50 protein-coding genes, 1 pseudogene, 1 riboswitch and 2 other annotated features are annotated in these 57,671 nt (G+C 25.9%); of the genes and pseudogenes, 40 read left to right on the top strand and 11 right to left on the bottom strand.

All coding sequences use genetic code 11. The annotated features are described in order from the left end of the window. The first annotated feature begins 158 nt into the window (after nucleotides 1-158). Nucleotides 159-2,030, top strand: coding sequence for a molecular chaperone HtpG (gene htpG, locus ACYUE0_RS10960; RefSeq protein ID WP_460270554.1), 1,872 nt, complete (start codon nucleotides 159-161; stop codon nucleotides 2,028-2,030). 64 nt (nucleotides 2,031-2,094) lie between these two features. Here htpG and ACYUE0_RS10955 read toward each other — a convergent pair whose 3' ends face one another. Then, complete coding sequence (locus tag ACYUE0_RS10955; RefSeq protein ID WP_460270553.1) at nucleotides 2,095-2,796, bottom strand: hypothetical protein; 702 nt, start codon at nucleotides 2,794-2,796, stop codon at nucleotides 2,095-2,097. Between the two features lie 185 nt (nucleotides 2,797-2,981). Beyond that, nucleotides 2,982-3,065: riboswitch (cyclic di-GMP riboswitch) on the top strand. 24 nt (nucleotides 3,066-3,089) lie between these two features. On the opposite strand from ACYUE0_RS10955, the gene ACYUE0_RS10950 reads away from it, so the two are divergent. Continuing rightward, nucleotides 3,090-3,566 carry a carbohydrate-binding protein gene (locus ACYUE0_RS10950; protein WP_061994391.1) on the top strand — a complete coding sequence of 159 codons (477 nt, stop codon included), beginning with the start codon at nucleotides 3,090-3,092 and terminating at the stop codon, nucleotides 3,564-3,566. 80 nt (nucleotides 3,567-3,646) lie between these two features. Here ACYUE0_RS10950 and ACYUE0_RS10945 read toward each other — a convergent pair whose 3' ends face one another. After that, nucleotides 3,647-4,717: a hypothetical protein gene (locus ACYUE0_RS10945; protein ID WP_460270551.1), complete on the bottom strand. Its 1,071-nt coding sequence runs from the start codon at nucleotides 4,715-4,717 to the stop codon at nucleotides 3,647-3,649. 200 nt (nucleotides 4,718-4,917) lie between these two features. Here ACYUE0_RS10945 and ACYUE0_RS10940 point away from each other — a divergent pair, with 200 nt between their 5' ends. The 17 genes from ACYUE0_RS10940 to ACYUE0_RS10860 all read left to right on the top strand — a co-directional run bounded on the left by ACYUE0_RS10940 (nucleotide 4,918) and on the right by ACYUE0_RS10860 (nucleotide 23,873). Next, entirely contained in the window at nucleotides 4,918-5,748 is an 831-nt protein-coding gene (locus ACYUE0_RS10940) for a class I SAM-dependent methyltransferase (RefSeq protein WP_061994393.1), read from the top strand. Nucleotides 5,749-5,809: 61 nt separating this feature from the next. Beyond that, nucleotides 5,810-6,037 (top strand) — a binding site (T-box leader). A 185-nt stretch (nucleotides 6,038-6,222) separates the two neighbouring features. After that, nucleotides 6,223-7,512 carry an aspartate--tRNA(Asn) ligase gene (gene aspS, locus ACYUE0_RS10935; RefSeq protein WP_460270550.1) on the top strand — a complete coding sequence of 430 codons (1,290 nt, stop codon included), beginning with the start codon at nucleotides 6,223-6,225 and terminating at the stop codon, nucleotides 7,510-7,512. Nucleotides 7,513-7,781: 269 nt separating this feature from the next. Next, nucleotides 7,782-8,285, top strand: a complete 504-nt coding sequence (locus ACYUE0_RS10930) for a GNAT family N-acetyltransferase (RefSeq protein ID WP_460270549.1) — start codon at nucleotides 7,782-7,784, stop codon at nucleotides 8,283-8,285. A 126-nt stretch (nucleotides 8,286-8,411) separates the two neighbouring features. After that, the gene (locus tag ACYUE0_RS10925; protein ID WP_061994396.1) at nucleotides 8,412-9,224 is read left to right on the top strand and encodes a GNAT family N-acetyltransferase; all 813 of its coding nucleotides are present in this window, start codon (nucleotides 8,412-8,414) and stop codon (nucleotides 9,222-9,224) included. Between the two features lie 22 nt (nucleotides 9,225-9,246). Next, the gene (locus tag ACYUE0_RS10920) at nucleotides 9,247-9,774 is read left to right on the top strand and encodes a GNAT family N-acetyltransferase (protein WP_061994397.1); all 528 of its coding nucleotides are present in this window, start codon (nucleotides 9,247-9,249) and stop codon (nucleotides 9,772-9,774) included. Nucleotides 9,775-10,066: 292 nt separating this feature from the next. Then, entirely contained in the window at nucleotides 10,067-10,342 is a 276-nt protein-coding gene (locus ACYUE0_RS10915) for a hypothetical protein (protein WP_199870802.1), read from the top strand. A 133-nt stretch (nucleotides 10,343-10,475) separates the two neighbouring features. Beyond that, a complete protein-coding gene (locus tag ACYUE0_RS10910; protein WP_460270548.1) occupies nucleotides 10,476-11,471 on the top strand; it encodes a S66 family peptidase in 996 nt (331 codons plus the stop codon). Nucleotides 11,472-11,542: 71 nt separating this feature from the next. After that, nucleotides 11,543-12,094, top strand: a complete 552-nt coding sequence (locus ACYUE0_RS10905) for a GNAT family N-acetyltransferase (protein WP_460270547.1) — start codon at nucleotides 11,543-11,545, stop codon at nucleotides 12,092-12,094. A gap of 479 nt (nucleotides 12,095-12,573) precedes the next feature. Beyond that, nucleotides 12,574-14,292, top strand: a complete 1,719-nt coding sequence (locus tag ACYUE0_RS10900) for a HAMP domain-containing methyl-accepting chemotaxis protein (RefSeq protein ID WP_460270546.1) — start codon at nucleotides 12,574-12,576, stop codon at nucleotides 14,290-14,292. A 336-nt stretch (nucleotides 14,293-14,628) separates the two neighbouring features. Then, complete coding sequence (locus ACYUE0_RS10895; protein WP_460270545.1) at nucleotides 14,629-16,347, top strand: methyl-accepting chemotaxis protein; 1,719 nt, start codon at nucleotides 14,629-14,631, stop codon at nucleotides 16,345-16,347. 253 nt (nucleotides 16,348-16,600) lie between these two features. Next, nucleotides 16,601-17,083, top strand: a complete 483-nt coding sequence (locus ACYUE0_RS10890; RefSeq protein ID WP_460270543.1) for an NUDIX hydrolase — start codon at nucleotides 16,601-16,603, stop codon at nucleotides 17,081-17,083. Between the two features lie 458 nt (nucleotides 17,084-17,541). Next, nucleotides 17,542-18,618 (top strand): ribosome small subunit-dependent GTPase A, encoded by a 1,077-nt coding sequence (gene rsgA / locus ACYUE0_RS10885; RefSeq protein WP_460270541.1) that lies wholly within the window; start codon nucleotides 17,542-17,544, stop codon nucleotides 18,616-18,618. Nucleotides 18,619-18,785: 167 nt separating this feature from the next. Then, nucleotides 18,786-19,109: a MazG-like family protein gene (locus tag ACYUE0_RS10880; protein WP_216451014.1), complete on the top strand. Its 324-nt coding sequence runs from the start codon at nucleotides 18,786-18,788 to the stop codon at nucleotides 19,107-19,109. Nucleotides 19,110-19,631: 522 nt separating this feature from the next. Then, the gene (locus ACYUE0_RS10875; protein ID WP_460270539.1) at nucleotides 19,632-21,095 is read left to right on the top strand and encodes an FAD-dependent oxidoreductase; all 1,464 of its coding nucleotides are present in this window, start codon (nucleotides 19,632-19,634) and stop codon (nucleotides 21,093-21,095) included. Further along, nucleotides 21,095-22,333, top strand: a complete 1,239-nt coding sequence (locus ACYUE0_RS10870; protein ID WP_460270537.1) for an NAD(P)/FAD-dependent oxidoreductase — start codon at nucleotides 21,095-21,097, stop codon at nucleotides 22,331-22,333. Before ACYUE0_RS10875 ends, ACYUE0_RS10870 begins: the two co-directional genes overlap by 1 nt. Continuing rightward, nucleotides 22,333-22,695, top strand: coding sequence for a DUF1667 domain-containing protein (locus tag ACYUE0_RS10865; RefSeq protein WP_460270535.1), 363 nt, complete (start codon nucleotides 22,333-22,335; stop codon nucleotides 22,693-22,695). Before ACYUE0_RS10870 ends, ACYUE0_RS10865 begins: the two co-directional genes overlap by 1 nt. A gap of 239 nt (nucleotides 22,696-22,934) precedes the next feature. After that, nucleotides 22,935-23,873 carry an AEC family transporter gene (locus ACYUE0_RS10860; RefSeq protein WP_061996984.1) on the top strand — a complete coding sequence of 313 codons (939 nt, stop codon included), beginning with the start codon at nucleotides 22,935-22,937 and terminating at the stop codon, nucleotides 23,871-23,873. A gap of 260 nt (nucleotides 23,874-24,133) precedes the next feature. Here the strand turns inward: ACYUE0_RS10860 and ACYUE0_RS10855 are convergent, their stop codons facing one another. After that, nucleotides 24,134-24,874: a FadR/GntR family transcriptional regulator gene (locus tag ACYUE0_RS10855; protein ID WP_061996523.1), complete on the bottom strand. Its 741-nt coding sequence runs from the start codon at nucleotides 24,872-24,874 to the stop codon at nucleotides 24,134-24,136. 285 nt (nucleotides 24,875-25,159) lie between these two features. Here ACYUE0_RS10855 and ACYUE0_RS10850 point away from each other — a divergent pair, with 285 nt between their 5' ends. The 3 genes and pseudogenes from ACYUE0_RS10850 (at nucleotide 25,160) to ACYUE0_RS10840 (ending at nucleotide 26,571) form a co-directional block, all read left to right on the top strand. Continuing rightward, complete coding sequence (locus tag ACYUE0_RS10850) at nucleotides 25,160-25,342, top strand: (2Fe-2S)-binding protein (RefSeq protein WP_061996522.1); 183 nt, start codon at nucleotides 25,160-25,162, stop codon at nucleotides 25,340-25,342. Nucleotides 25,343-25,569: 227 nt separating this feature from the next. Then, nucleotides 25,570-25,938 (top strand): annotated as a pseudogene (locus ACYUE0_RS10845) (glycine radical domain-containing protein); the annotation flags it as partial. Between the two features lie 204 nt (nucleotides 25,939-26,142). Then, entirely contained in the window at nucleotides 26,143-26,571 is a 429-nt protein-coding gene (locus tag ACYUE0_RS10840) for a hypothetical protein (RefSeq protein ID WP_460270533.1), read from the top strand. 41 nt (nucleotides 26,572-26,612) lie between these two features. Here the strand turns inward: ACYUE0_RS10840 and ACYUE0_RS10835 are convergent, their stop codons facing one another. The 4 genes from ACYUE0_RS10835 to cls all read right to left on the bottom strand — a co-directional run bounded on the left by ACYUE0_RS10835 (nucleotide 26,613) and on the right by cls (nucleotide 31,462). Further along, a complete protein-coding gene (locus ACYUE0_RS10835; RefSeq protein WP_460270532.1) occupies nucleotides 26,613-27,797 on the bottom strand; it encodes an ABC transporter permease in 1,185 nt (394 codons plus the stop codon). 2 nt (nucleotides 27,798-27,799) lie between these two features. Beyond that, the gene (locus ACYUE0_RS10830; RefSeq protein ID WP_460270531.1) at nucleotides 27,800-28,480 is read right to left on the bottom strand and encodes an ABC transporter ATP-binding protein; all 681 of its coding nucleotides are present in this window, start codon (nucleotides 28,478-28,480) and stop codon (nucleotides 27,800-27,802) included. Then, a complete protein-coding gene (locus tag ACYUE0_RS10825) occupies nucleotides 28,473-29,540 on the bottom strand; it encodes an efflux RND transporter periplasmic adaptor subunit (protein WP_242865305.1) in 1,068 nt (355 codons plus the stop codon). Before ACYUE0_RS10825 ends, ACYUE0_RS10830 begins: the two co-directional genes overlap by 8 nt. Nucleotides 29,541-30,031: 491 nt before the next feature. Then, nucleotides 30,032-31,462 carry a cardiolipin synthase gene (cls, locus tag ACYUE0_RS10820; RefSeq protein ID WP_199870795.1) on the bottom strand — a complete coding sequence of 477 codons (1,431 nt, stop codon included), beginning with the start codon at nucleotides 31,460-31,462 and terminating at the stop codon, nucleotides 30,032-30,034. Between the two features lie 95 nt (nucleotides 31,463-31,557). Here cls and ACYUE0_RS10815 point away from each other — a divergent pair, with 95 nt between their 5' ends. From ACYUE0_RS10815 to ACYUE0_RS10795, 5 genes are all read left to right on the top strand, one after another. Beyond that, entirely contained in the window at nucleotides 31,558-32,160 is a 603-nt protein-coding gene (locus ACYUE0_RS10815; RefSeq protein ID WP_061996517.1) for a hypothetical protein, read from the top strand. A 210-nt stretch (nucleotides 32,161-32,370) separates the two neighbouring features. After that, nucleotides 32,371-33,813 carry an MDR family MFS transporter gene (locus ACYUE0_RS10810; protein WP_010299202.1) on the top strand — a complete coding sequence of 481 codons (1,443 nt, stop codon included), beginning with the start codon at nucleotides 32,371-32,373 and terminating at the stop codon, nucleotides 33,811-33,813. 384 nt (nucleotides 33,814-34,197) lie between these two features. Further along, nucleotides 34,198-34,521 carry a hypothetical protein gene (locus ACYUE0_RS10805; RefSeq protein WP_061996516.1) on the top strand — a complete coding sequence of 108 codons (324 nt, stop codon included), beginning with the start codon at nucleotides 34,198-34,200 and terminating at the stop codon, nucleotides 34,519-34,521. Between the two features lie 569 nt (nucleotides 34,522-35,090). After that, the gene (locus ACYUE0_RS10800) at nucleotides 35,091-36,308 is read left to right on the top strand and encodes a Tm-1-like ATP-binding domain-containing protein (RefSeq protein ID WP_199870793.1); all 1,218 of its coding nucleotides are present in this window, start codon (nucleotides 35,091-35,093) and stop codon (nucleotides 36,306-36,308) included. A 12-nt stretch (nucleotides 36,309-36,320) separates the two neighbouring features. After that, entirely contained in the window at nucleotides 36,321-37,148 is an 828-nt protein-coding gene (locus ACYUE0_RS10795) for a phosphoenolpyruvate hydrolase family protein (protein WP_199870792.1), read from the top strand. A gap of 108 nt (nucleotides 37,149-37,256) precedes the next feature. Here the strand turns inward: ACYUE0_RS10795 and ACYUE0_RS10790 are convergent, their stop codons facing one another. Further along, on the bottom strand, nucleotides 37,257-38,939 hold the full coding sequence (locus ACYUE0_RS10790) for a glutamine--tRNA ligase/YqeY domain fusion protein (RefSeq protein WP_199870791.1): 1,683 nt from the start codon (nucleotides 38,937-38,939) through the stop codon (nucleotides 37,257-37,259). Nucleotides 38,940-39,165: 226 nt separating this feature from the next. After that, nucleotides 39,166-39,424: a binding site (T-box leader), on the bottom strand. Between the two features lie 263 nt (nucleotides 39,425-39,687). Here ACYUE0_RS10790 and ACYUE0_RS10785 point away from each other — a divergent pair. Together ACYUE0_RS10785 and ACYUE0_RS10780 are read left to right on the top strand one after the other, a co-directional pair. Next, complete coding sequence (locus ACYUE0_RS10785) at nucleotides 39,688-40,485, top strand: DUF368 domain-containing protein (RefSeq protein ID WP_460270529.1); 798 nt, start codon at nucleotides 39,688-39,690, stop codon at nucleotides 40,483-40,485. A 258-nt stretch (nucleotides 40,486-40,743) separates the two neighbouring features. Further along, nucleotides 40,744-40,893: a hypothetical protein gene (locus ACYUE0_RS10780; RefSeq protein WP_164474747.1), complete on the top strand. Its 150-nt coding sequence runs from the start codon at nucleotides 40,744-40,746 to the stop codon at nucleotides 40,891-40,893. 59 nt (nucleotides 40,894-40,952) lie between these two features. Here ACYUE0_RS10780 and ACYUE0_RS10775 read toward each other — a convergent pair whose 3' ends face one another. Next, on the bottom strand, nucleotides 40,953-41,582 hold the full coding sequence (locus ACYUE0_RS10775) for a PilZ domain-containing protein (RefSeq protein ID WP_460270527.1): 630 nt from the start codon (nucleotides 41,580-41,582) through the stop codon (nucleotides 40,953-40,955). A 322-nt stretch (nucleotides 41,583-41,904) separates the two neighbouring features. Here ACYUE0_RS10775 and ACYUE0_RS10770 point away from each other — a divergent pair, with 322 nt between their 5' ends. Next, nucleotides 41,905-42,996: a glycerol dehydrogenase gene (locus tag ACYUE0_RS10770; protein ID WP_460270526.1), complete on the top strand. Its 1,092-nt coding sequence runs from the start codon at nucleotides 41,905-41,907 to the stop codon at nucleotides 42,994-42,996. A gap of 123 nt (nucleotides 42,997-43,119) precedes the next feature. On the opposite strand, the gene ACYUE0_RS10765 is transcribed toward ACYUE0_RS10770, so the two are convergent. Continuing rightward, on the bottom strand, nucleotides 43,120-45,540 hold the full coding sequence (locus tag ACYUE0_RS10765; protein WP_460270525.1) for an ABC transporter substrate-binding protein: 2,421 nt from the start codon (nucleotides 45,538-45,540) through the stop codon (nucleotides 43,120-43,122). 308 nt (nucleotides 45,541-45,848) lie between these two features. On the opposite strand from ACYUE0_RS10765, the gene ACYUE0_RS10760 reads away from it, so the two are divergent. Further along, nucleotides 45,849-46,421 carry a GDSL-type esterase/lipase family protein gene (locus ACYUE0_RS10760; protein ID WP_460270524.1) on the top strand — a complete coding sequence of 191 codons (573 nt, stop codon included), beginning with the start codon at nucleotides 45,849-45,851 and terminating at the stop codon, nucleotides 46,419-46,421. Nucleotides 46,422-46,536: 115 nt separating this feature from the next. Here the strand turns inward: ACYUE0_RS10760 and ACYUE0_RS10755 are convergent, their stop codons facing one another. Beyond that, nucleotides 46,537-48,555, bottom strand: a complete 2,019-nt coding sequence (locus ACYUE0_RS10755; protein WP_460270523.1) for a methyl-accepting chemotaxis protein — start codon at nucleotides 48,553-48,555, stop codon at nucleotides 46,537-46,539. Nucleotides 48,556-49,162: 607 nt separating this feature from the next. Between ACYUE0_RS10755 and ACYUE0_RS10750 the strand changes: the two genes are divergently transcribed. The 9 genes from ACYUE0_RS10750 to ACYUE0_RS10710 all read left to right on the top strand — a co-directional run bounded on the left by ACYUE0_RS10750 (nucleotide 49,163) and on the right by ACYUE0_RS10710 (nucleotide 57,464). Next, entirely contained in the window at nucleotides 49,163-49,891 is a 729-nt protein-coding gene (locus ACYUE0_RS10750; RefSeq protein ID WP_460270522.1) for an HAD-IB family hydrolase, read from the top strand. A 38-nt stretch (nucleotides 49,892-49,929) separates the two neighbouring features. Next, on the top strand, nucleotides 49,930-50,460 hold the full coding sequence (locus ACYUE0_RS10745) for an MORN repeat-containing protein (RefSeq protein ID WP_460270521.1): 531 nt from the start codon (nucleotides 49,930-49,932) through the stop codon (nucleotides 50,458-50,460). A 175-nt stretch (nucleotides 50,461-50,635) separates the two neighbouring features. Beyond that, complete coding sequence (locus ACYUE0_RS10740; protein ID WP_460270519.1) at nucleotides 50,636-51,001, top strand: C-GCAxxG-C-C family (seleno)protein; 366 nt, start codon at nucleotides 50,636-50,638, stop codon at nucleotides 50,999-51,001. Between the two features lie 165 nt (nucleotides 51,002-51,166). Then, entirely contained in the window at nucleotides 51,167-52,630 is a 1,464-nt protein-coding gene (locus tag ACYUE0_RS10735; protein ID WP_460270518.1) for an ABC transporter permease, read from the top strand. 27 nt (nucleotides 52,631-52,657) lie between these two features. After that, nucleotides 52,658-53,320 carry an ABC transporter ATP-binding protein gene (locus tag ACYUE0_RS10730; protein ID WP_460270517.1) on the top strand — a complete coding sequence of 221 codons (663 nt, stop codon included), beginning with the start codon at nucleotides 52,658-52,660 and terminating at the stop codon, nucleotides 53,318-53,320. 1 nt (nucleotide 53,321) lies between these two features. Continuing rightward, nucleotides 53,322-54,092 (top strand): C39 family peptidase, encoded by a 771-nt coding sequence (locus ACYUE0_RS10725; RefSeq protein WP_460270515.1) that lies wholly within the window; start codon nucleotides 53,322-53,324, stop codon nucleotides 54,090-54,092. Between the two features lie 122 nt (nucleotides 54,093-54,214). Further along, nucleotides 54,215-54,877, top strand: coding sequence for a response regulator transcription factor (locus ACYUE0_RS10720; protein WP_460270514.1), 663 nt, complete (start codon nucleotides 54,215-54,217; stop codon nucleotides 54,875-54,877). Continuing rightward, nucleotides 54,861-56,342 (top strand): sensor histidine kinase, encoded by a 1,482-nt coding sequence (locus ACYUE0_RS10715; RefSeq protein WP_460270512.1) that lies wholly within the window; start codon nucleotides 54,861-54,863, stop codon nucleotides 56,340-56,342. The genes ACYUE0_RS10720 and ACYUE0_RS10715 overlap by 17 nt, the downstream gene beginning before the upstream one ends. A gap of 174 nt (nucleotides 56,343-56,516) precedes the next feature. Next, nucleotides 56,517-57,464, top strand: coding sequence for a GTP-binding protein (locus ACYUE0_RS10710; protein ID WP_460270511.1), 948 nt, complete (start codon nucleotides 56,517-56,519; stop codon nucleotides 57,462-57,464). Nucleotides 57,465-57,671: the final 207 nt, after the last annotated feature.

Raw genomic sequence — 57,671 nt, 5'->3', positions numbered from 1 at the left:
TAAAAAAATAATACAAGGTAGGTTCTATAAATATATATTATAGAACCTATTTTAAATTTAGAAGTTTGAAAAATATAATAAAATGTTAGCACTCACTATTGATAAGTGCTAACAAAAGTGGTATATTAAAAATTAAGTAATGAAAGGAGATGTTTATTTTGGAAACAAAACAATTTAAGGCAGAGTCTAAAAGACTTTTAGATATTATGATAAATTCAATTTATACTCATAGAGAAATTTTTTTAAGAGAATTAATTTCTAATTCAAGTGATGCTATTGATAAAATTTATTATAAGGCATTAACTGATGATTCATTAACTTTTGAGAAAGATAATTATTATATAAATATAATTCCTGTTAAAGAAAGTAGAACTTTAAAAATCTGTGATACTGGTATAGGTATGACAAAAGATGAATTAGAAAATAACTTAGGTGTTATAGCTAAAAGTGGTTCATTACAATTTAAAAAAGAAAATGAAGTTGAAGATGGCCATGATATAATAGGTCAATTTGGAGTTGGATTTTATTCAGCATTCTTAGTTGCAAAGGAAGTTACCGTTATAAGTAAAGCATTTGGAAGTGATAAAGCTTATAAATGGCAGTCTAAAGGGGCTGACGGTTATATAATTGAGCCTTGCGAAAAAGATTCAATTGGTACAGAAATTGTACTAAATATTAAAGATAATACAGAAGATGAAAATTTTGATGAATATTTGGATGAATATAGATTAAAATCAATAATTAAAAGATACTCTGATTTTATAAGATACCCAATAAAAATGGATGTAACTAAGAGCAAACTTAAAGAGGGTAGTGAAAGTGAATATGAAGAGTATAATGAAGAAGAAGTTGTAAATAGCATGGTTCCTATTTGGAGAAAAAACAAAAGAGAACTTAAGGATGAAGATTATGATAACTTTTATGTTGAAAAACATTTTGGATTTGATAAGCCACTAAAACATATTCATATAAGTGTTGATGGTATGGTAAGTTACAATTCAATTTTATATATACCAGAAAAAGCACCATTTGATTTTTACACTAAGGATTATGAAAAAGGTTTAGAACTATATTCAAGCGGCGTAATGATAATGGAGAAATGTGCAGATTTACTTCCAGATTATTTTAGTTTTGTTAAAGGAATAGTAGATTCAGAGGATTTTTCCCTTAACATATCAAGAGAAATTTTACAACATGATAGACAATTAAAACTTATAGCTAAGAACATAAAAACTAAGATAAAAAATGAATTAGAAGGTCTATTAAAAAATGAAAGAGAAAAATATGAAGAATTTTATAAATCGTTTGGATCACAATTAAAATATGGTGTATATAGTGATTTTGGTGCAAATAAAGATGTATTACAAGATTTATTAATGTTCTATTCATCTAAAGAGAAGAAACTGGTTACCTTAGATGAATATGTTTCTAGAATGAAAGAAGAACAAAAATATATTTATTATGCATCAGGAGAATCGTATGAAAGAATAGAAAAACTTCCTCAAACAGAATTATTGTTAGATAAAGGATATGAAATATTATATTTTATAGATGATGTAGATGAATTTGCTATAAAAATGCTTGCAAATTATAAAGAAAAGGAATTTAAATCAGTATCAAGTAGTGATTTAGGAATAGATACTGAAGAAAATGAAATGAAAACAAGTGATGAAGATAATAAATTATTTGAAAGCATGAAAGAATTATTAAAAGATAAGGTTAAAGAAGTTAAGGCATCTAAAAAATTAAAAAAACATCCTGTATGCTTATCTAATGAAGGGGAACTTTCAATAGAAATGGAAAAAGTATTAAATGCTATGCCAAATAATCCAAGCTTAAAGGCAGATAAAGTATTAGAAATAAATATAAACCATGAAGTCTTTGATGCGTTAAAGGATGCACATGAAAAAGATGAAGAAAAGTTTAAACTATATACCGATTTATTATATAATCAAGCTTTACTTATAGAAGGGTTATCAATAGGTGATCCAGTAGAATTTACAAATAATATATGTAAAATAATGAAATAAGAAATAGTAAGATAGGACTATATAGAAGTTGCAGTTATACAACTTCTATATGGTCCTATTTAGGCTAGATTAAAGAATAGCTAATTTCTAGATAAGGGTTATTTAGATAACTAAAATATATTAATCCTTTACCTAATTCATAAGTTCTAGTTTCTGTATAATACTTTCCATCTTCAAAGCTAAGAGCTTTTATAACAGTTTTAGTTGTGAAAGAAGTATCATTTTCTTCTGTTATTGTGGTTATAGCTTCATATTCAACTCCGTCTATAATTGTCTTTTGGGTCCATGAATTATTTTTTTTAATTTGACCTTTTAAAACTACAAAGTCTTTAATAAAAGAATGTAATGTATCTTTATTTTTAGAAATATAATCATTATTATTAATAGATTCTATAACCATATCATTAGTAACTTTATATTTTGCCGTAAAAGTTCTTTTTCCTCTAATATCTTGACCATAACCATCATTCATAAGTCCATCATAAGTGTATATTGTATAGTCATTTAAGGATTCAATATTATTAAAAGTTATTTTATGTCCTGTTTCAGCAGAACCAGTATAGGTTATAGGAGTATTTTTAGTATAAAAATATTGTTTATAATCATCTAAATATGAATGTTTATTACTAGTATAATTACTTGTATTAGATGAAGATATAGAGGAATTATTATTTATATTGTTTGAAGGGTTATTACTTATATTACAACCAACAAGTAAAATGCTAAATATACATATAAGTGAAACTAAAGATTTTTTATTTTTCAAATTAATCACATCCTTTATTTTATAATTTCACTTTTATAGAAAAATATACAAAGTGTTTTTAATTTGTTTTGTATATAATATGTGGAAATTAAAATTAAGGAATACAAGTTAAAAATTTATTCTTATATGTAATAATATTGAAAAAAGTGAAATAGTTTGTTTACAAGTAAAATAAAGTATTATATAATAATTTTGGGAATGATGAAGTATAATTTATATGTGGGCACTTGGATTATATGGAGTTAGTAGTGCAACCGACCTAATTAAATATTTTAAAATTAGGAGTGTTGGATATGCAGAAAAAGCAATTAAAAATTTTAACATCAGTAGTATTAGGAACATCTATAATTTTTGGTGGAATGGTTTCTACAGCTTCTGCTGTTGAAAAAAATACATCACAATATGGTGTAATAAATGAAAATAGTGAAATAAGTATTTGGAATTGTCAAGAAGGACTTAATCAAAATCAAAAGAGTCCTTATGAAAAAGAAAGTATTGTTGTACAAGGTTCAAAAATTTATAAATGCAAAAGATTTCACTATCCTCAATCAGGTTGGAAACCTTCTGATTCACCAATGTTTTGGAAAACAGTAGGAAAAATTCCAGAGTGGAATGCCCAAGAGGAATTAACACAAGAAAATAAAAGTCCATATGAAAAAGGTGATATTGTTATGTACAATTCTCAGGTATATAAATGTAAAAGATTCCATTATGCTCAACCAGGTTGGAATCCTTGTGAGGGACCAATGTTCTGGGAATTAATTAAATAAAGATATTAAATTATATATTGTATGAAAATAAGCCTACTAAGTCTAAATTCTTAGTAGGTTTTAAGTTTTCTTTAATATTTTTATATATTAGTTTCTTTATAAGATTCTTTGTTCATTTTCCATTTAAAAATAAGTTTATTAGGATCTTTTTTTAATAAGGTTTGAAAATTTTCACAGTATCCAACAAAAGCTGTACTACAATTTTTAGAAATATAGTCTATAGTCTCATCAATAACGTTATCGCCTTTAACCAAATCGACTTTATATGTATTTTTATCGGAAAAAACCAAAACTAAACTAGTTGTTTTACCAACAGGAATAAACATACAAGCCTTTTTCTTTATAGTTTGTTTATATATCCAAACCAATTCTTTAAGTGGAAGAGCTAATACAATCTTTTGAGTATATACAATTATATAATTTTCTGTTATGGTTATAGGCCCATTTTTATAGGATATAGGTAAGCTATACTCATAATCTATTTGTTTATATACGTTTTCAATATTTTCCATAGAGAAATCTTTAAGACTTTTTAAGGCAATAGAATTTTTCCTTACACCAATCATATATAAAAATATAGTATATACAAAACAAAGACAAGAAATCATAAGGAAAAAAGAAGCTTCAATAATAGGACTTTCATATTGCAAGTATTGAAGGTATGGCTTTAAATCCATTCCATTAGACAATTCAGTATTATTTTTAATAGCGTCACGTAAAATTACTAAATCATTGTCATTAAGTTCAAACAAATGGCCTTTTAATATAAAAGGACCTTCCTTTTTATTGATAAGATTATTATATTCTTTCTTTGGCAAAGCTACTGTTAATACAAAAGGATCTAATTTTATTGCAACTAAGTGTGATTTAATGCTTTCAGAGATGGGTATACCTAGTTTACTAGTAGTTTCTTTTAGTGTAACATCTAAATCATAAAGTTTATCAGCAGAAATTTTTAAATAAAGATCATTATTAAGGGCTTCTTTATAATCTTCAATAGTAGTAACTTCAAAGGCATTATTTTTGTTATTATAATATGTATACATTCCAAAACATGCAACAATAAATGCAAGAACTATCATAGCTATTAAAGATATAATTTTAGGTGTTCTTTTCTTTTTATAAGTTTTAATAAAACTTGAATTTTTCAATTATAAAACACTCCTTTATAGTTAATTTTAAATTTAATTTACATTTTGTATAATCGTTTAAAAAATATAAAAATTAACAAAAAATTATCTTTTAACACTATTATGTAGCATGAATGTATTGTATAATATTAAAAATGTTTTAGAAAATAAAATTTAAATATTTAATTTATAATAAAATATAAGAATATAGAGAGGTATTTATGGGGGATAAAAATACAGAGATTAAAAAAGATATAACTGACTTATTTGACAGAGTATCATCGGTTTTTGATGATAATGGACCGAGGTTTTTTAAATACTTTGGAGAAGAATTGGTTAAATTCGCAGATATAAAGTATGGAGAAAAAGTATTAGATGTTGCTTCGGGAAAAGGAGCATCACTTTTTTTATCAGCAAAGAAGGTTGGGGAAAAGGGAAATGTTATAGGTATAGATATATCTAAAGGTATGGTTGATAAAACAAATTTAGAAATAAAGCATAAATGCATAGAAAATGCACAATCAATAGTTATGGATGCTGAAAATTTGGATTTTGCAAGCGAGTATTTTAATCATGTATTATGTGGTTTTGGAGTTTTCTTTTTTCCAGATTATAAAATTGCATTTAAGGAATTTATGAGAGTTTTAAAACACGGTGGTAAATTCTCATTTACTACGTTTTTAAGAAAAAAAGATGAGAACTTTATATGGTTAGATGAATTAGTGGAAGAATATTTACCAGAATACGAAGAGGATTGTGGATATGAAGAAACTGTTGAATTTGACACAGAAGAAGGATTATATAAAATCTTAAAAGAATCTAATTTCAAAAATATAAAAATCGAGAAAGAAGAAAAAATTTTTATATACAAAGATGAGCAGGAATGGTGGGATAAACTTTATACCCATGGATATGTGACCATATTAGATGCTATACCGTTAGATAAGATAGAAGAATTTAAATTAAAAGTTTTTGAAAAGCTTAAAGTACTTAAAAAAGAAAATGGTATAGAAAATAGTATGTATGTTTTATATGCTAAAGGTGAAAAATAAATTTAATAATATATATTGACAAAATAAAAATAAAAGAGTAATATAAATAAAAATAAATATTCAGAAATCTTTGAAGGGAAGAGTAGATATTAACTTAGTATTTAAAGCGAGTAGAGGATGGTGTAAGCTCTATAAGAAAAGTAATATTGAATGACATCCTGGAGATTCTTATTTGAAAAATTGTAGTAGAATAAGACGGGTTCCTACGTTAAAAGGATTAGAGATAACTAAGTTAAATTTAATTTTGTTAGATTAGGATGGCACCGTGAATAAAGCTTTCACTCCTATTATGGAGTGAAAGCTTTTTATATTTATTAGAGGTTATTCTAGTATATTTCAATGAATTTGAGCTCAATTTATTGAAGTTGATCTAATGAATTTAAACCAATATAGTTAAAAAAGGGTGGTACCGCGAAATTTTTGCCCCTTAAGTTTTAAACTTAAGGGGTTAATTTTATTTAAGGAGGAAAATTTATGAACAGAATTATGATAAATGAATTAAAAAATAATATGAATGAAAAAGTTATGATAAAAGGTTGGATCCACAGAATAAGAAAGTTAAAATCAATTACATTTATTATATTAAGAGATAGAACAGGAATGGTACAATGCGTTTTGAACAATAAGGAGATTGATATTAGTTTGATGAAATTAGAATCAGTAATATCAATAATTGGTATAGTTAACAATAGCAATAATAAGCTTAATAATTTTGAAGTGCTAGTAGAAAAGTTAGAAATAATAAATGATTTTATAGGTGAAATGCCGATTGAAATTAATAAAGATGAATTAGAGGTAAACTTAGATACTATGTTAAATAATAGAGTATTGAGTTTACGACATGAGAAAATAAATTCTATATTTAAAATACAGAATATTATAGTTCAAGGTTTTAGAGAGTTTTTAACTAAAGAAGGATTTACAGAGATTTTCACACCTAAAATTGTTGCTGAAGGAGCTGAAGGAGGGACGGATATGTTTGAAGTAAAATATTTTGAAAATAAAGCATATCTAGCACAAAGTCCTCAATTTTATAAGCAGATGATGATAGGGGCAGGTTTTGAAAGAGTTTTTGAGGTAGGCCATGTTTATAGAGCAGAACAACATAACACTAATAGGCATTTAAATGAGTATGTTAGCATGGACTTTGAAATGGGATTTATTGAAAATGAAGAAGAAATCATGGATATGGAAGAAAATCTATTAAGGTTTATATTAAATAAAATTGATAATGATGGCAAAATGTATTTAAAGAAAGTAAATGGAAATTTACCTGTAATTGAAAATAATATACCAAGAATTAAGTTTAGTAAAGCTTTAGAAATATTAGAAATAGAATATAACAAAAAAGATTTAGATGGAGATTTAGACCCAGAAGGAGAAAAGCTAATTTGTAAATATGCTAAAGAAAAATTAGGTTGTGATTTTATATTTTTAACTCATTATCCAAGAAAAAAAAGGCCAATGTATACACTGCCTTATAATGAAGAAGAAACTAGAAGTTTTGATTTATTATTTAGAGGAATTGAAATTACCACTGGAGGACAAAGAATTCACAATTATGAAATGTTAATTAAAAATATAGAATATAAAGAATTAAATAAAGAAAACTATGAAAACTATACATCTGTATTTAAATATGGAATGCCTCCACATGGTGGTCTTGCTATAGGTCTTGAAAGAATAACAAGTAAATTACTAGGACTTGATAATGTTAGAGAAGCATCTCTTATACCAAGGGATAGAACAAGGTTATTACCATAATAAAATATATAATTTAAAATATTCATAAAATATTGACAATTAATTTAGGATTGTGTATAATATTTCCAAGTAGTGAGTGTATCTAAGTCCAAACGAGCGGTACAGGGAGAATATCCTACACGTAGGTAAAACTCTACGGAGTCACTTTAATGTGATTTCGTAGAGTTTTTCTTTACAAATAATGGAATAAAAATATGCAAATTTTAAATTCAGCTTATATATTGTAATTTAAATCTTAATTTAAATAAAAAAATATAGGATGTGATAATATGAATTTTATGATAAGACCAGTAAAAATAGAAGATGCAACATTTATAAATGAAATAAGACGTCAAGATGGTGTTCGTGAAAATACAATGGGGATTATTAGTGAAAGAATTTCAAGGATGGAAGGAATTATAAATAATCTTAGTGATAATGATCATATGATAGTTGCAGAAATTCAAGAGGATGATGTTTTAAAAGTAGTAGGGGTAGCCAATTTATCTGTTAATAAATCTAATAGAGTAAGACATTCTGCTAGTATTGGAATTATGATAAGAAGAGAATACCAGGGAAAAGGTATTGGAAGAACTTTAATGGAGAATTTAATTGACTTAGCAGATAATTGGCTTATGCTAGTTAGGGCAGAATTAGGAGTATTTACTGATAATGAGAAAGCTATAAATCTTTATAAATCATTAGGTTTTGAAATTGAGGGAAAAAGAAAATACGCAGTCATAAAAAATGGTAAATATGAAGATGAATATATAATGGCTAGATATAATTTATAATAATATAAAATAAGTTTTTAAATTATTAATTTTAAAAAAGGTAAAAATACTAAACTTGAAGAATACACTTATTAATAAGGAATCTTAATGTTAATTTTGAGAATTCGAATTATAGGGGGTGGCAATATGTTTATTTCATTCAACAAAGAGGATAACGTTTTAAATGAAAAACCATTTTTAGGTGATGAGGTTCAATTTAATATATTTCATAAAATTATAGAAGGTAAAGAAGTTCTATCATTAAAAACAGAAAGTGGTAATGCAATAGCTATGCATAACCCTGGTTACGAAATGTGGGTATGGGTTAACAAAGAAATTGAAGCAAATGAATTTGGAGATATAATAAAAGAATTATGTAGTATTTTAGATGATAATGATATATCAGGAATATCCGGTAATCCAGATGTAGTAAAGAAAATAGCTGATGCATATTTAAATCATTTTAATGTAAGTTATAAAGAATATATGGAAATGAATGCTTATGAATGTAATAGGGTTGTATCCTTAGACAATACAAAAGGTAAAATGATTAAGGCAGAATTAAAGCATAAGGATATAGTTGCAGAATATTGCCATGGATTTAAAAAAAGTATGAATGGTGATGATATGGAAAAAGAGGTTCAACTTTGTGAGGCAGAAAAATTAATAAATTCAGGAAATTTATATTTATGGGAAGTAGAAGATAAGGTTGTATCAATGGCAAATATAGCACATAAATCACAAAGACACTGCCGAATAAATAATGTGTATACTAAAATAGAAGAAAGAAAAAAGGGATATGGTACGTCGCTAGTTGCCAATGTAAGCTTAAAGCTATTAGAAGAGGGAATTACCCCAATGTTATATTCTGAAGTGGAAAATATAGCAGCAAATAAAATCTATAGAAATATTGGATATGAACATTGTGGAAAAATTAACACTATAATGTTTATTTATTAGATGGATTTTAGGGGGATTAATAATGTATTCAGGGGAAAAGGTTAAATTACGAGAGTATAAAAAAGAAGACATTAGAAGAGCTCAGAAATATATGAATGATCCAGAAATAAAGAAATTATTAAATTCAAACATTCCATATCCAATTACTTTTGAAGATGAAGAAAGATGGTATGAAGGTTTAAGTGTAACAAAAGATACTTATAATTTTGCAATAGAGACATTAGAAGATAATCAGTATATAGGTGGCTGTGGAATAAATAAAATAGATTGGAAAAATAGCGTGGTAGTTATAGGCATATTTATAGGAGATAAAGAATATTGGAATAAGGGTTATGGAACAGATGCTATAAATATATTAATAAAATTTATCTTTGAACAAATGAATATACGAAAAATTAAGTTACAAGTATTTTCATTTAATGAACGTGCTATAAGAGCATATGAAAAATGTGGATTTAAAAGGGAAGGTGTGTTAAGACAAGAAATTTTTAGAGATGGAAGATATCATGATGAAATTATTATGGGACTTTTAAGACAGGAGTATTATTAATATAGGGAAACAAGTTCAAATTTAAATTTATTCAATAACCTTAAAATATTTTTATACAAGATATAGTGTTGAATTCTAAGTGATTCGGAGCATGTATCACTATTTTGAGTATCCAAGTTTTGGAATGGATAATTTTAAAAGTTAATTTGGAACCCCATAGAATAATAAAATAAAGTGTAAATGAAAAGGTTTAAAATAATTATAAATTCGTGATATTTTCTTGCATAAAAAAACAACACCATTTAAAATTAAAAGTAAATAATTAAGAAATAACAAAGTGGAAGGATAAAATATGGAGAATAATTTACTAAAGATAAAGAAAAAATGGATTCAGCTAAAGAAAAGAGAACAGATAAAAGTATCTACTATGCTAAGGGAAAGATATATTAATTTTATAGTAGAACATAAGAGGAAACCTAACAGGGAAGAACGAAAATTTATAGCATCGAAGGTTTATTTAGAAACAGAAGAAATGAAACTTGAGATAAGCGATAATGAAATATGTAAGTATTTTGAAAGTAAGATATCAAAATATGATAAATCGGTAGCAAAAATGGAAATATATTAAAAATCATAAGACACTATATGCTTATAAGGTATATAGTGTTTTATCATATTTATCATTAACAGATGAGGATAAAGAGATATATATTAATTAGAGTATTTAAAACCAATTATTAGTGTTGAAAGGAGAATATAGTATGAAAAAATTAGAAATTGGTGATAGTATAGGAATATTTTCACCATCATCGCCTATAACCTATTTAGTACCTAATAGATTTGAAAAAGGTAAGAGATTTTTAGAAAATAAAGGTTTTAAAATAATAGAGGGAAAATTAACAGGGAAATGTGATTATTATAGGTCTGGAAGCATTAAAGAAAGAGCTGAAGAATTAAATGAATTAATTAGGAATCCTAAAGTAAAATGCATAATGTCAACTATAGGTGGAATGAATTCAAATTCCATTTTACCTTATATAGATTATGAGGCTTTAAAAAAAGATCCTAAGATTATTATAGGATATTCGGATGTTACGGCTATACTTTTAGCAATATATGCAAAAACTGGAATAAGTACATTTTATGGACCAGCATTAGTTGCATCTTTTGGAGAGTTTCCACCCTTTGTAGATTATACTTATAAATATTTTAAAGAAGTTTTAGTTGAGGATTTTATAATACCTTATGAAATACCTACTCCTAAATTTTGGAGTGATGAATTTATTGATTGGAAAAGCCAAAATAGAGGAAAAGAGGAAAGAAAAAACGAAGTTTTAACTATTTGTAAAGGTAAGGTTAGTGGAAGATTAATAGGTGGAAATTTAAATACAATTCAAGGTATATGGGGAAGTGAATATATGCCTTCTATAAAAAAAGGAGATATTCTTTTTATAGAAGACTCATTAAAGGACGCAGCTACTATAGAAAGAAGTTTTTCATTATTAAAGTTAAATAGAGTATTTGACAAAATTGCAGGAATTATATTAGGTAAGCACGAACTATTTGATGATATGGGAAGTAATAAGAAACCATATGAAATATTACTAGAAGTTATGGGAGAATGTAATGTGCCATTTATTGCAGAATTTGATTGTTGTCATACACACCCTATGGTTACATTACCAATAGGTGCAATTATAGAATTGGATGGGGATAATGGAAAAATAAAAATAATTTCTAATTGTTTTGAGAAATAAGAAGGTTTTGATTAAATATTTGATTAAATAATAGTTAGAAAATAGGGTTAATTAAAAAATGGGTGATAAGAATGTTTGAAATAAATACAGAAAGATTGAGATTAATACCATTAGACATTAAAAATTATAAATTGTATTTAGAAGATACTGATAAAATGGAAGAAAATTTAGGACTTACAATAACAAATACTATTATTGAAGAACCACTTAGAACTGCTCATAAGATTACATATGACAATGTTTTGAAAAATATTGATAATTATTTATGGGAAACAAATTGGATAATTGTCTTAAAAGAGGAAAATAAAATAATTGGTGGAATTATGATAAAAGGAGAACCAAATGAATTTGGTGAAGTAATAATAGGATATGGAATAAATGATTATTATCAAAACAAAGGATATATGACAGAGAGTGTAATGAAACTAAAACAGTGGATTTTTAAAAATTCTAAAGTTAAAAACAGTATTGCTGACACCGATAAAGACAATGTTTCATCACATAAGGTTTTAAAAAAGAATGGCTTTAAAAAGTATAAAGAAACTATAGAAATTAATGATGAAGGGGAAAAAGAGTTTTTAGTTTTGTGGAAGTTAAAAAAAGAGTGTGAAAATGTTTACTAAACATATGTAGAATTTTATAATATTAAATTAGAGACATATAGGGAAACAAAATTTCATTTAAATTTATTTAGTAATTTTAAAAATCAACTTGAAACATTGTATAGGGAAACAAGCTCGAATTTAAATTTATTCAATAACTTTAAAATATTTTCATACAAAATGTAGTGTTGAATTCTAAGCGATTCAGAGCAGGTCTCACTATTTGGGGTATCCAAGTTTTGGAATGGATAATTTTAAAAGTCAACTTGGAACCCTATAGATAATTAAAATAAGTATGATAAATAATAGTTTACTCATAAAATGTAATGAAATTTTATTTTGGCTCTGTCTTATAATTTAAACTTTCGAGTAAAAATATAAATTAGGAGGTGATTTTATATAATAAAATATTTAATTTACATATAAATAATAGTGTAAACATAAAATTTTTATAATTTGCTTGTTTTTATATATTTTTATACACATTAGGGGGAGAATTTATGAATTTGAAAAAGATTAAATTATCAAACAAACTTATTATAGGTTTTGGAGTAATTTTAATTTTAATGACTATGATTTCTTTAATAACTATATTTAAGTTAAATAATGTAAAGAAATCTTTGACAGAAATAACGGTTACCAATACTGAAAAGCAAGAAACTGCTACTAATATGAGAGCGTGTTCAAATAATATTTCAATAGCCATAAGAAATTTATGTATTAGCAATAGCGACGAATTTATGCAAAAACAAAAAAAGACAATAGATGATAATATAAATAAATATATGAAACTAGAATCTGAACTTGAAAAAACAGTTACAACTAGAGAGGGAAAAAAAGTAGTAGAAGAAATTAAACAATCTCGAGAGAAAGAGCTATCTTTAATAAATAGTTCAGTTAAAGAAGGTATGAGAAAAAATATAACTGGTGTAGAAATTGAAAAAATAATTTCAAATATCGAAGAAAATGGGAATGAGTGGAAGGCAGATATTGAAAAAATGGTTGACTTAATGACTACTTTTAATAATGAGGCTGCTAAAAAATCAGATGAAGCTATGGATAATCTTATAAATATAACAATAATATTAACTACTATAGCTGTATTATTAGGAATTGGTTTTGGATATATAATTTTATTAACTATAAAACAGCAAATGAGAGAAGTTGCAGAAGCTGCTGAAAAGATGGCAGATGGAGATTTAATGGCAAGTATAAATTCTTATTCTAAGGATGAGGTAGGACAAACTGTCAATGCTCTAAATAATGCTATTAAAAAATTAAAAAACACAATGATATCAGTAAAAAATGAAAGTAGTTCTATAACTGAAAGTGCTAAAGCCACTAATGAATTGTTTAGTGAAGTGTATGCTGAAGTACAACAGGTGTCAGCTGCAACAGAAGAAATATCTGCAGGAATGGAACAATCATCAGCAGCAGTGCAAGAAGTTACAGCTATGGCTAATACTGTTAAATTAAATGCAGATGATTCTACTAATAAAGCTAAAGAAGGGTTAGATTTAGCGTTAAATATACAGAAAAAAGCAGAAGTTATAAATAAAAACTCGTCTAAATCAAAAGAAAATACAGAGAAAATATATGAATTATCAAAAGAAAGACTTGGAAAAGCTATAGATAATGCAAAAGTAGTTCAAAATATTTTAGATATGTCTAATGCTATTTTAGGAATATCAGAACAAACAAATCTTTTAGCATTAAATGCTGCTATAGAAGCTGCCCGTGCAGGTGAACATGGAAAAGGATTTGCTGTTGTTGCAGAAGAAGTACGTAAATTAGCAGAGGAATCATCTTATGCCGTTGCAGATATACAGGAAAATGTTAATAAGGTTCTAGTTGCAGTAGAAGATCTTTCAAATTCTTCACAAGATGTTTTAGCATTCATAGAAAAAGAAGTATTAAAAGATTATGCTGAGTTAATAAATACTAGCGTTGAATATAAAAGAGATGGGGATACTATAAAAAAATTAGTAGAGACACTTGCAAAATCATCAGAGGATGTTTCCTATTCAGTAGATGAAATAGCAAAAAGTATGGAGGAAGTATCTTCATCTGTGGCACAAGTTACAGCTTCTTCTACAGAAATAGCAGAAAGCATTTCAATGGTAAATAATAAAAATGATATGATATCTAGTGAAACTGATAAAAACTTAGAAGTAGCATCAAGATTGTCTAAAACCGTTGAACAATTCAAATTAGAATAACATAAGGGATAAACTTAAAGTTAAATTTATTCAATAATTTTAAAATAGTTAAGAAATATAACTGTATTTCTTAACTATTTTTATTTTACAACAAGAAAATTTATATAAATTAATTATAAATTCATAAGTATGTTAAGATTTATAATTTGACAACGAAAATATTATACATAGGTAAAGAAGTAATTTGAAGATTATAAGTAAAATAATGGTTAAAATGTAGATTAATTAATAAGGATGCATTTTAATTAAGTATTATAAAATTTTAATTGTATGTAATAAAGAAGACATTAAAAACTTTTATTTTACTTGTAATCTCTTAAACACAGGAGGAAAATTATGAATTTAAAAAAAGTTAAATTATCTAACAAACTTATATTAGGATTTGGAGTAGTTATAGTTTTAATGGCTCTAATATCTAGTACCGTTATCTTAAAACTAAAAGGTGTAGATAAATCATTACATCTTATAGTAGATGTAAATAGTAAAAAACAAAATATTGCTACAGATATGAGAGGAGATATAAATAATATTGGATTAGCTATAAGAAATTTGTGTGTCAGTAAAAATATGAATTATATGAATGAACAAAAGAAAAATATAGATGAAAATATAAGTAAGTATATGGAATCAGAAAATGAACTTGTAAGTATTATGGAGACTGAAAAAGGAAAAACTATTATGGAACAGGTTAAAAAAGATGGAGAAACAGCCATAATAGCAATAAATAAAGCAGTTGAAGAAGGAATGAGAACAAATGTAAGTTCAGCTGAATTAGAAAAAATTATAATTTCACTAGAGGAACCGAGTAATAAGTGGAAGGAAGATGTAGGAAAGGCTATTACTTCTATAGAGGATATGAGTAAGATAGCAGCAACTGAAGCTAATGATAGCATGGAGAAAGTTAGAAATTTAACTATGAGTTTATCTGCATTAGGAGTAATTTTGGGAGTTATATTTACATATTTGATTTTAAAAAGTATTAAAGATCAAATGAAAGAAGTGGTAGAGGCTACAGAAAAATTAGCAGAAGGTGATTTAAGCATAAAAATTAAGTCCTACTCAGATGATGAAATAGGACAAACTATAAATGCTATTAACAATGCAGTTAATAAATTGAAAAATTCTATGATATCTGTTCGTAGTGAAAGTGAAAGTATAGAAGAAAATGTTAGAATTACTGGTGATATGTTTAGTGATGTTTATGCTCAGGTACAACAGGTATCAGCAGCTACTGAAGAAATATCTGCAGGAATGGAACAATCATCAGCGGCGGTGCAAGAAGTAACAGCTATGGCAAGTACTGTTAAATCAAATTCAGATGATTCTACTAGTAAAGCAAAGGAAGGATTAAGTATAGTTGCAAATATACAAAAAAAAGCAGAGAGTATAAATAAAAATTCTTCTAAATCAAAAGAAAATGCAGAAAAAATATACAAGTTATCAAAAGAAAAGCTTGGAGAAGCTATAGAAAATTCCAAGGTAGTTCAAAACATTTTAGATATGTCAAATACTATTTTGAGTATATCTGAACAAACAAACCTTTTAGCATTAAATGCTGCTATAGAAGCTGCTCGTGCAGGGGAACATGGAAAAGGATTTGCTGTTGTTGCAGAAGAAGTTCGTAAATTAGCAGAAGAGTCATCTCATGCTGTTGCTGAAATACAAGAAAATGTTAGCAAAGTATTAGTTGCAGTAGAAGATCTTTCAACATCTTCTACAGATGTCCTAACATTTATAGAAAAACAGGTGTTAAAAGATTATACTGAACTAATAAATACTAGTGTTGAGTATACAAAAGATGGGGATACTATAAGAGAATTGGTAGAAATTTTTGTTAAATCATCAGAAGAAGTTTCATATTCTGTGGAAGAAATAGCTAGAAGTATGGAAGAAGTATCAACGTCAGTAGCACAAGTTTCAGCTTCTTCCACTGAAATAGCTGAAAGTATTTCAATGGTAAATAACCAAAATGATAGCATATCTGTTGAAACTAATAAAAATTCAGAAGTAGCATTAAAGTTAATAAAGGTAGTAGAACAATTTAAGTTAGATTAACAAAATATAATAAATCATAAATAAAATTTGTATGAGGGATAAACGATATAAAAATAGCTAGAGAAAATATATTTTTCTAGTTATTTTTTATGCTGTTTAGAATATAATTAAGATATTAAGTAAAATGTAAAAAATAAAAAAATTTTATATAAAGAATAATAAAAGTTGTAATAGAGAGTACAAATTTCTACAAAAAAAGTGGATAAATATGTGTATAATAATGTAAAATGAATAAAATATGGAGGATTATGAAATGAACTTTCCAACACATATTGTTGCTGTTGCTGGACTAATAACTAATGATGATGAAAAAATACTTTTAGTAAAAAATCCAAGGGGCGGATGGGAATTCCCAGGTGGACAAGTTGAAAATGGCGAGGATTTGATAGAGGCTCTAAAAAGAGAAATAGAAGAAGAGTCAGGTGCTATTACAAATATTGAAAGTTTAGTTGGTGTATATTCAAATGTTCAAAGTTATATGGGATGGGATGGTGTAAGTTACACTCCTACAAAGGTTATATTAAATTTTATTGGTAGGTATGTAGGAGGAGATTTACATACAAGTGATGAAAGCATAGAAGTAGGTTGGTTTAAAAAAGAAAATGTTTTACAAATCATAGAAAAAGAAAATTTAAAAGATAGAGCAAGAGATATGCTAGAGTTTGATGGCAAAGTTATATATAGGGCATATGAAACTAAACCAGTTTATAGTGTTAAAGGTGAAAGGTATATTTAAAAGTAAATAAAAAATAATACTTATTATAACTCAGAATAAATTACTATTAAATTTTACCTAAAATAAGTTGTCAATTATTAATATAATGTTAATCTTGAAATTGTCTTAAAAACCTATCGCTTAATAGTATAAAGTGTGTACTTTTTAATAGAATTTATTGTTTTCAAAAAGTTAATTTATTGAATATATGAATAATATATACAAAATATTTATAAAAGAATATTATTAATATAGAGAAGCAAACTAAAATTTAATTTTATTTAATAACTTTAAAATATTTTTATACAAAATGAATTGCTATTTAAAAATATACTTTATAAATAAAAAATTAAATCTTGTTGAAAGGACGTGATGTTTATGATGAAAAGAGTGAACAACTTAAATTTAAAAGTTTTAATTAAAGGGGAGGATATGTCTGATTAATAAGATTATACCTCCTATATTATGGAGGATAAAAAATGAATATTGTAAGTTTAAAAGATATAGGATTAAATGAAAAATATATAAGTGAAGCTAAAACATATGATAAAAATTTATATATTGGAAGAGTTTCTGTTCAGCATAAGAATTTATATAAAGTTATTACTGAGGACGGTGAAATTAAGGCGAAAGTTTCCGGAAAATTTTCCTATTCATCCTTTGACAATGCTGATTATCCAGTAGTAGGAGATTGGGTTCTAGTAGATAGGAAAAATGATAGCTGTGGAAATGGAATAATACATCATGTATTAAAAAGAAAAAGTTATTTTGAAAGAAAAATAGCTGGAACATCATACGATGCACAAATAGTAGCGGCCAACATAGATAAAATATTTATTTGTATGGCATTAAACAATGATTTTAACCTTAGAAAATTAGAAAGATATGTAGTTACTGCATGGAATAGTGGTGCAGAGCCTGTTATTGTATTAACTAAGTCTGATTTGTGTGATGACTTAGTTAATAAAATTATGCAAGTTAAATCAGTAGTTAATCAATGTGATATATTAGTTACAACTAGCATTAATGAAGAAGGGTATAAAACTATAAAATCTTATGTTGAAAATGGTAAAACAATAGCTTTTATAGGTTCATCAGGGGTAGGTAAATCCACACTTATAAATAAAATTATAGGAATTGATGAATTAAAAACTAACGAAGTTGATGAAAATGATAGAGGAAAACACACTACAACATATAGACAAATGTTAATAATACCAAATGGAGGAATAATAATAGATACTCCTGGTATGAGAGAACTTGGAGTAGTGGCAGCAGATTTAAATAGATCTTTTAGCGATATAGAAGAACTAATTGCAATGTGTAAATTTTCAAATTGTACTCATAAGAATGAACCTAAATGTGCAATTAGAGAGGCTATAGAAAATGGGACTTTAGATGAAAGTCGATTTAAAAGTTATAAAAAGCTTCAAAAAGAATTAGAATATAATAATACAAAAGGAAAAGAACTAAAAAAACAAAAAAATAATTTAATATTTAAAAGTAAATGTGAATTAAAAAATAATAAAAAAAATAAATTAAGAAATACAAGATAAGATTATATAGTTAAAAAAGGAGCTAGTGCAAAACTAATTAATGAAAGTTAGTTTTGCATTAGCCTTTTTATGTATAAGTAGTGTGTGGTCTATAGTAAATACAAATAATTGTGATTTGATTTTATGTTAAAATTAAATCACAATTATTACTTTAATGGGAGGTTATTATGGAAAAAACAATAAACTTGAACTTTGAAAAGATAGAAGAACTTACGAAACTAGATAAGAAAACTTTAGTAGAAAGAGCACTTAAACTTTCAGAAGAAGTTGGAGAGGTGTCAGAGGCAATTTTAAGCTATTGTAATGTTTGTGGATGTGGATATAAGAAAAAAGGTAGAGAAGATGTTATTGAAGAATGTTTAGATGTTATTATAGTGGCTAGTTCTTTGATAAGTCATGTAAGTGATGGAAATTTAGATAATAATTTTATAAGAAATTTATACTTAAAAAAAATAAATAAGTGGGAGGAAAAATCTAAAAAATCACTTTAATTTATATGTATAGAGAAACAAGTTCAAATTTATTTAATAACCTTAAAATATTTTTAAGCAAGATACAGTGTTGGGTTCTAAGTGATTTAAGGAATGTCTCACTATTTTGGTTATTAAAGTTTTGAGATGGAAAAAAATCAACTTGGAACCTATATTTGAAATACATTTATTGTAATAAAATCATAAATAAGTTAAATACAAAAGTTTATTATAAATCTAAAACCTTTAGGAATAGATAAGATACCTAAGGTTTTTTTTGTCAATTAAAATAGAAAAATAAATTATATTGTATATAAAACTATATAAAAAAAGAAAATTGATTAAATATTTTGAATTTTAATTGACAAAATATTCGGAAATGATTAAAATTAAATTAAGTTAATTCAGTATACTAATTAAACTTAATTTTTAATTTTGAGGGAACATATAGTGAAACAAATTTGAATCTAGTTTTCTAGGTTTAAGCTATATAAATTTTAAGATATATAGCATGATAAAGTTTCAAGGCTATAGGAAGAGGTGATGAAAGTGACAAAAAAACAATATGATGTGATGGTTATTGGATCAGGAGTAGTTGGCAGTGCAATTGCAAGAGAACTTTCAAGGTATGAATTAAAGGTAGGAGTATTAGAAAAAGAATTAGATGTGGTATGTGAAACAAGTGGTAGAAACAGTGGAGTTCTTCATGCTGGTTTTAACAATAGACCGGGATCACTTATGGCAAAATTTTGTGTAGAAGGTAATTTAGGATTTGATAAAGTGGCAAAAGAACTTAACATACCTTTTAAAAGAACTGGTAAATTAGTAACTGGTTTTACAGACGAAGATATAGAGGTATTAAAAGAATTAAAAGAAAAAGGAGACAAAAATGGTGTGCCAGGATTAGAGATTGTCTCTGAAAAAAGAATTAAAGAATTAGCACCAAATGTAGAGGGGAAAGCAGCGTTATATTCTCCAATGACAGGAATCCTAGATCCATTTATATATACTATTGCATTAGCGGAAAATGCATGTGAAAATGGTGTAGATTTTTATCTAGGAAGAGAAGTAACTAATATAGAAAGAAAAGAAGAATGTTATGAAATTACAACAAGTAAAGAAACATACTATAGTAAATGGGTAATTAATAGTGCTGGATTAAATTCAGATAAAGTAGCTAGAATGGTTGGTGTTACAGATTATACAATATATCCATGTAGAGGAGAATACTTTATTTTAGATCAAAAAGCTGGAAAGTATTTAGAAATACCAGCGTATCCAGTTCCAAATAAGAAGGAAGGTGGACTTGGAATACATCTTACTCCTTCAATTCATGGTAATGTATTTATTGGACCAAGTGCTCAGTACATTGATGAAAACGATAACTATTCGGCAACTGAAGAAGTTATGGACATGCTTGTAAGAGAAGGGAAAAAGATATTACCACAAATAAAAAGAGAACATTTTATTAGAAATTTCTCAGGTATTAGACCAAAATTAGTTAGTAAAGAAAAAGGTGGATATGCAGATTTTGTAATTGAAGAGAGAGAAGAAATACCAAATGTAATTAATTTAGTAGGAATTGAATCTCCAGGTTTAACTTCTGCGGTACCTATTGCAAGATGTGTAGTTGAAAAAATAAAAAATAAAGAGGCTTTAAAGGAAAATAAAGATTTCAATCCTATAAGAAAAGGAATAGTAAGATTTTCAGAGCAATGTGAAGAAAAACAAGCTGAGCTTATAAAGGAAAATCCAGATTATGGTGAAATTATTTGTAGATGTGAAACAGTTACTAAAGCAGAAATAATGCAAGCTGTTAAAAATCCACTAGGAGTAGAAACAGTAACTGGAATTAAATATAGAACAAGAGCTATGATGGGAAGATGTCAAGGCGGTTATTGTCAAACTAGAATTGCAGAAATTATTATGAGAGAAAAAAACAAAAATGTAAATGAAGTAACTTATTCAAGAGATAATGGACAAATGTTTTTAAGGAAGGTGAGATAATGGAAGCAATATTAAAAGATGCAATTATCATTGGAGCAGGACCAGCAGGACTTGCCGCAGCTTTAAAACTAAAAGAAAAAGGTGTAGAAGATATATTAATACTAGAAAGGGAAAAAAGACCTGGTGGAATATTAAGACAATGTATCCATGATGGTTTTGGACTTGTAAGATTTAATGAAGCACTTAGTGGACCAGAATATGCAAATAGATTTGTAGAATTAGTAGAAAAAGCAAATATAGAAATAGAAACAGAAGCTACTGTAATAAATCTTACTAATAATAAGGAAGTTGTAGCAGCTACAAGAAATGGATTAAAAAAATATAAAGCTAAAGTAGTTATTCTATCAATGGGTTGCAGAGAAAGAACAAGAGGAGCAATCAGTATACCAGGAACAAGACCAGCAGGTGTATTTACAGCAGGGGTAGCACAAAGTTATATGAATTTAAAAAATATTATGGTAGGAAAGAAAGTAGTAATATTAGGTTCTGGAGATATAGGACTTATAATGGCAAGAAGACTTACTTTGGAAGGGGCAAATGTACTTGCAGTAATAGAAAAATTGCCATATCCTAGTGGTCTTCCAAGAAACATACAACAATGCTTAAATGATTATGACATTCCATTATATTTAAGTCATACAGTGACAAATATAAAAGGAAAAGAAAGATTAAAGGCAGTAACTGTAAGCAAAGTAGATGAAAAAGGACAAGTTATAAAAGGTTCAGAAAAGGAATATGAATGTGATACATTAATATTATCAGTTGGCCTTATTCCGGAAAATGAGTTATCTCTTAAAGCTGGGGTAGAGCTTGATGAAAGAACAAAAGGACCAATTGTAGATGAAAATTTACAAACCAATGTTGAAGGAATTTATGCTGCAGGCAATGTACTTCATGTACACGACTTAGTCGACTTTGTATCTAATGAAGGTGAAAAATTAGCAGAATCAGCATCAAAATATATAATAGATGAAAAAGAAAAAGAAAGTAAAATTTCAATAAAAGGTGATATAACTATTAATAATGTAGTTCCACAAAGAATAAGTGGTGAGAAGGATGTAGAAATCTCTTTAAGAGTAAGCAGACCTTCAAGAGATGGAGCAATAGAAATTAAACAAGGTGAAAACGTTATTAAAGTTAAAAAACTTAAAAAATTAAATCCAGCTGAGATGATACACATAACACTAAAAAAAGAAGAAATTGTTGGTAAAGAAGATATTAAGGTGGTGGCAATATAATGAAAAAAGAAATGACCTGCATAATTTGTCCTAACGGATGTGAATTATGTGTAGATTTAGAAGGAAAAGATATAAAAAATGTAAGCGGGGCTTTATGTAAAAGAGGAGAGGCTTATGTTACACAAGAAATAAAAGATCCAAAAAGAACAATTGCATCATTAATTAAAGTAAATAATGGTGAAGCACAACTTGTCAGTGTAAGAACAACAAAAGCAATTCCAAAAGATAAAATATTTGACGTTATGTCAGAAATTAAAAATAAAGAAGTTGAGGCACCTGTGAAAATTAATCAAGTACTTATTAAAAATATATTAGGTCTTGACTCAGATATTATTGCTACAAAAATTGTAGACGGGAAATAATTAATTATGACTAAATTAGGTGATTCTTATGTCTAAATTAAACGGGGAATAAAAGTAAAATATTAATTTTAATTTATATTATTTAGACATAAGAAGCACTTATATAAGGAAGCCGTATTAGAGTATAGAAATATTTTAAATTATTAATGACATAAGTAATAAAAATTGTATTTTATAATTTGAAAAAATAAAATTTTAATTGCGGCATAATTCCAAGTAAGTTACTAAGGGGGATTGTTATGGAACTTTTAACTGCTTTTGGCAGTATATTTAGCATTATTATAATGATAGCTATTGGATATATTTTGACAAAAAAAGAATGGATAGATAAAGCAGGAGCAAAATTATTTTCAAAAGTTGTTATAAATGTATCGTTACCAGCTTTGATGATTAATAATCTTATGTCGGACTTTGATAGAGCAAAGCTTTTAAGTTTAGGAAAAGGTTTAATAGTACCATTTCTTTCTATAGCTCTTACTTATCTGATAGGTAAGATATTTATAAAAGTATTTAATATTACGCCTAAAAGAAGAGGAACATTTTTATCTATGTTCTTTGTATCTAATACTATATTTATAGGATTGCCGGTTAATTTAGCTTTATTTGGTTCAGAAAGTGTACCTTATGTTTTATTATATTATATAGCTAACACGACTTTCTTTTGGACTATAGGTGTTTTTGAAATAAGTAAAGATGGTGGTGGAGAGGCGCAAGGATTTTTATCAATGAATACTCTAAAAAGAATATTCTCACCACCTTTAATGGGGTTTATAGTGGCTATAATATTAATTATGTTAGCAGTTCCTGTGCCTAAATTTGTAATGGATACTTGTAAATATTTAGGTAATTTAACTACACCTTTATCAATGTTATTTATAGGTAATACAATGTTTTATATAAACTTAAAAGGAATACGTTTTGATAAAGATGTATGGGGAGTTTTATTAGGAAGGTTTATAATTTCACCTTTACTAGTAGTAGGTTTGTGTAAATTTTTCCCATTGCAAAGTCTTATGGCAAAAGTATTCATTATACAAGCAGCAATGCCAGTAATGACTAATACAGCAATAGTATCAAAATCATATGATGCAGATTATCAATATGCAGCTATTATGATTACAATATCTACTGTATTGAGTTTATTTATAATTCCTATATATAAAATACTTCTTCAATAAATATATGTAGAAATAAATTTTAATTTATTAATAAATAATAAAATGTTTTTCAGTATAAATTCCATTCTATATGTATGTAAAAATTAAAATACATAAATTAATATGGTATTTTGATAACCTATAAAAACAAATAGAAATTTTAAACGTTAAATATAATATAGGGAAATAAAGTGAAGTAGCAATACTTCACTTTATTTCCTTTAGAAGGAAGAATATATCAAGTTAGTTTTTATTAAGCTTATATTAAATTTATTTAAGTATTAATTTCCTAAGAGCGCAGTATGGAAAACACTAGGAAGCTCTTTAGTTACACTATAGGCATGATTAAGATGATCGCGCATAGCTTTTCTAGCTAAATCTTCATTTCTAATTATAAGAGCTTCATATATAGCATGATGCTTTTCTATAGTGTTATTTCTATCATTATTAGTTAAAGCCATATGTATTTGTTCTAATTGCTCATATATAAGTGTATTAAGAGTATTCATTAGTTTAGAGCATAACTCATTTTTAGCACAGTTCAAAATTGTTATATGAAATAGCTGGTCCAGTCTAGTAAAGTTTTTAATATCACCTCTGTCAAGATTGATTAGGTCATCAGAAATTTTTTTTAGTTTAGCAAAATCTTCTTCTGTGGCTCTTTGGCTAGCTAGTCCAACCATTTCTAATTCAATAGCCATTCTAAGTTCAAAAAGATCTGTATTACTTGTTTTTTCAAAAGCTAGAATATATGTTAATGGCAAGTAATAATTATTATTTTTAGGATCACTAATTGCAATTCCTTTTCTAGGTGATACAATTACAATTCCTAAAAACTCCATAACTCTTAATGCTTCACGTAAAGTTGGACGACTTACATTTAGAATTTCCATTAGTTCTGATTCATTATATAATCTTTCTCCATATTCAAGTTGATTACTAATTATTAAATTAATGAATGTTTCAATTATTTGAAAATATGCTTTTTTATTTTTTACTGGCTTTATATTTATTTTATTCATAATTCACCTCAAGATAATATATTTTGTAGACTCATTTTGTCTCTATATTCATTTTAAATGTTATAGCTAGAACTGTCTACAATATTAAAGTAAGAAATTGCAAAAAAAGATTCAATTTTTAAAATAATAAGAAAATAAAAAATATTATAAAAATAACTAGAATTAAATTAAAATTTTTATTATTATAGTAATATGTATTTAAACATCAATTAACAGTAATAATATAAAATAAAGGGTTAATTATATAGTAAATAAATATAAAAAATTTTAAAAAGGGGTTTTTTTATGAGTAAAGAAAATATAGTTTGTTTGTGTAATTACATAACGGAAGAAGATATTATAGAAGCTGTTAAAAATGGAGCTTCCAATTTAGAAGATGTTAAAGCTAGAACTGGAGCAAGAAGTGGAATATGTAAAGGTGGAAGATGTTCCTATAGAATAAAACATATAATAGAAGATTATAGATAAATATAGTATTGTTATGAAAAATGATAACTATAAATTTATATCATTATTAAATTTTGAAATAAACAAAGAACCATAAAATTAAATGTAAAATTTAATTTTATGGTTCTTTGTTTATTAGTATAAATTATTTAAGAATATTAGAGAAAAATAGAAATATTTTTATGAAGTTTTTATTGCAATAATAGAATAGGAATAATAATTGAAAAGTTAACAAATGAAAAAAGATAGCTAACCCAATGCATGGAAGAGACAATAGTGGTTCATTAGCTTCATTAAATTCAGTTACTAAATTACCATATGCTGACTCATAAGATGGTATATTTAATACATTTTCTATAATTCCAGATGTACTTGGTAAATCAGAAAGTGAAAGAATAACCACTTTAAGTGTTATGATGTATAAAGATTTCTCTCAAAATGCTCATCATCTGAATGTTGATGTATTTAATAGGGAAACGTTATTAGATGTTATGAATGATCCAGAGTTGTATCTTCAATTAACAATAAGGGTATATGGCTATACTGTAAACTTTATAAAATTAACTAAGGAACAGCAATCATATGTTATAAATAGGATTTTTTATAAAAAAATGTAGGTATATAAAAATTAAAAATAAATCTATTGAAAATTTAATTTAACTAAATTTATTTGCGAAAAATAGACTACTTATATAGTAATAAGTAGTCTATTTTGAATTTTTTTTAATAAATTTGCTTATTTTTATTGACATATTATTAACCAAATGTAATTATAATGTATATAGGTTATTAAATTACAATTAAAATTGAGGGGGAAGACCATGGAAAATAATAATGTAAATGATATGAAACTTGGGGCAGGTATAATAACAATGTCTGTTCTTACATTAATAGGAAGTGCATTTGCTGTTTTAGGGTGTGTATTTCAAATCTTGTTTAAAGACAAAATACAACAATTTTCAGCAGGCATTGAAGGAGCAGTATTAGATCCTATGACAATAGCAATATCTTTAGTAATGTCCTTAATATTGGTAGTATCAATTGTTTTAATTTTAAGGAAAAAGTCATTAGGAGTATATATATATGGAACAATAGAGATTGTTTCATTAATATATAATATAATAATGAGTCCTGAAAATATTATATGGACATTAGTAGGATTAATATTTCCACTATTAATGGGATTTTTCATATATAAGAAAAGAGCTATTTTTGGATTCGGAAATAAAAATAACAATATACAAGCATAATAAAAAAAGCTATAAGTTTTAAAAACTTATAGCTTTTTTTGTTATTTATAAATTGCTTTAATAGGGTCTAATTTTGAAGCATTATATGCTGGTATTATACCAAAAATTATACCTACAAGAACAGAAGTAATTGTAGAACCTACAAAGCTTTTTAATGTTAATACTGGTGGGAATGGTAGAAAGGCTCCTACAATTTTTGAAAATAAAAATCCAAAGAAAATACCAAGTAGACCACCAGTACAGGTAACTAAGACTGATTCAAAAAGAAATTGAAGTAGTATAGATTTTGGCTTTGCACCAATAGCTCTTCTTATTCCAATCTCTCGTTTCCTTTCAGATACAGAAACATACATTATATTCATAACTCCTATACCACCAACAAACAAAGATATACCAGAGACTAAAGCTACAAATGTTGTTAATCCACCAATGATTTCTTCAAAGGTTTTAGTTATAGCTTCTGGATCTTCCATTTTGTATTCTCCATCTAGTGTAGCATGGCTTTGAGCTAAATTGCTTTGTACTTCTGAGAAAACTTCTGTTTTATCATAGTTAGGTTTAACATAAACATCAAGAGTATTTATATTTTCACTGGTATTAACACTATCTTTAAAGTTTTTGGATATATAACTTATACCATTAGTAAAAGAAAAACTACCTGCAGGTTTTAAAACACCTATAATTTCATAGGTTAGATCATTAATAGTTAATCCTTTACCAATTGAATCCTTAGGATCTTTAAATAGTTCCTTAGCAATTTCACTATCAAGAACTATTTGTCTTTTATTATCCTCTTCAGGGTTGAATTTACGGCCGTATTCAATATCTAAAGTTTTATCTTGATAACTATCTAAAAAAATCATTACATTTTTATCAAAATACTTTGCTTGAGAAGTTGTAAAATCAAATCCAACGGCAACGCCTTTACTTACTTCAACTTTTTGAACACCTTCAATTTTTTGAAGAGAAGTTATATCAGAACTAGTAAAAGGCTCTATTAAGTTTATATCTACATCAGTATTATTAGAGTGAAAATATACATTTATTTTATTAGTATTACTACTTTCTACTGATTTATTAACATGGGCTTTTAACCCATCACCAATAGATAAAATAGTTACTACTGAGCTTATACCAATAATTATGCCAATCATTGTTAGGAATACTCTTAATTTATGAGATTTTAAACTGTAAATAGAAGTTTTTATTAAGTTAATTATAGACATATCTATTCCACCTTTTCGATTACTCCATCTTTTATATGAATTACTTTATTGGCATATTTTTTTAGGTCTTCATCATGAGTAACCATAATTATTGTTTTATTTTCCTTGTTAAGGGCTGTTAAAAGTTCCATAATGTCCGTTCCTGTAGAACTATCTAAAGCACCAGTTGGTTCATCAGCAAAAATCACATAAGGATTATTAATTAAAGCTCTAGCAATAGCAATACGTTGTTGCTGTCCACCAGATAATTCTGATGGTTTTCTATTTTTCTTATCTAATAATCCAACTAAATTTAAGTATTTATCAACTAATAAGTTTCTCTCTTTAGCAGGAATATCTCCTTTGTAAAGTAATGGCAATTCAACATTTTGTCCAATAGTCAATGAATCTATAAGATGAAATTGTTGAAATATGAAACCAATATACTCATTTCTTAACTCAGATTTTTCATTTTCATTTAAACCTGTAACATCTTTTCCATTAAAAATATATTTACCATTATCAAAACTGTCTAAAAAACCTAAAATATTCATAAGGGTAGTTTTACCGCTACCGGATTTACCCATTATCATTAAAAAATCTCCTTGCTTAATACCAATATTTATAGATTTTAGAGCATGAAGATTTAAAGTTTTCATTTTGTAGTATTTATTAATATTTTTTAATTCAATAATATTATTCAACTACAATACCCTCTTTCATCTCTGGAGATGGTTTCTTTATAATAACATCATTTTCCTTAAGACCTTCAGTTATTATAACATTTCCTTCACTTTCTTTAGAATATTTTATTTTTTGTTTAACAGTTTTATTATTTACAGATTTAAATACATAATAATTATCTTTTTGTCCTAAAACAGCAGTTTTAGGTATTTTTATAGTAGGATCAGTTAAGTTAATAGTAGCTTGAACGTGAAATCCATTAGTTAATCCAGTCTGAGAATCTAGTGAAATATTTACTCCATAATGAGAAATATCTGAAGAACCTCCAGCTGCACCTGCTCCATTCAATGAAACTGCTTGAGATGAAATTGGTCTATTTCCAACAGAAGATACCTTTCCTTTTAAGGTTTGATTTGTTGGAAGAACTAATATATTAGCAGTTTGCTTTTCTTTTAATTTAGGTAGTTCTTTTTCACTTATATTACCTTTTACATAAAGGTCAGTAGTTTCTATAGTCATATAAGGTGAAGTTGCCTCTTTTGAATCATGTAATATTACATTTCCATCAATAGGAGAATTTACATTAGTATATTCTTTATTCTTTAAATGACTAACTTGATCTTGTAGAGAAGATAGTTGAGCCTTTAATGGTTCAAGTTGAGAAGTAACTCCATCTAATGGAGCTGCTCCACCTAGTTGTGTCTTCAAATTACTTTTTTCTTTTTCTAATTGTTCAATTTGTTTTTTTGTAGATGATACTTGGCTATTTAATTCATAAATTTGATCTGATACAGCATCATTTTTATAAGTGAACAGAAGTTCATCTTTTGTTACTGCTTGATTATTTTCTACTGCTACTTCATTTACAGTTCCTTTAGTAGGATCTAAAAATATATCTTCGCTTTCACTAGGAGTTATAACACCATTAACATATACTTTTTCTGATGCAGGTATTGTATATAACTCTATTTTTTTGTCATTACCCTTTGAACCCATATTCTTCTTTAATAAATAAAAGCCAACAGTACTTGCTGATATTATAAGAAGAATAAGTAAAATTATTAAAAATTTTTTTTTCATAAGAATTTCCCCCCAAATAAATATATTAAAAAAGTAAAAGTAAGAATTTATAATCTTGTCTTCATTGTTGAGCATATAATCACTCTTGTGTATATTTAAAACTTATAATATGTAAGGTATAAGTAAAAATATAGTATTGTAACTTTATAGTGAAAATGCTTCTATAAAAATAAATTTATATTTAACCTAAAAACACTACTTTAGGTTTTAATTACAAAAATGATAAATTAAATTTCTATTTTATCTCATATATTAAAAAATATTTCTTAATAATATATTTAAGAATATTAAATTATTAAATATATATTTTTACAAAATATATGGGAAAAACTTACTTTTCTTTTTCTGTTGATATTTACAAACAATAAAATACTTTTTATTCTATTATAAGTAAAATATATAAAAAAAACTAGGATATTGTAAAAAATAATATATTTATTAGTAAATAAATATAAAAAAATGGACTTTTATATAAAAAAGTCCATTTAAAGTTATAAAATAGGTGAAATCAATCGAATTATTGATTCACATATTTTATACCAAGTACTTCTATTATTATATTTTTCTATAGTTAAAAATTGGCATTTTTTTTGGTCAGATATAAATATATCTTTATGTTGCATAGATATTATATCATCGTATATTATAGCATTAATCTCAAAATTAAGTTTAAAACTTCTAATATCAAGGTTAGCAGTACCTACACTGCAAACAGAATCATCAGCAACAATAGTTTTAGAATGAATAAATCCATTTTGATACCTATAAAATTTAATTCCACATTCAATCAGATTACCAATATTAGCGCTTAATGCCCACTCCATAAAGAAGTGATCTGGGCTTCCAGGAACAATAATTCTTATATCAACTCCAGATAAAGCAGAAATTTTTAAAGCTTCTATCATAGGTCGATCTAAAACTAAATAAGGAGTTTGAATATATATATACTTCTTAGCATTAGTTATTATTTTAAGATAATTATATTTTATATACTCATCAATATGGTCTGGGCCGGAAGATACGATTTGAACACCAACATTACCATCATTTATTGTTGAAGGGAAATATTTTTCACTTTGAGATATGCTATCATTAGCAGCGTAGTCCCAATCTAAAGCAAAACGCTTATTTAATTCTTTTACAGCATCACCTTGAATTCTTAGGTGGGTGTCACGCCAAAAATTAAATTGTGTTCCTTTATTTATATACTCATCACCAACATTAAAACCACCGACATAGCCTATCTGCCCATCTATTACTACTATTTTTCTATGATTTCTATAATTTATACGTAGATTTACTAGCTTTGTTAAACCTGGAAAAAAGATTGCAAATTTTATACCAAGGCTTTTGATATAATCTTCATTTTTACCACGAAGCCCTCTAGAACCCATTCCATCAACTAAAAGTCTAACTTCAACGCCGTCATCAACCTTTTTATTTAGAAGGGATATTAATTCACGTCCTAATCCATCCATTCTAAATATATAATATTCAATGTGAATAAATTTTTCTGCTTTTTTAATATCTTCAAGTAAATTTGAAAACTTATCTTCTCCACTAATAAATGTTTTTACACAATTATATCTTGTAAACTCAGCACCAGAATTATTATAATTCATTTTTACTAAATCAGTATAATTTTTAGCTGGAGTATTTCTATGAAGTGATATATTAAATTCTTCTGTTAAATTTTTGGATTTATGTACATCAATAGCAGTCTTTTCTTTAAATATTTTTTCTCTACTTAAATTTTGACCTAGAGCTAAATATATTAAAAATCCTAAACCTGGAAGTACAATTAAAATTAATAACCATGCCCAAGTAGTTTCAGGTTCTCTTCGTTCAATAAAAACTAATGAAAGAGCACAGGCAATATTTATTAATTCAATAATTAAACCTAAAATAAAATAGCTATTCATTTATTGCCTCCTATTTATCATATACTAATAATATTATACATTATCGGTAATAAATATATATGATTTTTAAAATTATATTCAAAGGAGGTATTTATATGAATGGATGTGGATTTGATTGCAATATTTTTGCAGATGCTAAGTTGCCACCCTGTGCAAGTTTTTTAGGTAGTTATAACCCTTTGATAAAAGATGGAAAATTGCTTTATATAAACTATAATAGAGTATTTTTTTTTCTAACGTATAATTCCTTATCAACTCAAAACTCAAATTATGTGCCTAAAGATGTATCAACATATTCATTTCAAGAAAATGCTAATATTCAGATATCTATATATGATTTTTTTATAGGTATGTTTATAAATGAAATACAATCAGGTAAAAGAAATTATGATAAAGATATTAAAATACATGATAATAATGAAATAGATAAATTTATTAAAGCAATAATAGAGAATAACTATGAAAATATATTTGATCAGTTTATACCATCATTAACATATGTAATTTCAAATTCTAATGCTATTTTATCATTATATACTGGAACTATACAGATAAGTCCAATTAATTTTTATATTGTACTTATGCTAAATAGATTTGCTAATGATAAAGCATTACTATTTGGTAATAATGCTTACGTAACACCTGATTTTATAAACTATAGTTTAGCTAATTTATTTGTTCAATGTAACCCATACTAAAATTGAAAATTATAATACTAAAAGTTTTTAAGCTAATTTATAAAATATTTTAATTGATTTGAAAATATAAAAACTAAAAAGATAAATTAAAAAGATAAATTAAAAAGATAAAAATTAGAAAATTTTAATTATTGAAAAGTTTGAACTTAACAAAAAATACTAGTATTATATAGTAGTTAGAAAGTTAACTTTAAAATAAGAGAGGTGAAAATGGTATATAAATTACCAGAGTATATGAGAAACAATAAGAGAAATGTTGTAATAGCTATAATGATGGTTATGTTTTTAGCTGCATTTGAAGGAACAGTTGTTAGTACAGCAATGTCTACCATAGCAAAGGATCTTCAAGGTTATAATCTTATAAGTTGGGTATTTTCAGCTTATCTTTTGACTTCAGCAGTTTCTACACCTATATATGGTAAACTTTCAGATTTATATGGAAGAAAGAAAATGCTGACATTAGGTACTATAATTTTTATAATTGGTAGTTCATTTTGCGGTATATCACAATCTATGACCCAGTTAATAATGTTTCGTGCAATTCAAGGAATTGGTGCAGGATCAATATTAACAATAACTTATACAATAATTGGAGATATATTTGATATTTCAGAAAGAGCAAAAATACAAGGTTGGTTAAGTACTGTTTGGGGAATTGCAAGTTTAATAGGTCCATTTTTAGGTGGATTCCTTATAGACTATTTATCTTGGCATTGGATATTCTTTATAAATGTTCCTTTTGGAATAGCATCTATAATTTTGTTACATAGAAATTTTGAAGAAAAAGTAGTGAAAACTGATGCTAAAATAGATTACATAGGCATTGTTTTTTTAACAACGTCTATAATATCAGTATTACTAGGTGTATTCATTGGTATTATTAAATTTAGAATTGTACTTTTTGTAATAGCTATTATATCTTTAGTTTTATTCTATTTTACAGAAAAGAAATCTTTAGAACCAATAGTACCATTTGATATTTTTACACGAAATACAATTATTGCAAACTTGATTTGCTTTCTAGCATCCGGCGCTCTTATGGCCATTGAGGCATATACTCCATTATATACGCAAAATGTATTAGGCTATACACCAACAATTGCAGGAGTAACAATGGCACCAATGTCTATAGCATGGCTTTTAAGCTCATTTATACTTTCTAAAACTCTATCCAAATATGGAGAAAAAATAGTAGTAATTGTAGCTATAATGTTATTAACTATAGGATCAGTTATACTTAAATTAGTAGGTGTTTCAACTCCAATAGTACTACTTATAGGAGCAATTGTAATAATGGGTTTTGGATTTGGTGGTGTTTTTACAACACTTACAATTACAGTACAATCAGCAGTAGGGTATGAAAAAAGAGGAGCAGCTACTTCTGTTAATGCACTTATAAGAACATTAGGACAGACAATAGGTGTAAGTATTTTTGGAGGAATAATAAATTCTAGCATAGCAAAATATTTTGGTGGATTAGGTATGAATGGCATTAATTCTGAGAATATATATAATTCTGAGGCCACTAATGATCAAATTAGAAATGCTTTTTATAGTGGAATACATAGCATATATTTTATGATTATATTTATTATGATAGTATGTTTGTGCGTATCAGTATTTATAAAAAATAATAGTGTAGAAAAACAATAAATATTATAAGAAAGCTGTTGCAATGTTAATAAATAAAAGTTAACAGAGCGATAGCTTTTTTATGTATAAGCATAAATAATTTAAAATTATTTTATTATAATTATTGTTAAACTTAAAACAAATTTTACAGAGTTTTATTAATAAAATTTTGTTGAAATTTGTTTTTAAAAAGGTATTTATATAAAAAAAAATTATTAAATCTATAAATTTCATAGGAAAACATATTGACAATATAGCTGTGAAATAATATTATAAATATAAAGATGATTGTGATAATTATGACAATTTAAAATTGTATAGGTATTAAAAATATAAATTTATAATAAATTTTAATTATAGAATTAATATTAATGATTTAAAAGAAATTATTTAGGGGGTATTATTATGGAAAATAAAGTTGTAAATATAATGGGAGATAATATTTTATATATATCAATAATTGATACAGATGGAAAAAGGCATACAGTTACAAATGTTAGACAGGCATCTGATATTAAACGTATTCAATTACTAGGTGATATGGATATGCTTGTAACAGAAGTAAGATTAAAATATATATCTAATGTTAGAGATTACAATAAATACTTTTTAGGATATGTTAATGAAAATATTTCAATAAATAAGGAAATACGTTGCGAAACACCATTAAAATTAAATTTAGCAATAGAGGGGATTTTAAAACAAAGTGGTTTAGATTATTTATTATAGTATATAAATTAGAATATTATTTTGACAACTTAGAGAGACTGTTTTAAAGTAGATTTAAAATTCTATTTTAAAACAGTCTCTTTTATTTTAAAATAAATTCTATAGGGTTCCAAATTGACTTTTAAAATTACTCGTTCCAAAACTTGTATACCCAAAATAGTGAGACATGCTCGGAAATTCTTAAAATTCAACACTACATTTTGCATAAAAGTATTTTAAAGTTATTGAAAAAATTTAAATGGGAGTTTGTTTTCCTATAAAATTAGATTAGTTAAAAATAAAAGAATTTGTTTGTATATTTTTATGCAGTTTTAATTTTTTATTTACTTTGATAAAATTTATTTCAAAATATGTTAAATTTTACATGGGAAAATAGCATATATTAATTTATTTAAATAATAATGTTTTATATTTTAAATGAATATGTTAAAATATACAAAACGAACAATTGGAAAATTACAAAAACTACATTAAATATTACAAAAATTAAAAATATATATTTATTACTTATATATTATATTAAAAAAATAAGCAACATAATAGATAAATTTAAAATGGGGGAATTGAAATTGAAAAAAATAGCAATTATAGGTACCTTAGACTCAAAGGGGGAAGAATATTCATATTTAAAGAATATTATAGAAAGACAAGGGTTAGAAACATTAGTTATAGATGTAGGAATTTTTGATCCAAGCATTGAAGCAGACATTAAGAATGAAGATATAGCAAAATCTGTTAATGAAAGCATTAAAATGTTACAAGAAAAAAAAGATAGAGGATATGCTGTAGAAATTATGTCGAAAGGTGCAGTTAAAGTAGTTAAGGAACTTTATGATAAAGGTGAAATTAGTGGAATAATAAGTCTTGGAGGTTCTGGTGGAACAGCACTTGCAACACCATGCATGAGAACGTTGCCAATAGGTGTGCCTAAAATTATGGTATCTACATTGGCATCTGGAGATACTAGACCTTATGTAGGAGTTTCAGACTTAATAATGATGCATTCTGTGGTAGATATATCAGGTTTAAACTCAATATCAAAAAAGATAATACGAAATGCAGCTAATGCCATAGTTGGAATGGTAAATAATGAAGAGGTTGAAGATGACAAAAGTGAAGAAAAAAAACTTATAGCAGCAACAATGTTTGGAGTAACAACTCCTTGTGTTACTAAAGCTAGAGAATATTTAGAAAGTAAAGGTTATGAAGTTATAGTATTTCATGCTACAGGAACTGGTGGACAGGCTATGGAAAATCTTATTGATGGAGGATTTATTGACGGAGTATTAGATATAACAACAACAGAGTTATGTGATGAACTAGTAGGTGGAGTTTTATCTGCTGGTCCAAATAGACTAGAAGCATCCGTTAAAAGAGGCATTCCTCAAATTGTGTCTACAGGAGCGTTAGATATGGTAAATTTCGGGCCATATGAAACTGTACCAGAAAAATTTAAAGATAGAAAATTTTATAAACATAATCCAACAGTAACACTAATGAGAACTACAAAAGAAGAATGTAGAGAGTTGGGGAAACTAATATGTGAAAAACTTAATAAAACCAATAGTAAAACTGCTATAGTTTTGCCATTGAAAGGAATATCTATGATAGATGTAGAAGGTCAACCTTTTTATGGACAAGAAGAAGATCAAGTATTGTTTGATACTATAAAAAATAATATAGACAATAAAAATATAGAGATAATAGAGGTTCAACAGGATATTAATGATGAAAGAATAGCTATATTAATGGCTAAAAAATTAATAAAATTAATGGAGAATAAATAGGAGGAAAATAAAATGAAATTTACAAGAGAAGTTATTTTAGAAAGACTTAATAAGGAGATAAAAAATGAAAATATAATATTAGGTGCTGGAGCTGGAACAGGTATATCAGCTAAAAGCGCTGAAGCTGGTGGAGTTGATATGATTATAATATACAACTCAGGAAGATATAGAATGGCTGGAAGAGGTTCTCTTGCAGGTTTATTATCCTATGGAGATGCAAATCAAATCGTTATGGATATGGGAAAAGAAGTTTTACCAGTAGTAAAAAACACACCAGTATTAGCAGGAGTTTGCGGAACAGATCCTTTCAGAATTATGGAAGTATTCTTAAAAGAATTAAAAGATTCAGGATTTGCAGGAGTACAAAATTTTCCTACAGTAGGTTTAATTGATGGTACATTTAGAGAAAATTTAGAAGAAACTGGAATGGGATATGATTTAGAAGTTGAAATGATAAGAAAAGCTCATGAAATTGGATTATTTACAACTCCTTATGTATTTGATAAAGATCAAGCTATAAAAATGGCTGAAGCTGGTGCAGACATACTTGTTGCACATATGGGATTAACAACAAAAGGAAGTATAGGTGCTAAAACATCTAAATCATTAGATGAATGTGTAGAGTTAATACAAACTATTCATGATGAAGCAAAAAAAATTAATCCAAATATACTTGTTATATGTCATGGTGGTCCGATAGCAGAAGCATCTGATGTTGAGTATGTACTTTCTAAAACTAAAGGAATAGTTGGGTTCTTTGGAGCATCTAGTATAGAAAGATTAGCAACAGAAAGAGGAATTAAAAATCAAACTGAAAGCTTTAAGAATCTTAAATTATAATTTAAATAAAAAAATGTAATCAGTTTTAATCTTATATAATAAAAACTATGAAATTACATATTTAAAGATGTAATTTCATAGTTTTTTATTATATATTGTATTTAAAATTTATTTTTTCTTTTTCCAAGAATCTTTTAGAGAGACTATTCTATTAAATACTAAATTTTCATCAGTAGAATGTTTTTTATCTACACAAAAATATCCATGACGTATGAATTGAAATTTACTTTCTTTAGGAGCCCCTTTTAAGGATGGCTCTAATATAGAGTTTTTAAATATTAATAATGATTTTGGATTTAATTTTTCATCCCAACCTTTAGAAGAATCTTTTAATAAACCTTCATCTGATAAAAGCTTATCATATAAATTAACTTGTGCTTTTATACCATGAGATGCAGATACCCAGTGAATAGTACCTTTAACCTTTCTTCCAGTAAAACCAGAACCACTTTTTGTTTCAGCGTCGTAAGTACAATGAAGTTCTAGAATATTATCATTATCATCTTTTATAACATCATTGCATTTTACAAAATAAGCACCTTTTAATCTAACCTCATTACCAGGATATAAACGATGGAATCCTTTAATAGGAGTTTCCATAAAATCTTCTTTCTCTATATATATAACTTTGGAGAAAGGAACTTTTCTAGTACCTGAATCAGGATTTTGACCATTATTTTCAATTTCTAACATTTCTACTTCGTTATCTGGATAATTAGTTATAATAACTTTAAGTGGATCAAGAACAACCATTTTTGAATCTACCTTAGGTTTTAAATCTTCTCTTAAACAATGTTCAAGCATTGAGATATCAACGGTACTTTGATTTTTAGATACGCCTATTTCATTAACAAAAGCTTTAATGCTTTCAGGAGTAAATCCCCTACGTCTTAATCCTTGAATAGTAGGGAGCCTAGGATCATCCCATCCATCTACATAGTTGCCAAATACTAATTCTTTTAAATATCTTTTACTTGTTACAACACCAGTTAAGTTCAATCTACCAAATTCTCTTTGTTTTGGTGGCTCACAAAAATCTAATTCATTTAAGAACCATTCGTATAAAGGTCTATGATCTTTAAATTCCATGGAACATAAAGAGTGTGTAATACCTTCAATAGCATCTTGTAATGGATGTGCAAAATCATACATTGGATAGATGCACCATTTATCTTCAGTTCTATAGTGTGATGCATGAAGTATTCTATATATTACAGGGTCTCTAAAGTTTATGTTAGGAGAGGACATATCTATTTTAGCTCTTAATGTTTTTGCTGAGTTTTCAAATTCTCCATTTTTCATTCTTTCAAATAAATCTAAATTTTCTTCTATAGATCTATTTCTATAAGGACTATCTTTTCCAGGTTCAGTTAAGGTTCCTCTATATTCTCTTGTCTCATCAGGTGTTAAATCACAAACATAGGCTTTTCCTTTTTTTATAAGTTTTACAGCACATTCATAAAATGTATTAGAATAATCGGAGCCATAAAATATTCTTTCTTTAGGTGAAAAACCTAGCCAATTTATATCGGCAATAATTGAATTAACGTATTCAATGTCTTCTTTTAATGGATTTGTATCATCAAATCTTAAATTAAAAGTTCCATTATATTTTTGAGCTATAGAATAGTTAATGTTAATAGCATAAGCACTACCTATATGAAGATATCCATTAGGTTCTGGTGGAAATCTAGTAGCTATATTTCTTGAGTAAGCATTATTATCTAAGTCATCATTTACAATTTTATGCAAAAAATTTGAATTTATATTTTCATTAATTGAATTACACATTTAATTCCCTCCATTTACGAAATTTGAATTATTTACCTATTTTTATTCATAAATTTATTTACCTAAATTTATTTACATAGTTTAAATTTATATTTGGATAATTTATATTTGGATAAAATTTATATTTGGATAATTTATATTTGGATAATTTATATTTGGATAATTTATATTTGGATAAAATTTATATAAAATAAAAAAACTCTCACCCCCAAGACTAATTTTTAGCCTTGGGGACGAGAGATATATTCGTGGTGCCACCCCAGTTCGTTAACATGTTACCATATTAACCTCTTCAAGTACGACTTAAATTTAAAATTCTAAGTGATACTCTAGCTCTATAACAGGAGCGCCTGTCATACCATCCCTAAAAGTTCCGATATGAAGCTCAAAGACTTGCTTCAATTAAAACATCTTTACTCCTTCTCAGCTACTGGAGTTCTCTGTAAAAGAGGAATTTAATTTACTCTTCTTATCATTGCTGTGAAAATAATAATATTTTTATAAATAGTATCAAAGAAAAAATATTATGTCAAGAAAAAAATGAAAAAGATTAAAAAAATAAAAAAAGAGTAGAATAAATTATAAAGATAAATATAGTAAGATTGGATATTTTTTAACATATTCAAAAAGTATCTGTTAAATCTATGTTAAATGGTTTGAATTCTAGTAGTTTTAATAAATAAAGTTAGTTATATTATAATTAACTTTATAAGACTATTTTATGAAATACATAATTAAGAGGTGAAAGATGAAGTTTTTATCTAATTTTTTAAAAGGAATAGCAATTAGCATATCCCAAATAGTTCCAGGCGTTAGCGGAGGGACTATAGCCATAATTCTTGGAATTTACGATGATCTAATACATGCTATAAATAATATTTTAAATGACTTTAAAAATCAATATAAATTATTAGTACAAGTAGGATTAGGAGCCATTATAGGTATAGTTTTATTTAGTAATATAGTGAAAAATGTAATTACAAAATATCCTATAGAAGCAGGTTTCTTTTTTATCGGTATAATTTTAGGTGGAGCACCTTTGATGTATAAAAAAGCTACTAAGAAAGGATTCTTGAAAAAAAATTTAATTTATTTAGGATTAGGTGTTTTAATTGTATTTGTTATGTCGGGAGAATATATAGACAATTCCAATATAATAACTAATTTAAATATTATAAATTTTATTTGGTTGTTTATAGGAGGCATAATAGTTGCAATAGCTTTAATATTGCCAGGTATAAGTGGTTCTTTTATGCTTTTAATTTTAGGTCTTTATAATACAGTTTTAACTGCTGTATCAGATTTGAATTTTTTAATACTTATTCCAATTGGATTAGGTGTAATAATAGGAACTGTTGCAACTGCTAGAACAATAGAAAGGTTGTTAAATAAATATCCACAACAAATATATATGCTTATATTTGGATTCGTTTTAGGATCAGTGGTATCTATATTTCCGGGAATACCTACAGGTGTATCTTCAATAGTATCTATAATATTATTAGTTTTAGGATTCATCTTTATATATAAAATAAGTGAAGAATAAATATAGAGATACAAGCTCTAATTTAAATTTATTCAGTAACTTTAAAATGTTTTCATACAAGATTTAGTGTTGAATTCTAAGTGATTCAGAGCATAGCTCACTATTTTGAGTATCCAAGTTTTGGAATAAATAATTTAAAAGTCAATGTGGAACTCTATATATAAGTAAAATTAAATGTAAAAATTTTTGATAAAAGGAATAAAAGTTTCTTATATTCACAAGATAATATTGAGCAAATATTATATTTAGGAGGATATTATGAACAGGGAACAAAAGAATGAAAAGCATAATAATGCTAAAAAAATGATTGTAGATGGCAAGGATTGGAATGATATAATGCAAGAAACTGGTTTAAGACTTAAAGATTTAAAAAGAATTCAAAAGGATGAAATAAATCCACATTTTTAGTGAAAAATTCCTGCTGGCTTGTAAAGCAGGAATTTTTTATATTAAACATTAAAAATAGATTATTTAGTAGTTACATTTCTATATTTTAATTGATCTAATTTGTTGTCTAATATAAATTTTCTTAAAAGCTGTTCATCAGCTTTATTAATAAACTTAAACTTAAACTTACAACCATAATTATACATACAATCTGTTTTAAATTTTCTTTTAGTCTCAGTTATTATAGTAATAGTAGTAGAGCCTATAGGTAGTAAAAGAATAAAGTTTAAATCAAGCGGTAAGTTAAGTGGACTCTCTAGTAATATGCCAGAAATACTTATATTTTTAGCTATCATTAATATAGGCTTTGAAAGATTAATTACTTCTTTATGAGACTTTTTTAATATGTTTACTGGTAATGTAATGTTTATATTTACACGACTATGTAGCCGCCGATTTTTAGAATATAAAAAACGTATATTAGTAAATTCTATATTTTTTGCGTCTACTTTAGAAATACTAGCTTCATAAACTAAGACGCCCTCTTTTTTAGAAAATATACTTAAAAAAAAGTTTTCTTTATTATTTAACATATGTTCATTATTGACAGACATAATCAACTTGTTATTATCAAAATATTGAATTATTCCAGTTGCAGTTAAATCACCATATAAGGACTCCACTTTTATTAAAGAATAGTTATATTTCACAGTTGTACCTCCTTTATATTTAAAAAATTAAATTACATATATCATATTATGGTTTAAAAAAATGTATAATTCAATATAAAATTACAAAACAGTAAATGAAATGGGAAAGATATAAAAAATAAAAATATAATTTCAAATTTTTTTAATTATATTGACAATTAATTAAAAAAATAGTATGTTAAAAATATATCAAAGAATAACTTAATCATTTTCAATCGGTTTCAAAAATTAAGTTAAGAAACTAAACTAAAGTTAATTTTTATCAATTCATAAAAAATATGTTGAATTTAAAATTTTTTATTTCGAGGTAGGAGGAGATACTATGTTTAAGAGTATAATATCACCAGGTAAATATATACAAGGGAGTGCTGTGTTAAAAGACATAAGAAATCATACATCGAATTTGGGAGAATCATTTTTTATAATTGCCAGTGATAATGGAATAAAGAGAACCAAGCCTATTATAGAAGAGAGTTTTAATGAAAAGAAATGTAACTTAACATTTGAAAGTTTTAATGGAGAATGTTCTAAAAATGAAATTGATAGATTAAGAAAAATTTTAAAAGAAAATGATTGTGATGTTGTTATAGGTGTAGGCGGCGGAAAAATTTTTGATACTGCTAAAGCAGTTGCCTATTATGAAAATATTCCTGTAGTAATAGTACCAACAATTGCCTCTACTGATGCACCATGTAGTGCATTATCTGTTATATATACAGATGAAGGTGTATTTAGCGAATATTTAATGTTACCTAAAAACCCTGAGGTTGTAATAGTAGACACTGAAATAGTTGCAAAAGCGCCATCAAGGTTATTAGTTGCTGGAATAGGGGATGCATTAGCTACTTATTTTGAGGCCGAAGCGTGCTTAAAATCTAATGCTTGTAATATGGCAGGTGGAAAAATTACAAAGGCAGCTATGGCTTTAGCAAGTTTATGCTATGAAACATTGTTAGAAGATGGATTAAAGGCAAAACTTGCAGTAGAATCTGGAGTCTGTACTACTGCAGTAGAAAATGTTATTGAAGCTAATACTTATCTAAGTGGTATTGGATTTGAAAGTGGTGGACTTGCAGCAGCTCATGCAGTTCATAATGGATTTACTGTTTTAGAACAATGTCACCATTTGTATCATGGAGAAAAGGTTGCATTTGGAACTATTGTTCAGTTAGTTTTAGAAAATAGAACTATGGAAGAAATAGAAGAAGTTATAGGATTATGTTTGGATTTACATTTACCTATTACATTAGAAGATATGGGTATAATTGAAATAAAGGAAGAAGAAATTAGAAGTGTAGCTAAGGCAACTTGCTTAGAAGGTGAAACGATTTATAATATGCCATTTGAAATTAATGAAGACGTGGTTTACGCCGCAATACTTTCAGCAGATGCAATAGGAAGACTTTATAAATAGAAATTATGATAAAGTTGTAAACTTTAATTATTCATAAGAATATTGTTAAGAATTTACTTAGGATGATTTAGATTTAAGATCTATAGAAAGAGCCTTCAAATCATATTTTGAAAGCTCTTTTTGCTATTCAACTATAATTTCATCAAAAAGAATATTATTAATTGGGTTCACAATTACATTTTTTACTTTATTTTTATTATATATAATTCCACACTTAGGATTAAATAAAAATATGGCAGGACAATCAGCTAACATAACATCATTTAATTCTTTATATAGATTATACCTTTTATCAGGTATAATACATTCTGATGCTTTATCCATCAATGAATTTACTTTTTCATTATTATAATTATTTTTAAAGAAAGCAGAATTTATATTAAATAATGGTCTTAAATAATTGTCAGCATCACCAGTATCAGCAATCCAAAAAGCTGGAAAAATATCAGATTTAAGATAATTATCAGGGTGGTATACACCTTTTTCATTAACGAGAATTTTTTCGCACTTTATGCCAACAGCTTCAAAATAGCTTACAAGAAGATTAATATAATCATCATTTTTGCTATGTACTATTTTTAAAGTGTCTTTAGAATTTGAATAATTACACTTGCTTAAAAGTTCCTTTGCTTTAGTAGGATTATATTTAAAAATATCATCATTATTAAAATCTAATATTGCTCTAGGAAAAATAGATTTAAAAGCCTCTGCATTATTACAAGCTAAAAGTTTAATAAGTTCTTCTTTATTCACTGCATAATTAAGAGCTTGACGGGCAAATTTATTTCTTGAAAAAATACTATTTTTATTAAAGTTAAAAAAATACATATTAGTCAGCAAAGATGGATATAATATTAAATTATTATATTTGTAATTATCACAAAGAGATAAGACTTCTTTAGATACAGAAGAAATTTTATAAAAATCTAAATTTCCTTCAGTTTCTAGTAATGATAAAGGTTTTTTCTCATTAGTTACTATAATTTCATCTACATAAGCTCTACCATTATAATAGTCATTAAAAGCTGTAAGAATAATCATGTTTGAAGTCTTTTCAGTGATTTTAAAAGAGCCACAGCTTACTAAAGCTTTATTACTTATATATGGTCTTTTTTCATATATAGAACAAGATGGTTGAGTCAAATTTTTAAGAAACCCAGAGTATGGACTGTGTAATTTTATCATAATGGTATATTTATCTAAAATTTTGATTCCACTTATTTCTTGTGATTTGCCATTTCTAAAATTCTCTGCACCTTCTACTGGACTAAGTAACCAATAATTAGATGATTTAGTTTTTAGGTTATATAAACGTTCTAATGAAAATTTGACATCTTCTGCTGTCAAAGTATTACCATCATGAAATTTAACATTGTCTCTAAGTTTAAAAGTCCAGGTTAGGTTATCTTCATTTAAGTACCATGTTTTAGCTATACCTGCACTGATATCACAGTGTTGTCTTTGAACTAATAATTGTGAACAAATATTAAAATTAAGAGTGGCCTGATCTACACTATAAGCTTTAGCTGCATCTAAAGGCTCATCATCAAAATTAAGTACAGTTTTTATAGATGTTTTAGGCTTATTTAATATAGAAATTTCTTTATTTTCTATATTTTTACACAGGTTAATAAATCCATCTACTGAAGTTTTAGCAAATTGAGAATTTATTATGGAATTTTCCACAAGAGAAAAAGTTTTATCAGAAATTTCTCTCATATCATTGGTACAAGATGATATGTAATCTATTGATTTTAATTGTCCTTCAATAGCATTATTTATTTCTTGAATTATACATTCAGTATTATTAGTTGCATTAGATATATTATTAAACGATGATGTTGTCTTCTGTGCTAATTCTATACCAGTATTTATTGAATTATCGCTATTTTTAATAGTTTTCATAGTATTAGATACACTAGAATTTATATCTAATATTATGTTTTCAATGATTTCAACAAAATCTTTACTTTTATTTGCTAATTTTTTTACTTCAGTTGCAACTACACTAAAACTTTTACCATGTTCCCCAGCTCTAGCAGCTTCTATTGATGCATTTAGTGAAAGTAAGTTAATTTGATGAGAAATTTGTTTCATTTGAATAAGAATATCATTTATATTGGTAATTTTACCGTTTAAGTTACTTACTTCTGATTTTATTGAATCAACAGATTTTATTATTTCAAACATAGAATTTATAGTTTTAGATATAGAAGACATACCATCTTCTACGGTTTCAATTGTTATTTTTGATTGTTCGCTTGAAGAAGTTATACTAGCAGACACTTCTTCTGCCAATGATGCATAGTTTTCAAATTCATCAATAACTTTAAAAATTGATGATGATTGTTTGCTAACGGCATAATTTATTTCAGAAATAGATTTAATAAGATTGTCTATTGAATAATAGGCCTCATCTACCCTTTTATTTAATTTCATTAAAGAAATGTTTTGATTATAAGAGGAAAAATCAAATCTTTTATTATCAATAGTAATAATATTGCAGTCCTCACTATTAGATTTTTTATTTTTTTTAAATAACATAATGACCTCCATAGATTTAATATTTATTAAAGAAAAATATTAAATATATAAAATAATATTTCTTAATAAAATGTTAATGTTAAATTTATTAAAAATTTACAAATCATACTAGTTAAAATTATAATAATATTTATAGAATTATTCAACTATACGAAATATTTTTTAAATTTAAAAAATAAAAATACATATAAATTATATACGGATTTAATATTAATATATTTTAAATTTGCATTTTAAAATTTAAAATAATACAATTATAAGTTGAAATTAGAATATTAAGTATTAATTAAGTTTAAGGGGTGAATGATTTGAAGACTATATTATGCATAGGTGACAGCATAACATATGGATACGGAGTAGATTTTAAAGAAAGCTGGTTTTATTTAATAAAAAATGAATATAAAGAATATAAATTTATAAATTCAGGAATTAATGGTGATACAACAGTTGGAATGATGAATAGATTAACATCAGAAATAAATTTGCATAGTCCTGATATTATAATATTATTAGGTGGAAGTAATGATTTTCTATGTAATAGAAAAATTAGTGATGCTTTAGACAATATAAAAATAATGATTAAAGAATCTTTAGAAAAAAATATAATACCAATAATACTTTCTCCACCTAAAATGTCAGAAAACATGGCAATTAAAAGATGGGACTGCTATTGTAATTATAAGAATGTCAATTGTATTATTGAAAGCTATGAAAAAGAACTACAAAATATTTGTAAGGAAAATTCTATAGAGTTTGTAAACTTGACAAAAGAATTTAATGAGTGGAATGAAGAATTATACGTAGATGGAGTACATTTAAGTTATGAAGGCAACTGTATTGTTTATAAAAGTTTATTAAATAGTTTGAAAAATACATTATAGTAGGGTAGAAAGCGTACTGTTTTCATTAAACTAAAAAGTTCTAACTTAATAAAAGCATAGGCTAAAATTAAAAAATTGGAATTATATAAAAGGGCTTATTAAGCCCTTTTAATGTTTATTCAGTAATTTTAAAATTTGATATTAAATCATTTAAAGTGTTAGATATAGTATTTAAATCCTCTGCTTGCACTGTTACTTCTTTAAATTTACCCTGTTGTTCTTCACTAGAAGCATTAACTTCTTCAGTTGAAGCGGCAGCTTCTTGTGAAACAGCAGATATATCTTGAAGGTTTTGTATGAAAATTTCTTTAGAATCATTAACTTTTAGTATAGCTTCTGATGTGAAATTAATTTTTTCTTTTAAAGCATCTATAGAATTTGTGATTTTTTCAAAACTCTTAAAGGTATCTAAAGTTTTTCCAGAACTAAGTTCAATTATCTTTTGAGAAGATGAAATTTCATTATTTACAGATTTTATATTGCTTAAATTTTCTATAATAACTTCTTCAATTTCTTTAGCAGAACTACTAGATTGTTCTGCTAAAAGCCTTACTTCATTAGCTACAACTGCAAACCCTTTTCCTGCTTCTCCAGCCCTAGCTGCTTCTATACTAGCATTTAAAGATAGAAGGTTTGTTTTAGTCGTTATATCTTTTATAGTATCTAAAATTATATTAATTTTTTTAGAGTTTTCTTCAAGCAAAGATGCCTTATCAACTACAGTATTTATTGAAATAGTATTTTTTCCATACATATCTTTTAATTCATTCATAATTGTTTTTCCGCTTATTATTGCATCTTCAGCTTCATTACATTTCAAAGATATATCTTTTGCATAGCTTGATATATTATCAATTTCACATCCAAAATTTTCAGAGGCATTTACGCTATTTTCTAGCATAGAACTTTGACAAGTAGCACCTTCAGTTATTTGACCAATAGCACTAGCAATATCATTATTAGAAGAATTTACTTCACTTATAATGTCTTTAAAATTTAATGATGCATTAAGAAGATAATTAGATATTTTATGAGTTTCTTTTAAAACTACAGTAATATCATCTATCATTAAATTTATAGAGTGACCAATATGAAAGAAATCATTAATTCTAATGTTATTTGTATCAATTTTTTCAGTGAAATCGCCATCTTTACATTTTAAGACAATTGACGTTAGTTTAGATATAGATTTTTTTAACACTATAGAGGTAAAAATAATTATTATAATAGAGCATATCAATGTTAAACATACTGTTATGACAACATTTAATATTGATTTGAAAACTACACTATTTATCTCGTCTTTTGATATAAATCCATAAGTTGTATAACCTAAAGATTCATCCACATGTTTTTCTACTACATATTTTTTATTTTCTATAGTTAAAATTGAGCTGTCTTTTATGTTAGGTAGTTTTTTACCCCAATCAGTTTCAGGTAAATTTACTTCCATTAAATTTTTATTGCTACTACCAAGTACAGATGAATCTTTATATGTAACTAAAGAAAATCCATCGGTTCCTATTGGTGTTTCAGATATATTTTCACAAACTTTATCTAATAATATATCTATACCTAAGCATCCTAAAATATCACCTTTTTCATTTTTGATTTTTTTTGAAATAGTAATATTTTTTAAGCCGTTTACACCATCAATATATGGAGGAGATATTACCAATGCATCAGAAGTCATAGCACTTTTATACCAAGTTGTCTCCAGTGGTTTGAAATTTGAAGTATCCTCTAAAGGATACGAGGTAAATCCCCCTTTTGAGTCACTGAAATATACAAAGGATACTGTCTCATTATTGTCTTTTATATTTTTAAAATACCTGAGTAATTTATCATAGTTTTTATTGTTTATATTCTCTAAAACATATTCATCATTAGATAGTGAATTTATTAAATTAATATTTATGTTTACAAGTGTAGAAATACTATTAGAAATAGAATTAATGCTATTAGAACTTTTAGTTAAATAAATATTAGATATGTTATTATAATTGTTTTTCAAATTACTATATCCTAGTATTACTATAGGAATAATAGAAGTGAAAATCATTAATATTAGTATAGCTGATATTAAACTAATTTTTTTGTTGTGCATTTTTTCTTTTTTGAAATTTTTCCCCATAAATAACCCCTTACTTTCAAATTATTATATTTAAAAAATCAACTATGCTCAATGAGCTAGATTTATCTTTTGTAAAGCCATAACAGCATAATAGATAATGTATTAAGTAACATTAAAAATATTTACTATAAAGCTTTAATTTTCTCGAAAAATATGGAAAAATTTAATTGAAATAATTAAAATAAATCAATATGTGACAATAATTTCATATAGAAATAAAAGATTTAAAATAAATCCTTCTTAGTTAATTATCAAACAATTATTAATTTACTTTAGATATTAATTAAAATTTTATACCATATATTTATATTACCATTAATATATGTAAAAATCATTGGCTAAAAAGTTGAAAATTGTAAAAAAATACAACATTAAGAGGTATATTTTCTATTAGTTTTAATGGTATAATAAGTTAAAAAATATATCTTTGTATATGAAAAAAACTGTTTAGTTAATTTAAATGTAATAGTTTACCTAAGATATTCACATAATCTTGAATAGATTAGTAATATTAATATTGGTATAAAAAATTATTAAAATAATTGCAATTTATTTTAAATATGATAAAATCTATTAAATACAAAAATTGAGTGGAGGAGATGATTATATGGGAAACATAGCAGCATTTTTTGATATAGATGGAACTATTTATAGAGAAGGACTAATAACAGAAGTTTTTAAAAAAATAGTTAAGTATGAGCTTGTAGATGAGAAAAAATGGTATAGAGAGGTCCGTCCGGCATTTATTAAGTGGGATAAAAGACAAGGCGATTATGATGAATATCTTATAAAAATGGTTGATATATATATAGAAGCAATAAAAGGTGTGGACAGGCACCATATAGAGTATATAGCTAAAAAGGTTATAGAACAAAAAGGTGATAGGGTTTATACTTTTACTAGAGAGAGAATAAAGTGGCATAAAGAGCAAGGGCATAAAGTAATTGCAATATCAGGTTCACCAATTGAACTTGTAAAAGAAATGTCAAATAAATATAATATGGATGACTATAAAGGTTCTATATACTTAAGAGATGATGATGATAATTATACTGGAGAAATAATACCAATGTGGGATTCAGAGAGCAAACAAAATGCTATAAAAGAACTAACAGAAAAATACAATATAGAGCTTGATAAAAGTTTTGCGTATGGAGATACATCAGGAGATTTTACTATGTTTAAGTCAGTAGGTATTCCTTATGCAATCAACCCAACAAAAGAACTTCTAACAAAAGTAATGGAAAATGATGAGGTTAGGGAAAAAATAAAAGTTATAGTTGAACGTAAAGATGTAACGTATAATTTGGATATTAATAATATACAATTTTTATAATAATATATAAAAAATAAGATGTATTGAGGAGAAATAAAATGGAAAAAAATTTAAAGATTAATGAAAACGAAAATATTGAAATAAATCATAATCATGATCATAGCACAAGTGGAATTTATCAAGGGGAAAGAAAAAATGGAAGAAGACATGGGTTTGGTATTTTTACATATGCAAATGGGACAAAATACATTGGTTATTGGCATGAAAGTAAAATGCACGGAGAAGGCACTATGATTTGGAATAATGGAGAAAAATATATAGGGAGTTGGAAGAAAGATTTAAAAGATGGGTACGGTATATATTATTGGTCTGATGGTGAAAGTTATATAGGTCAATGGAACAATGATGATAAAGATGGTAGTGGAATATATTTATGGGAAAATGGAGATAAATATACAGGAGCTTGGAAAAATGATAAGCAACATGGAGAAGGAATATTAGAAACAGTAGAGGGAGAAAAATACATAGGTAAATGGTCTAATGATCAGGTTGACGGCGATTTTACTATAATAGATATAAATGGTAATGTAAAACAGTGCACTTTTAAAAATGGAATTAAAATAGATTAATAGTGAAAACACATTTAGAGTTATAAAAATATCTAAATGTGTTTTGTTTATAAAAATAGCATTAATAAATAAAAAATTTCACTTGAAAAATTTTTCACAATGATTTAAAATTAACTTGAAACTTTAAAACTATATATTAAAATAAAACGATATATTTGAGAAGAGGTATGTAATAATGAAAAAAGTATTAGATTTTCATAAAGAAGGATATAACTGTTCTGAATCTATAATCAAAGCAATAAATGAAGAAAATAATTTAGATATTCCAGTATCAATAGCAACTCCTTTTGGTGGTGGTATGTCAGTTGGAACAACCTGTGGTGCAATTACTGGTGCAATGATGGTTTTAGGGGCAACTAAAGGAAGAGAAAATGCTAAGGACCCTAATGAAGCTAGAAAATACGGAAAACTTTTAATGAATAAAATAAAAGAAGAATATGGAACCTTTGATTGTGTAGAACTTAAAAGAAAAGGTGTATCATGTGATGAAATAATAGAATATACATATGATGCATTAAAAGAAATTATGGATGAAAAATAAAACTAATATAAAGATAGGTCGTCTTAATAAGATGACCTATTTTTAGTTAAATTTTTAAATTTAAAAATTCATATTAAATTCACATTGAATTCATTTCACTTATAGATAGGTTTTCTAATATGTATTTGTAAGCCAATATGGGACAAAATAAAAAGGAGCGAAGAGATGAATTTTTTATTTAGAGCATTTTTAAATTTAAAAGAAAAGAAAGTAAAATCTTTAATTTTATTTATTATTACATTAACAGTTTGTGTAGTTATATTATCAGGTATAGCTATACAAAGTGCAGCAAAAGCTTCTCAAAAACTAGCAAGAGAGAGTTTAGGTGCTACAGTATCATTGAAAATTGATTCGGAAAATATGAGAAGTAAAATGTCAGATGAAAGTAGTAATGAAGATAAGAAAGTAAGAATGAAAAATACACCAATAAATATATCAGATGTAGAGAAATTGGCTCAAATTAAGCATGTTAAGTCGTATAATTTAATAAGTACAACTTATGTAAATGCAGATAGTTTTGAACCGATAGTTAGTGAAGAAAGTGAAAATGCAAATGCTAACAATGAAACCAATAATAGTGATATGAAATTTAATGAAGATCATAGCCAAGGAAAAGGCATGAGTTTTGGAGATATAAATCTACAAGGTGTATCTGATGCCTCACTTGTAGAAGAATATGAAAATAATGAAATTACTTTAGTTGATGGTAGAATGATTACAACTACAGATATAGATACTAAGGTTGCTATGATAGAGGAAACTTTAGCTAGTGAAAATAATCTTAAAGTTGGTGATAAAATAACTGTTTCTAAGAATAATGATTCAAGTATTACCAATGAATTAGAAATTGTTGGTGTATTTAAATCTAATGAAGAAGTTACAACAGAAGGATTTATGAGTCCATCAATGAGTCCATATAATAAAATATATGTTCCATATACATTTGTAAATATATTTAAAGGTGAAGAATACTCTGGAAAAGCAGATAAAGCAGAATTTCAAATAGATGATCCATTAAATGTTGAAAATTTTGTAAGTGAAGGAAAACAGTTAGATATAGATTTTGAAACATATACTTTAGATGCTAATAGTAAGGACTATGATAAAATGGTGGGTTCTATAGAATCAGTTGCATCATTTGCTAAAATAACATTGTATATTGGAGTTATTTCAGGTGCTGTGATATTAACACTTATAATAATGCTTTCTATAAAAGAAAGAATTATGGAAATTGGTATATTAATGTCTTTAGGTGAGAAAAAGTTTAAAATAATAAGTCAATTTATTAGTGAAATATTAATTATACTAGTATTAGCAATAGGAATTTCAGGAGTTGTAGGTAATAAAGTAAGTAATGTAATGGCAACAAACCTTTTATCTAATCAAATTGAGACAAGTAGTAGTACAAATAAGAGCATAACAGGAATGGATAGTGAGATGAGAGATAAAGCTGGTATGAGGGAAGAAAGCAGTGTAAAAACTATTGATAGTATGGATGTCGAAATTACCATAATAGATTTTGGGAAAATGTCATTAGTGACAATTTTAATAGCTATAGTATCTATTTTGTTACCATCTATATCTATTATGAGACTTAACCCTAAAAATATATTAAGTAAACATCAGTAGACAATTACAAACTTAGGAGGAAACTACATGGAAGCATTATTAAGACTTGAAGAGGTTAGTTATAGTTATAATAAAGAGAAGGAAATTATAAAAAATTTAAATGTTTCTTTTGAAAGAGGAAAATTTTATACTATAATAGGCCCTTCAGGATCAGGAAAAACAACATTTTTATCCTTAGTTTCAGGATTAGATAAACAGGATGAAGGAAAAATCTTTTATAAAGAAAGTGATATAAGAAAAATAGGTTTAGATAAATTTAGAAATAAATATGTATCTATAGTTTTCCAAGGATACAATTTGCTAAATTATATGACTGCATTACAAAATGTGGAAATGGCAATGTCTATAAGAGGACTAAAGTTGAAAAATAAAAAGCAAGAATGTCTTTTAATGTTAGCAAAAGTGGGTATAAATGAGAAAGAAGCAAAGCAAAAAGTTTTAACTTTAAGTGGCGGACAACAACAAAGAGTAGCAATAGCAAGAGCATTAGTTTCAAAAACAGATTTAATTATAGCAGATGAGCCAACAGGAAATTTAGATGAAGTTACGTCTAATGAAATAGTAAATTTATTTACGGAAATAGTTAAAAAAGAAAAGAAATGTCTTATTATGGTTACTCATAATAATGAAATAGCTCATAAATCAGATATTACTTATAAACTCTTTAATAAAAGTTTGGTAAGGGTCTAAAATGCGTTTATATAAATTTAAAGGAAAAATAGTTTTAATAATATTAGTAACGTCATCTCTGATAATATTATTTAAATCTATCATTATTAATAGTACATATTTAGCTGCAGAAAAAAAATCATCTGAGAATTCTATATTTTCAGTGGAAAATGCTTTGAAACAATATGAGATTTCATCAAAACAAAGTGTTAAACTTGATGTGCCATTAGTGAGTCAATTACCAGAGTTGCTTTATGGTTGTGAAATAACTTCTACAACTATGATGCTTAACTATAATGGGATTAACGTAGATAAACTAACATTAGCAAATGAAATGAAAATAGACACTACAGAAATTGTTAGAGATGTTGATGGGACAATAATATCATGGGGAAATCCAAATGTAGGATTTGTAGGAGATGTTACAGGTGAAGAAGCAGGATTCGCCATTTACCCTAATGCAATGATAGAATCTTTAGAAAAATATATAAATCCAGTTGATTTAACTGATGAACCATATTTTAAGTTAGAAAAATATTTAAGTGATGGAAAACCAGTAGTAGTTTGGATAACATCGGATTTTGGGAATCCTACATTAGATGCTAGTTGGATTGTTGATGGAGAAGAAATAACTTGTAGTTTTAATCAACATACAGTATTGTTAACAGGATATGATAAAGATTATATATATTATAACGATCCATTAACTAATGAAAAAAATAGAGCTGTAGATAAACAAGTATTTATTAAGAGTTGGAAAAGTATTGGAAGTAAAGCTTTAAGTTATGAATAAATTTTAAGTTAACTAAAATTGAATTAATAAAAATTATACTAAATAAAATGATTTAAAAATAACCTAATTATATTTAATATAAAATATAATTAGGTTTAATAAATTTAACTATGGAGGATAGTGTGGAAAAGTATATTTTAGTTGTAGAAGATGATCTGCAGATACAAGAATTAATCATAGAATTTTTAAAAAGCGAAGGTTATATAGTAGATGCTGCTAATGATGGAATAGAAGGGTATAAAAAAGTGAAAAATAGCAGTTATAATCTGATTATACTGGATGTGATGATGCCTAACATGGATGGATATACTTTGTGTAAAATGATAAGAGAGTTTTCAAACATTCCAATAATATTTCTTACTGCCCTTGAAAGTGAGTTGGATGAAATAAAAGCATTTGATCTTGAGTGTGATGATTTTATAACTAAGCCATTTTCTTTTAATATACTAATAAGAAGAGTTGAAGCTGTGTTAAAAAGATATAATAAGTTACACATAGAAAATAATATTACTTTTGAAAATTTAAAATTAGAATGTGATAGTTATAAAGGCTATTTTAAAGAAAAGGAGATAGATTTAACACTTAAGGAATTTAATATTTTAAAAATGCTTATAGAATATTATCCTAGAGTAGTAACAAGAGAAATATTAATGGATAAAGTATGGGGATATGATTATTATGGGGATATGAGGGTAATAGACGCTCATATAAAAAATATTAGAAAAAAAATAGATGCAAAGTATATAAAAACTATAAAGGGAATTGGATATGTATTGGAAAAGTAAATGGAACAATGTGAATATAAAGAAAAAAGTGTTCTTTATAACAATAACTATAATTACAATAACATCATTATTGGCATATATATTATTATACTTTCTATTACCGCAGTTTTACAATATATATAGAACTTATAAAGTAAATAATGAAATTTTAAATACTGTAAAAACTTTAGAAAATAATAAAGATATAGACATTGATAATTTATTGGATAATTTTACATATAAAAATAATGCTATGGTTTTACTAAAGACTATTAATGGTGAGATAGTTTATTCATCTAATAAAGGTTTAAGCAAAAAGGAACCTATGCATGAAATATCAGAATTTGAAGATGAGATAAGTGAAGAAAATGATAAATTAGATAAAAGAGAAGAGAGACCGAAAAAAAAATCACATTCTATGTTACAAGTAGAAAAAAACTTTAATTTAAAAAAGTTAAATATGGAATGTGTATTAATAATAATTTACTCGCCGATGACAAGTGTTCGAGAAATGTCTAAAATGATTCTGTTATTCTTACCATTTATGGTAATGATAACATTAATTATAGGAATTTTAGCTTCTGTAATTTATTCAAAAATAATGGCTTCTCCACTTATAAGAATAAATAATATTTCAAAAAAAATAGCTAAATTAGATTTTACTGATAAATTAGATTATAAAGGAAATGATGAAATTGCACAATTATCTACTAGCATAAATGAAATGAGCTATAATTTGCAAAAATCTATTGAAGAGTTAGCAAATACTAATATTCAATTAAAAAACGATATAGAAAAAGAAAGACAATTAGAGAAAAGAAGAAGAGAATTTTTAACTACAATATCACATGAATTAAAATCACCTATAACTATTATAAGAGGCCAAGTTGAAGGAATGATATATAATATTGGACCGTTTAAAGATAGAGATAAATATCTAAAACAATGTTTAAGTACATTAGATCAATTAAAAGAATTAGTAGGTGAAATTTTACTTTTAAGCAAATATGAAAATTATGATTTTAAGTTAAATATTGAAAGAGTAAACTTAACTTTACTTATAAAAGATATAGTTAAAAATCAAAAATTTTTTATAGATGAAAAAGATATTTTTACTATAATTAATTTGGAAAATGAAATATTTGTATATGGAGATAAAAAGCTTATAGAAAAAGCCTTAACTAACATTATCAATAATGGAATAAAGTATTCTAAACCAAAAGAAAAATTAATATTAAATTTAAAAAGAAATTCAAATTGTGTAGAATTGATAATTAAGAATACAGGAGCACATATTGAAAAAGAAGAAATAGAACAGGTCTTTAAAGCATTTTATAGGATAGAAAAGTCTAGGAACAGAAAAACTGGTGGAAGTGGATTAGGGTTGTATATTGTAAAAACAATTTTTGATATGCATAAAAAAATACAATATTTTTTAACAAGCGAAAATAATTCTGTAATATTTAAAATTATTTTTCAAGATTAAAATAAAGCTACTTTAATAATAAAAATTATTATTAAAGTAGTTTTTTATAATTAAAAGTAAAATAATATAATATTATTTTACTTTTAGCTTCATTAAATGATTAAAACTTGATATATTATAAATTGTAACTTATTAGTAAATAATATAAAATTTTGTTAAGATGGGAGAGAAATTATGGGTGTTAAGTTAGATATAATTTCAGGATTTTTAGGTGCTGGTAAGACTAACCTTATAAAAAAGATTATTAAAAATAACTTTTTAAATGAAAAAATAGTAATTATAGAAAATGAATTTGGTGAAGTAAATATAGACGGTGAATTTTTAAAAAAGGATAATATAGATATAAAAGAAATAACTGATGGTTGTATATGCTGTACTTTAACAGAAAATTTTAAAGATTGCATAATAAATGTAACAGAGTTATTTACACCGGATAGAATAATTATTGAACCTTCAGGGGTTGCTCAGTTATCAGATATATTAAAAATATTTAATGATGAAAAAATAAATAGTATGGTTAATGTAAATATGATCATTACTGTAATTGATGGGGAAAATTTTAATGAATATGTTGAAAATTTTGGAGCATTTTATAAAAATCAAATTATTAATTGCAAATCTATCGTTATAACCAAGTGTGAAAATATATCTCAGGATAAGATAAAAAAGATTAAAGATGATTTAAAAAATATAAATTCAAATGCTAATATAATATGTAATTCAGATAGTGTACAAGGAGAAGAGATTATATTTTGGGGAGAAGATAAAAATGATTTTTCAACTATAAAATACATAAAAAAACCTAAAAAAAATACATCAATAAAAATAAAGAAACATTATAGGGTGAATGTAGAAGAAAAATTTGAGAACTTATCTTTTAAAACTAATAAATTTTTTACAGAAAAACAATTAGAAGATGTGATGAAAAAATTGAAAAATAATGAATTTGGAAATATAATAAGAGCAAAAGGAATTGTTAAAAGTAATAATTGCAAACAATTAAAATTTGACTATGTATTAAAAAGTTTTAATGTCGTACCATATAAATTTAATGAAGAGGGAGTTGTTTGTATTATAGGTAAAAAACTAAACAAAGAACTATTATATAATCTTTTTAGTTAAACTGTATAAAATATTATGATAAAAGAAAAGTTGAATAATTTATTTTCAACTTTTTTTTATGTTGTGCGCCCAGCATGGGCGTAATCTTAAGGGTGAAAGTCCCTAACACGACCTAGTAGTGGTAAGTGTATAGCTTAAGACAAGGGTGTCCACCGTGAGGTGGAATCTGAAGGAAGTTGGCGGCAAATCTCTGGTCTGACGAACAGA

This window comes from Clostridium sp. CTA-19 (assembly GCF_054767855.1).
This window is presented reverse-complemented; position numbering and strand designations above follow the sequence as displayed.

Bases quoted from the DNA above. Each gene is read 5' to 3' on its own strand.
- ACYUE0_RS10725 (WP_460270515.1), top strand. From the start codon at position 53,322: ATGCGTTTATATAAATTTAAAGGAAAAATAGTTTTAATAATATTAGTA.
- ACYUE0_RS10925 (WP_061994396.1), top strand. From the start codon at position 8,412: ATGTTTATTTCATTCAACAAAGAGGATAACGTTTTAAATGAAAAACCA.
- ACYUE0_RS10815 (WP_061996517.1), top strand. From the start codon at position 31,558: ATGAATGGATGTGGATTTGATTGCAATATTTTTGCAGATGCTAAGTTG.
- ACYUE0_RS10740 (WP_460270519.1), top strand. From the start codon at position 50,636: ATGAAAAAAGTATTAGATTTTCATAAAGAAGGATATAACTGTTCTGAA.
- ACYUE0_RS10790 (WP_199870791.1), bottom strand. From the start codon at position 38,939: ATGTGTAATTCAATTAATGAAAATATAAATTCAAATTTTTTGCATAAA.
- ACYUE0_RS10825 (WP_242865305.1), bottom strand. From the start codon at position 29,540: ATGAAAAAAAAATTTTTAATAATTTTACTTATTCTTCTTATAATATCA.
- ACYUE0_RS10930 (WP_460270549.1), top strand. From the start codon at position 7,782: ATGAATTTTATGATAAGACCAGTAAAAATAGAAGATGCAACATTTATA.
- ACYUE0_RS10910 (WP_460270548.1), top strand. From the start codon at position 10,476: ATGAAAAAATTAGAAATTGGTGATAGTATAGGAATATTTTCACCATCA.
- ACYUE0_RS10855 (WP_061996523.1), bottom strand. From the start codon at position 24,874: ATGAATAAAATAAATATAAAGCCAGTAAAAAATAAAAAAGCATATTTT.
- ACYUE0_RS10735 (WP_460270518.1), top strand. From the start codon at position 51,167: ATGAATTTTTTATTTAGAGCATTTTTAAATTTAAAAGAAAAGAAAGTA.
- ACYUE0_RS10715 (WP_460270512.1), top strand. From the start codon at position 54,861: ATGTATTGGAAAAGTAAATGGAACAATGTGAATATAAAGAAAAAAGTG.
- ACYUE0_RS10835 (WP_460270532.1), bottom strand. From the start codon at position 27,797: ATGTCTATAATTAACTTAATAAAAACTTCTATTTACAGTTTAAAATCT.
- ACYUE0_RS10840 (WP_460270533.1), top strand. From the start codon at position 26,143: ATGGAAAATAATAATGTAAATGATATGAAACTTGGGGCAGGTATAATA.
- ACYUE0_RS10920 (WP_061994397.1), top strand. From the start codon at position 9,247: ATGTATTCAGGGGAAAAGGTTAAATTACGAGAGTATAAAAAAGAAGAC.
- ACYUE0_RS10865 (WP_460270535.1), top strand. From the start codon at position 22,333: ATGAAAAAAGAAATGACCTGCATAATTTGTCCTAACGGATGTGAATTA.
- ACYUE0_RS10950 (WP_061994391.1), top strand. From the start codon at position 3,090: ATGCAGAAAAAGCAATTAAAAATTTTAACATCAGTAGTATTAGGAACA.
- ACYUE0_RS10785 (WP_460270529.1), top strand. From the start codon at position 39,688: ATGAAGTTTTTATCTAATTTTTTAAAAGGAATAGCAATTAGCATATCC.
- rsgA (WP_460270541.1), top strand. From the start codon at position 17,542: ATGAATATTGTAAGTTTAAAAGATATAGGATTAAATGAAAAATATATA.
- ACYUE0_RS10730 (WP_460270517.1), top strand. From the start codon at position 52,658: ATGGAAGCATTATTAAGACTTGAAGAGGTTAGTTATAGTTATAATAAA.
- ACYUE0_RS10795 (WP_199870792.1), top strand. From the start codon at position 36,321: ATGAAATTTACAAGAGAAGTTATTTTAGAAAGACTTAATAAGGAGATA.
- ACYUE0_RS10880 (WP_216451014.1), top strand. From the start codon at position 18,786: ATGGAAAAAACAATAAACTTGAACTTTGAAAAGATAGAAGAACTTACG.
- ACYUE0_RS10915 (WP_199870802.1), top strand. From the start codon at position 10,067: ATGGAGAATAATTTACTAAAGATAAAGAAAAAATGGATTCAGCTAAAG.
- ACYUE0_RS10765 (WP_460270525.1), bottom strand. From the start codon at position 45,540: ATGTTATTTAAAAAAAATAAAAAATCTAATAGTGAGGACTGCAATATT.
- ACYUE0_RS10780 (WP_164474747.1), top strand. From the start codon at position 40,744: ATGAACAGGGAACAAAAGAATGAAAAGCATAATAATGCTAAAAAAATG.
- ACYUE0_RS10850 (WP_061996522.1), top strand. From the start codon at position 25,160: ATGAGTAAAGAAAATATAGTTTGTTTGTGTAATTACATAACGGAAGAA.
- cls (WP_199870795.1), bottom strand. From the start codon at position 31,462: ATGAATAGCTATTTTATTTTAGGTTTAATTATTGAATTAATAAATATT.
- ACYUE0_RS10710 (WP_460270511.1), top strand. From the start codon at position 56,517: ATGGGTGTTAAGTTAGATATAATTTCAGGATTTTTAGGTGCTGGTAAG.
- ACYUE0_RS10750 (WP_460270522.1), top strand. From the start codon at position 49,163: ATGGGAAACATAGCAGCATTTTTTGATATAGATGGAACTATTTATAGA.
- ACYUE0_RS10745 (WP_460270521.1), top strand. From the start codon at position 49,930: ATGGAAAAAAATTTAAAGATTAATGAAAACGAAAATATTGAAATAAAT.
- ACYUE0_RS10770 (WP_460270526.1), top strand. From the start codon at position 41,905: ATGTTTAAGAGTATAATATCACCAGGTAAATATATACAAGGGAGTGCT.
- ACYUE0_RS10890 (WP_460270543.1), top strand. From the start codon at position 16,601: ATGAACTTTCCAACACATATTGTTGCTGTTGCTGGACTAATAACTAAT.
- ACYUE0_RS10810 (WP_010299202.1), top strand. From the start codon at position 32,371: ATGGTATATAAATTACCAGAGTATATGAGAAACAATAAGAGAAATGTT.
- ACYUE0_RS10940 (WP_061994393.1), top strand. From the start codon at position 4,918: ATGGGGGATAAAAATACAGAGATTAAAAAAGATATAACTGACTTATTT.
- ACYUE0_RS10870 (WP_460270537.1), top strand. From the start codon at position 21,095: ATGGAAGCAATATTAAAAGATGCAATTATCATTGGAGCAGGACCAGCA.
- ACYUE0_RS10860 (WP_061996984.1), top strand. From the start codon at position 22,935: ATGGAACTTTTAACTGCTTTTGGCAGTATATTTAGCATTATTATAATG.
- ACYUE0_RS10900 (WP_460270546.1), top strand. From the start codon at position 12,574: ATGAATTTGAAAAAGATTAAATTATCAAACAAACTTATTATAGGTTTT.
- ACYUE0_RS10755 (WP_460270523.1), bottom strand. From the start codon at position 48,555: ATGGGGAAAAATTTCAAAAAAGAAAAAATGCACAACAAAAAAATTAGT.
- ACYUE0_RS10875 (WP_460270539.1), top strand. From the start codon at position 19,632: ATGAAAGTGACAAAAAAACAATATGATGTGATGGTTATTGGATCAGGA.
- ACYUE0_RS10905 (WP_460270547.1), top strand. From the start codon at position 11,543: ATGTTTGAAATAAATACAGAAAGATTGAGATTAATACCATTAGACATT.
- ACYUE0_RS10805 (WP_061996516.1), top strand. From the start codon at position 34,198: ATGGAAAATAAAGTTGTAAATATAATGGGAGATAATATTTTATATATA.
- aspS (WP_460270550.1), top strand. From the start codon at position 6,223: ATGAACAGAATTATGATAAATGAATTAAAAAATAATATGAATGAAAAA.
- ACYUE0_RS10895 (WP_460270545.1), top strand. From the start codon at position 14,629: ATGAATTTAAAAAAAGTTAAATTATCTAACAAACTTATATTAGGATTT.